Raw genomic sequence first — 57,671 nt, 5'->3', positions numbered from 1 at the left:
CTCAGCAATTTCAGGTTTGAAATTTAAGAAATAGATAGAATCAACTTTCTCTGTTGTTTCTTCTGTTTTTTCTGTATCGGTAGTTTCTGTACTCTCTGTTTCTGTAGTGGCGGTTTCTTCTGTTTTTGTTGTGTCTGTTGTGTTCTTGTTATTGTTGTCTTTCTTGCCACAACCTGATAACAAGCTACCAACCATAACCGTTGCAAGTAATAGTGATACGATCTTCTTTGATTTTTTCATAATAACACCAAATCCTTTCTGCTTACCCTCTTTTTTATGATTACTAAAAACGATACTGCAACGTTTCTGACAACTAACCTTCTCCTATAATTGTTCAGTAACGTTTTCGGTAACCTTATCGGTATCGTTTCCAGTTATCATGTTTGTATAGTAACATATTAACAAAAGGTTTGCAAGTTAAAATAGTCTTTATTGTTCTTTTTGTTAATTATGTTACTATACACCAAACCATTTTATGCAATTTGTCTTAATCGTTTGCATTTTAAGAAAACCTAGATATTATCAGGTGTCCAGTAATTTCCACTGGCGATAATCATACAAATTAACTTAACAGTATCGTTGTAGTAGTTATTTGTACTACTAGTGGAAACAACTTTCCACAATGAATCCACCCAAGCTTGTGCTCCTTTGGTATTCTTGTCCTGACACATACTAGCAACTAGAAATGGAGCAACAAAACTCATATCATAATAACTCTCCATTGCTTTTCCTTTTAACGTATATCCACTTCTGATTTTCTCTGGCTGATCTCCTGTTTTCTTCCGAATCCAGGCATTCAACATAGTAAGCATATCCTCACTTTTACTTGTTTTCGTTACAAGATAATCCACTCCAATTCTCCATGGAACACGACAGGCATTATATCCATAACTGTCGTCCTTACTACCTTCTAAGAAACCATCGCTAGCTGGTTTATAATTCTTTTTCCCCTTTACAATGAAGTCCGATACCAATCCTGTTTTTCTCGTTGATTTTATGGTTAACTGATTCAGAATGGTAAAACTTTTATTCACAACCTTATTCCATTTGGATTGATTCGTAGCTTCTGCAAATGCTCGAAAATGTCCTGGCATCAAATCTGATGAGCGAAGTCCCGTATATTGGATATTATTCTTATCCAATGTACTTGCCCAGTTTCCCAATTGAATGGTATATGCAGTTGCATTCACTTCGTATTTCAATATATCTTTGATTATATTCGTAGCTGCCTTCTTATAGTTGATACTCCCACTACTCCCCCATTGTTTATCTGCAAGAAGCAATGCATATGCAATATCCAAATCTCCATCTGTTGCAGAACTTCCACCGCCCCAGTCTACAATTTCACTGCCATTATCAGCCTGCTGCCAAGACATAAGATACTTGCCTCTTTCACAAGTATTTGCTTTGTAATAACGGTACATTCCATCAAAATATTTCTTCGCATTCTTATCATATCCAGCCATGTAAACCATGATCAGCATTCCGTAACCTTGTCCTTCTGATACACAGATGGGTACGGTCTGTTTACTTGTTTTACTGTATGTTTGTCCACTAGTCCAAACATAATACTGTGTCTGTTTCGTTGAATACGGATTCTTTACTACGTAATTCTTCTTCCACGTATCATACCAACTTTTTGTGAGCTTATCTTTTTGGGACTGTTTAGCACTTGGTTTCAGCGTTCCTTTGGCATATGTAACATGCTGTGGAAATGGATGATTAACTTTCTGTGCTGCCTGAACAGGTTTTGTCGCGCCCAAGGTGACTCGGAACATGATCGGGCTAATCACCAATACGAATGCAACAAACAAAGATAAGAGTCTTATTCTTCATACACTATCTCCTCCTTTTTAAAAAAGCTTACATATGGATTTTCACGAATACCATGAACTCCGCTATGTAAGCTATTAATCTACCAGTATTCGGTAATTTCATTATAGTTCAATTTCCGCCTACTGTCATCTAAAACAATCCCTATAGCTTTCCATTATCGATACATCTCTATAATAAATAGTTTTCTAAGGTTGTACGTACTGCTCCTGTTCCAGCAATCATCTCTAGGAAGAACCGCTCTACTCGATTTCCCAATCCAATGGTATACAAGTTCACACCAAAGATATCTTCCCTTTCTAAAATTGGTTGAATACAAGAAACAACCTCTTTTTTTTGCCCTAACGTAATCTTTTCTAGATATGGTTTCAACTCGCTATATAATGGATCTGAACTTACCGTGAATCGTTCTCCATGGTCGTTCAAAGCCATTAGATACCGTAGCCACCCAGCAAACACAATCGGAATCCCAATCAATTCATCCACATTTCGTGTTTCCGATTCTGCATAAGCCTTCACCGTTTCTCCAAATCTTATGGAAAGCTTCTGAGATGTATCCGTAGCAATCCTCTGTGGTGTATCAGGTAAATATGGATTAGGAATCCGTACCTTTATCACTTCATCAATAAATTGTCTTGGTGATAGGATTTCCGGATCCATTACTACAGGCAACCCTTCCTGGTAACCAATCTGATCTACTAGTTTTCTCAATACGGGGTCTTCCATCTCTTTTGCAATCCGCGTATACCCCAATAAGCAACCGAAGATTGCTAACGCAGTATGTAATGGATTCAAGCAAGTACATACCTTCATCTTTTCTACCCGGTCAACAACTTCTCGTCTAGCAAACCACACATGTTCGCCCTCTATTTCCGGACGTCCATTTGGAAATACATCTTCCATTATAAGATATTGACACTCCTCTGCATTGACATATGGGGCAATGTATGTATTCTTCTTCGTTACGATTGGTTCTAATTCTTCCATCTGGTCTTTCTCTAATTGTTTCTTCACCTCATCATTGGGACGAGGGGTAATTTTATCAATCATTGTACAAGGAAAGCCTACTCGTTTTGTATCAGATATGTATGTACAAAAGCCTTCTTCGACCAATCCTCTTTCTCTCCATTGTACTGCAATTGTTGAAACTGTCTGATATAACTTTTCACCATTATGAGAACAATTATCCATACTTACCATGGCAATTGGGTAACCCCCATGAGTATAGCGATTGTAAAGTAATGCTGTGATTTTACCCATATAGCTTTTGGGGTTACTTGGACCATTCATCAAATCCTCTTTGACAGATGGAAACCAATTTCCATCTCCATTTTTTAATGCATACCCTTTTTCCGTTATGGTAAAGCTGACCATCTGTAATCCAGGTGCACAGAAGATTTCCTGTAACCGTATCCAATCAGATTCCTTGTGTTCCTTTAAAACCAATGACTCTACTATACTTCCAATCACAGTCTTTTCCATACTTCCATCTTTTTTTAAGGTTACAAGAATGCTAAGATTATCTTGTTTTTCATAAATCTTTTCTATAATCTCATAATCATAGCCTTCCGCAACAATCAATCCTCTATCCAAGATACCTTCATTTAATCGATTCTGTACAACATTTGCCTGAAAAGCACGAAAGAGATTACCTGCTCCAAAATGAAGCCAATATGGATTTTCTTTGGTCTTTCTTTTCACCAGTTCCCGATTATATGACCAAAGTTGATAGCCCGCTTTCCTCCACTGTTCTACCTCTCGCAAACCTTCTTCCGATAATTTCAATATGATACCTCCTATCTCCAACTACTAAGCCGCCCACTCCATGTTCATTAATTTCCATATTCAAAGATTACAGATGAATAGGCAAAGATATTTTCCGTATGCAATATAAGCATTGCATTAAGATGCCTTCTCGATTGCCTCCCATAGACCATTCAGATATGTAGCACCTAGTGCACGGTCATAAAGACCATATCCCGGCATCGCTACTTCTCCCCATATCATTCTCCCGTGGTCTGGTCTAATTGGTCCGGTAAATCCTATATCGTATAAGGCTTTCATAATTTCATACATATCAAAGCTTCCATCCCTTGATAGATGAGCTGATTCTTCAAAATCAGTTGGAGAATTAAATTTGAGATTCCGTACATGTGCAAAATGAATTCTTCCCTTTAAGGCACGAATCATTTCCGGTAGATTGTTCTCTAAGTTGGTTCCATAGGAACCCGAACAAAAAGTTACACCATTATGTGGATTATCTACCATCCGCATCATACGCAAAATATTCTCCTGGTTGATGATGATTCTTGGTAATCCAAATACACTCCAAGCAGGGTCATCTGGGTGGATTGCCATATTGATATTATACTTATCACATGTTGGCATGATCCGTTCCAGAAAATATTGCAGATTTTTAAAGAGTTTTTCATTGTCCACTTCCTGATATTTTTCAAAAAGTTCTTTTACATGTGCCATTCGCTCCGGTTCCCATCCAGGCATAGTGAAACCATTGCTATCTGAACGAATGGATTGAAACATCTCTTCTGGTCTGATTGCATCTACTGTTGCTTGATTGTAGGCTAATACCGTGGAGCCATCTGGTCGTTTTCTTGCAAGTTCTGTTCTTGTCCAGTCAAAAACTGGCATAAAATTATAACATACAAGATGTATATCCGCCTGCCCCAATCGTTCTAGAGTGGTAATGTAATTTTCAATGTACTGCTCTCGATCTTCCTTTCCAATCTTAATTGCTTCATGAATATTCACACTTTCGATACCTGCTATGTAAAGACCTGCTTTTTCCACTTCCTGCTTTAACGCACGTATATCTTCTGTTTTCCATACTTCCCCTGGAACGGAGTCATAAAGTGTTGTAATAACCCCATTCACTCCAGGAATCTGCCGAATCTGTTCCAAAGAGACCGAATCGAATTTGCTTCCGTACCAACGTAATGTCATTTCCATATGCTTACCCAAACCACCATTGGTGTTCCTTATTCTAGTTGCATAACAAACACAGTTACGAATTCCATATGCTCTTCCCATTTTGAATATTATTAGGCAACCTTCATTTGGTGATCATTACCCTTTCTCCATTTTACCTTTTTTTATTAAACTTTCATTCATTAACTATAACTTTTACCAAACTTCTACTGCAACTGTCTAACTTTTAATTTTAATAATTTTTTGGTAATCCTACTAGAATCCCACTTCTTACGTGTTGTCATTTGATTGTTATATGTTAATGTAACTTATCAGGTTTTTATCAATGCCCTCTTTCTACCGATATGATTATTTTACTTGCTTCTCTATCTTGCGTAAATTGAAATACTTGTTGTCTATATTGCAAAACTTGCGATGCCATGCTAAGATAAGCCTAACAACTGAACACATTATATTCTAGGGGAATTATCCGCTAGGTGATTTACCTACTAGATATGCTATCGACTACGATTATGATTCTTTCCGTAGATTGAAAGAGGTGATATTATGGATAAACGTGCTCTACAAAGCCCATTTTCTACTCGTCAATATATGCTTTCCAAAGATTTTGAAGTTTATTATTATAATACCCAGCCTACCATTACTGTTTCTGCCCATACTCATGATTATTATGAATTTTATTTCTTTTTGGAAGGAAATATTTCAATTCATGTGAATGAACTAGTATATCGCATTCAACCGGGTGATGTATTGCTTATCCCTCCAGGTACCACGCATTATCCATATTTCCATGATACTACAACGGCTTACCGTCGCTTTATTCTTTGGATCAGTAAGGATTACTGCAAACGTTTGATGGAAGCTTCCGCGGATTACGGTTTTCTCATGCAATATGTATCATCAAGGAATACGCATCGTTTTTCCTTTGATCATATTGAATGGAATCAGATACAATCCTATGTATTTTCCCTAATTGAAGAGGTTAAAGGGAATCGTTTTGGAAAGACTGCACAGATTTCCCTTCAAATCAACGCGCTCGTATTACATCTGAATCGAGTTATCTATGAAAAGAAGCAGTGTTCCAATTCTTTTGTTGAAAAAGATCGTACCCTAGCAATCAGCAATTATATTCTACAACATTTGGAAGAAGACCTCTCCCTTGAACATCTTGCAAATGCATTCTACATAAGTAAATTCCATGTTGCACACATATTCAAAAAGGAATATGGATTATCTCTCCATCAATATATCATAAAAAAAAGACTGCATGCCTGTAAGGCTGCAATCTTAAGTGGTAAATCGATTAGTAACATCTATGCTTCATATGGTTTTAAGGACTATTCCTCCTTCTATCGTGCATTTAAGAAGGAATACGGTCTTTCTCCCAAAGAATATCGTGATCTACACTGGGTAGAGTAAAACTCCTCTACCCAGTCACTAATTTTTCTTTGATAAGAATATCTTGGCTACCCGAACGGAACCCTTCTAAATCAACGGCGATATATAGATATCCAAACTGTTTTATATAGTTTTGTATAATCGTTCGTTTCTCCACAAGTTTCATGATATCCGGCTCATCAACTTCTATGCGCACCAATTTCTCGTGAATTCTTGCTCTTACATTATAGAATCCCAAGGAACGTATATACTCTTCAATCTGTTCCACATAATTCATTTCTTTATAAGATAGAAGGGTATCATAAGGAAAACGTGTTGCTAGACATGGTGTTGATGGCTTTTCTGCTGAGGAGATTCCATATTCCTTTGCCAACATTCGTACCTCTTGTTTACTAAAATCATGGAGTAGCAGCGGACTACTTATTCCCAATTCTTTGATTGCTTGTATACCTGGGCGGTATTCTTTGGTATCATCCGCATTGGTCCCCTCCAAAAGGATGGATACACCTAACTCCTCCGCCAAATGCAATACTTTCGTAAACATGTATTTCTTACAACGATAGCAGCGATCTACAGGATTCGTTTCAATTCCTGCTTCCTGTAGCTCATCTACATGTAGCACCTTATGTATTGCTCCTACTTCTGAAGCAATCTTCTGAGAAATCGCTAGTTCTTTCATTGGGTGCAGTTTTGTATGGATTGTAACTGCGTATACGTTTGTGTTGTATTTCTTGGATTGTTCGCAGGCAACTTTCAAAAGTAAGCTACTATCTACGCCACCTGAGAATGCAATCATACTATCCTTCGTTGCTAAGGATTCCATGTAATTTTCTAAATTACGCACTTTATCTCTATAATTGCTCATAACATTCCCTTTCTATCTTACGATAAACCTCCTGAAAAGGTTCTTTGTATTTCTTAGCGATTGTAACTACATTTTCGTATTCTGGATACAATCTCTTATGTTGCTCCATCTCACACACTTTTACCTTGACAGTTCCATAGTTGGTATCAAATTCCTGTATGGTTCGTTCTAAAATGGTACGCTCCATGCGAACACGACGTATTCCTATTGTTGTGGTTTCCGCAAAAATGATCTTTTCCATTCGCTCCACATCATCCTCTGAACAGATTACGTTTAACTGGTATGCAGGACGATTTTTTTTCATGTAAATCGGCATATAGTTCACATCTCTTGCACCAGCTTCGAATAAGCGCCCCATCACATAACCAAGATTTTCTCCTGTACAGTCGTCAATATTGGATTCCAATTTTACAATCGTATCCTTCTTCGCATACTTTTCCTGTTCCTTAATAAGCATTGCTCGTAAAATGCTTGGATTCTCGTAGGCTCTCTTTCCTGCTCCCATACCGATTCCTTCAATCGTAAATTGTTCTGGTAGTTGGCTCATGGTATGGATTGCTGCAAGAATTGCTGCACCAGTAGGGGTAACCAATTCCCCTTTCGTCTCTGTGATATGTAGACGAAGGTTGTGTGATGCAATGATATAACTGACCGCCGGTACTGGAACAGGCAAAACGCCATGTTGACAACGAATGCTTCCTGTTCCCTCGCATAAAACAGGAACGATTACTTCCTCTACCTGTAGATTATCAAAGCAAACGGCTGCGGATATAATATCAACAATTGAATCGATTGCTCCTACTTCATGAAAATGTACCTGTTCCAATGTGGTACCATGGGCTTTCGCTTCTGCTTCACCCAATATGGTAAAGATTCTTTTTGCAATCCCTCTTGCTCTCTCTGTCATCGATGTCTGCTCAATAATTGCAAAAACCTCTTGTAGGCCACGATGCTCGTGGGAATGACGATGGTCTGACTTCTCTTGATCAGTGTGGGCATGGTGATGGTCTAGCATCTCTTGTCCTGTGTTGTGGGCATGGTGATGGTCTGGCATCTCTTGCTCTATGTGGGTATGGTGATGGTCTGACTTTTCTTGTTCTATGTGGGTATGGTGATGGTCTGACTTCTCTTGCTCGGTGTGCATATGGTGATGGTCTGATTCCTGATTTGTACCAAATAGATAAGTCATATCATGATCATGATTCTCATATTGTTGTTCAAGTATAACGTCAAAATCACAGACATCAAGACCCGCTTTTTTCACACGACTAATCTTTGTTTGAAATCCCTTCGCTGGAACCGTAGCTAATACCTGCTCTAATACCTTCTGGTCTGCACCAAGATCCAATAATGCCGCCACAAACATATCACCGCTAATTCCAGACAAACATTCTAAATATAATTTATTCATTAATTTGTTTCACTCCTAATCGATTAATCTGCGTCGCCATATATCCAGCGCCAAATCCATTATCTATATTCACGACTGCAATTCCATTGGCACAGGAATTAATCATCGTCAATAAGGCAGATAACCCATGAAAGTTCGCTCCATATCCTACCGATGTCGGAACAGCAATCACTGGTTTATCCACTAAACCGCCAATTACACTTGCTAGAGCTCCTTCCATTCCTGCCACTGCAACTACACAATTAGCCTCTTGTATCTTATCAATTCGCGAAAAGAGGCGGTGAATTCCACTTACTCCAACATCATAGATTCGTTCCACTTTACTACCAAAGAACTCTGCGGTCTGCGCGGCTTCTTCGGCTACTGGAATGTCTGCCGTTCCTGCGGTACAGACAGCAATTTGTCCAATTCTTGACTTTCCTTCTTTTTCAATCTTTATGATATGGGAAATTGGATCATATTGTACCTGCGGATACATTTCCTTAATTAATTCATATTGATGTTCTGATGCTCTCGTACCAAAGACTTCCCCTTCTGCCTCAAAAAGTCGTGCAAATATATGTTTTAAATGTTCATCTGCTTTCCCACTACAATAGATGACCTCTGCAAAACCAGAACGTACTTTACGTTGCATATCCAGTTTCGCGTATCCCATTTCTTCAAACGATTCCTTTTGAAAATATTTTTCTGCTTCTTCAATTGTAATACTACCATTTTTAACTTGTTCTAAGACTTTTCTAATCACGTAAATCCTCCAATGGGAAATTATTAAAGGTAACCCTCTTTCACCTGTTACAAACTCTATTGTACCATCCTTACTCAGGAAACGCATCCATCTTAAGTGGATTTTTTCTGGCACTGTTTCCATCAATTTTGGTTGTTTTGCCTAGCGCATGCTTTCCTTTTTCTTTGACTTTATCGTTCATCATTCCTTTTTCTCAAACTTACATAATACATTAAAACATACAAAAGTAACATTCACCACACATTGATCCCTCTATTATCTTACCACTTGGAGTTTACTCTAAGGCAAGCTTTTTATTTATATAATTAATATAAAAAAAGACTGGCATTTGCCAGTCTCTCACGTAGACATTACTTATCGCTGTTATTTTCCCCATTTAGAAACGCAATCGCTCTTTTAAGACTGTCCTCCCCTAATTCAGTCTCAATATCTGGAACAAGGGTATCCTGATTCGCATTTCGATCCGGTCGAAGAAGATAAGAGGATGCAATCTGAACGTAGCAACCGCTGTATTCCATCTGATAGATGACATTATCCGAATAACAGCTTGGCGCGTTGGCACTTTTTCGTCCAATTACTGTTCCTAACTTACCATCTTGCACATAAACGCCAAGCATGGTTGCAGCGCTGAATGTATATTCATTGGTAAGAACAACTAAAGAAATAGCGTCATTGGGTTTTGCACATGAAAGCAATCGGCTATAGGTATCAAAGCCTGTAGTTTGCGTTATTTGCCTAGTTTTAGCGACTAATGGTGAATATCTTAATGTGAATCCATATTCTGGTATAGACATGCCTAATTCATTGAGGATTGCAATGCAATTATCCGAATATCCACCATCATTATTACGTACATCAATAATATACTTTGTAATTCCGTCCTCTAATGCAGTATGCAACTGATTCAGTTGTTCCTTCATTAAGTCCTCTTCAATCATACAACTATTCATATCAATATAATAAATATCGTCCATTCGGCATGACTCAATTGGAACTGCATCATATTGATAAATTTGTGATCGAGACGTTTCTTCATAGCTTACAAATGGTATAATCTGTACACTACGAACGCCATTATCCTCTATTTCTGCAAGAATTCCATCAGCCGTAAATTCACAACCTGCTAGTTCTAAATTATGCTGTTCCAGTATCTGAAAACTATGAATTAGATTACGAGCCGATTCATTTTCAGCCGGATAATACTCGTCAACTAATTGCGCTATTTTTTCAACTGATACCCCACCAAGTTTAATGAGTCTGGCCGTTGTTATCTCTCCCTCCTCATTCTGAAGATAAATGTTTTTCCCATCTGCCATACAATTTAATTTGGCAAATGGCCCTTCTTGTGAGTATCTCATATGTGTATGTCCATCTTGAAAAACGGCTAAGAATTTCTTAGTCAATTGTTTAAACTCTTCTAGAGAAGTATTGTCATTAATTGCATTTATGTAGTCTTCTTTCGCTTGTGCATAGTCCTTTGGAGCTTTTTGAACAGCAAAAGAAGCATGTGTCTCTTCTATCACTTCTATAAGCTTGCTTGCGTCGGTCTTATACGACATTTCCTCAGGTGTAGGCGACTCTTCCAATTCTGTAAGATCTTCACTTGTATCAGGAGAAGAAGCCGTACTTGAAACTACACTCGTGTTGTTTTCTGATACTTTTGCATTCATTGAAGCATTATTCTGATTTGAGTTAGTAGCAATGTTCCCCTTCGATCTTACCTGACAACCTGTCAAAAAAACAGTAAGTAATAATATACACGCACTACTGATAGCGATTACTTTTTTCATAATTGATTCTCCTTGTAAATTATTATACTCTTTTGTTCTTTTCATATCATAGAGGAACAAAATAATCGACATATCATAAACATGTTATCAAGTTGTAAAAATTGTATTCTTTTTCGTTGGATTGTAAGCGCACAATGACTTAGTGTCTTTAAAAATATAACAAAATCAGTATAAGCGTCTATATATAAAGGCTATAAAAAGGCGTTCAATATGGACAATGAAAAATATAGCTAAAATGAGTGTCTTTTTTAGTTGAACCATATGCCTGCAGCCAGAATATTCAAGGTACCTATTCAATTATGGTACAGATATTTATTTGCCAGGCAGATAGCGAATTATTGAATGAAAGTAATGAAACGAAGAATATCAGGTGGATGCCTTTACTGGAATTAAAAACTTTGTTAGAAAGTAATGTAGTAAGTTTCTATCCGATGCACGTAGATACTTTAAGAAAATATATGAATGATAAAGTTATAAAATAGAGCATATAGACATACATGCGATTGTGATTGCGAACTTAGTGTATCTATTAGGATAAACCTTCTTTTACAATACGGAAGAGTATGTATGTCCTAATTGTAAAACATTTCTTCTACACATTGCCTAAATCTTTCTTACCTTAAAACACACGGATATCGGAATCATTTTTGCTTTCTTAGTTTTGTCACTGTTATCATTGACAGATTCCATGGTTTGCTTGTCATTTTGCTCAACCATTTCCTCTATAATAAATCCAGCCTTTGCCAAGGCATTTATGTAGGTTGATATTTTTCGATTGCATAAAACTATCTCACTTCCATCCACAGGCATGGTAAAATAAGATTCATCAAAATAACTTTTATTGAAAACTAATTGACTATTTTCAACTTCCTCTTTCCGTTGACTGCACGACCAAGCTACGCAGTAATTCAAAGTATGATGCCAACTGAATATAAAGATACCATCTTTTTTTAAGTAAGAGGCAATCTTATTAAATGTACCTTGTAAATCAGTTGTCCAACCTATCCCATAAATTGAATAGACGTAATCAAAATAGTTTTTGGGAATGTCCAAATCAGCTTCCATGGGAGAGCATATAAGTTTTGCAGTATAGCCATTTTCACGCAAGTAAGCAGCGGCATTTTCCAATTGCTTGTGTGATAAATCAACTCCCCATAATTCTGCAGCATTTCGATCAGCAAGGTATTTTAAGGAATGCCCACTGCCACAACAAATTTCTAATGCCTTTTTCCCAGAAATGTCTTTGAAAAAATGTAAATCATCTTCAGAAACAAATTTAACGCCATATGTAGGAAGTGCTGTAGTACCAAACCACAAATCTGCATTCTCCTCCCAGTATTGTTTATTTTTGTTAATGATTTCAGTTGGTTGCATTGCTGATTGCTCCTTCGCAAAATATTTTAACCTTTGCAACAATAATACTACATATTTTGCCAACTATCAATATTAAGCGATCAATGTTCTTTGTTCAACAAATCTTAATTCGTACTATATAAGAGTAGAGAATATTGTCTCTATTCTTATTTTTTTGTTATGATGAGGTTGATTGGCTGACGTAATTCTTAATTGGGACACCAAGCCCGTAGCTAAACTTGTCAGCCAGCTCTCATTATCTAACATTCGATTCAGCAAGTTGGGACTTAGCTCCCGTGTCACTAACGAACATGAGTTGATTATGAGATGTTGGAACCAATCATAATAATACATAAAGGAGGACTATCATGATCGCTGTTGGTGTTGATGTTTCTAAATCCAAAAGTATGGTTGCTATCCTTAGTTCAGATGGCGAAATACTTGCCGAACCATTTGAGGTATATCATGCTAATGATTCGTTAGACAACCTCATCAATAATCTTCACGCTATTAACGATGATATTAAAATTGTTATGGAAGCAACCGGACATTATCATCTCCCTATTCTAAAAAAGTTCTTAGATGCTAATCTTTTTGTTTCTGTTATGAATCCATACTTGATGAAGAAGTATGGGGATAATCAGATACGTAAGGTTAAAACCGATCGTAAAGATGCAATGCGTATGGCTACCTATGCGTTAGAAAAATCATATGCTTTAGTTCCGTACACTTCTTTAGATCAGAAATACCTTGATTTAAAATTCCTATCTCGACAATATAACCAACGTGTATCTACTAGAGTTAAAAACAGAGTATATTTAGGCAATCTGCTTGATGAGACTATGCCAGGAATTGAAAACATTTTAATGTCCAAGACAACTAAGCCAGAAAACAATATGCTATATAACTTTATCATCAAGTTTCAGAGCTTTGATACCATAAAGAATATGGGCGAGAAGAAATTCCTCAATAGTTACACTAGATTAGCTGACAAAAATGGTTGTCGTAATTACAAAATGAAAGCTCTTAAAATCTATGAACTTGCTACTAATAGTGTAACAACCCGTGGTACAGATACTTTTACAACTATAGCTATGCAACAATGCCTTAATGTCTTAATTCAAGCTGAAACTGCTTCAAATGAAATCCTATTACAAATGCAATCTCTTGCACAAACCTTACCTGAATACTCTATAGTGAGGGCTATGAATGGCGTTGGTGACCGTCTTGCTCCACAACTCATCGCCGAAATTGGCGATGTTCGAAGATTCAAAAGTGGTAAAGCATTAAATGCATATGCTGGAAACGATGCTCCACCATTCCAATCTGGACAGTTCGAAAGTCAAAATAGGCATATATCAAAGCGTGGAGCTCCTGCTCTTAGAAAAGCCTGTTATGAAGTAATGCAATGTTTGAAGATGCATAAACCACAAGATGATCCTGTATATCAATTTATGATTAAAAAAGAAGAAGAGGGCAAGCCTTTGAATGTTGCTAAAATGGCTGCTGTTAATAAATTTCTTCGCATCTATTATGCTAAGGTAATGGAACTCTACAGATAACACTTGTATATAATTTACATTCTTTCTCATAAAAATGAGGTCTATTAAAGTTACCCTTCTTTACTTCATAAAAAAATTAAAAAAGTACTTGACTTTTATTAGCAAGGTTTAGTTAAGTTTATATCCAGTCCGCTTCCACTCGTTGTCTCTCATTTCGTCTGTCGTTTCTACATCTTTAATCCATATTACCGCCCCAGGTTTAGTTAGATAATAGATTATGTCCTCTATTTCTTCTGTGTCGTAAAGTGACCAAGAATATGGAGTTTTATATATTTCCAATAATTCTTCGTAAGTAATATTTACTTGATGTTTTGGTCTTAATTTTCCCAGTTTTCCTCGTCTATGGGAATGCAACATAATATTCTAACTTTACCTCTTACTCTTTTAGTTCCACTTTCTAATATATAAAATTCTTCTTGTTTGTCTTATGTCCTCTTACTTCTAGCGTTTTGGGATTAACTTTATCAAATATTTTTTTAATCCATTCGGCTTTTATAAAAAGTCCGTTCATTCAATATCTTTCCTTCCCTAAATATCAAGGTTTAACTTACCAACTTTCACATATTTGTATATAATAAAAACTACCAACTTAATACTGATAGTTGGTAGTCTTAATTTGTTACTTTTGAATTATGCTCAAATAACGTAATAATTTTTATATTACAATTGTTTTACCATTACATATTCATCTGCATATGTATTATCTAAATAATGCAACGCTTTAGGAATTGTCCCTACAATTTCAAAACCAAACCCCTCATACATTCTAATCGCTCTTTCATTTTTTGTTACGACATCCAATTCTATTTGAGTTACACCTTTATGTTCACACCATTTAATGCACTCTATCATCATTTTTCCGCCTATTCCAAGATTGCAATACTCCTTTAATATAACAAAAGCAACCTCTGCTCTATGACGATATCTAGTATTTCTTCTGACTAAGCCAACTGAACATTGCCCAATTATTTCATTGTCATATTCAACAACAAACCACTCTATATCATTATCATTTAAAATATTATCTATTATTTCTCCTTCTCTTTCAATAGAAGTGCTAAATTCTCCTGGGTTTCTTGCTAAGAATAATGTTTCTGTATCCGCACGTTTCATGAGTTTTATAATAGCCTCTGAATCCTCTACTTGCGGATTTCTTACTGTTATTTTCTTCATGTTTTTAAGTATATACTCCATTGACTTAATCTCCTTTCACTTTTAATAATTCCTACCAATTGTTTACAAAAAATCTTTGTAATAAGAATACTATATATTTTACCAACTATCAATATTAAGTATCAATTTACCTCGATAAAAAAACTACCAACTTCATATTGATAGTTAGTAGTTTTGGTATATGTATTCAATGATTTTAACTCACCGATAAACTGGAATTTATCAAACTTTTTATCTTAAGTGCCACCTGTGCAGATGTCATATCCGTCGTATCAATACATGGATAATTATACTCATCATAAAAGGAAAATGTCATTTCCATTCCTCTTTTAATTCGCATTTCGTCCCTACCGTCTTTGATTGCACGCCTTATATTTTCATCCCTAGTACATTTTAAAATAATGATAGTATCTTTGAATTCTATACAATCATTTCTTAGTTTCTCTATTACTCTTCTATAAATATCCTTTCTCTCACCGTGCCAACCATATGTAAAAACCACCGTATTTATATCACTACACGAAAGATAATTATGTAATAAACAATAAATATTTTCCACTATCGTTTGTTTTGTTATTTCTGTAAAAGCGAACGGATTCATGACGCGACACCAATCAGAATCCACATAAGCAGTTTTTTCGCATTGTTCTACTATCTTTTTCGCTGTAGTACTTTTCCCAACACCATTGGGACCAATTATTATGATAAGTTGCTTCATTAATACACCTCTACAAATTCAAATTTAGCTTTCTTCGTATTCTGCCAATCATTTTGTTTGTGTAAAAATTTTATCAAAAGCTTTTACTTTTTCACGGTTTAATTCATCATTGAAAATATTAGATTCATAATATTTTCCTCCACAAACATTTGACAAATATTGTGGTATTAATTCCATACCCATAAAGGCAGGATAATTATATCCATCGCAATCTGATATTCCAAAAATTGCAGCCTCTTCAAATCCAAATTGAGGATAATATTCAGGTCTACCGAAAAATAAAATTGCACCATAACCTAAAAGTTTTGCCTTTTCAATCATTGTATTTATTAAGGATGCACCGACACCTTTTCGCTGATATTCAGGCAATACGCTTAGTGGACCAAAATTTAAAACAGGTAAAGATTCACATGCTGTTCTGACTACTGCTTTGCTGCAAATGATATGTCCCACAATTATACCGTCTACTTCTGCCACAAAACTAAGTGACAATATTCCATCTCTTTTGCGTAATTCATGAACCATCCAGTGTTCAAACGGACATCCTATTTGACCTCTTTCAATTCTTCCTGGGTAAGAGAAAGCTATTTTTGTGATTTCTTCTACTCGACAGTAATCTTTTTCTTCTTCGTTTCTAATAAATATGTTCATTTATTCTCTCCTTTAGATATAGGAGCAGTAATTCCTCCTACACATATTAATAGATTTATTTATCATATCAACCCTACCTTTCATAAGTTTTTTATTATAACGCCAAAGCGATACAAACAAGCAAACACAAATGATTTTCACTACAAATTCAAATTTACCTTTCTCTTTGTACATAAATAATCTTTACAATAAGAATACTACATATTTTACCAACTATCAATATTCAGTTTTCAATGTACTAAATAAGCTTAATCCTAATCTACTAATTCCCTAAACTATCATTTAAATAAACTAAAAAAACTACCAACTATTATTAATAGCTAGTAGTTTGGATATAATTATTAAGTTACAATGTTTTAAAATCACCGAACACATTCTTCTAGTAATTCCATTATGACGATAATCATCTTTTAATATGCTTCTGTAATCTCAACCATATATTCTTCATAGCAAAAAGATTTCTTTAATTGAACACAAATAAACCCCACAAGTTCTTTATTTAATTCCTCTACTACAACAAACTTTTGTTCAACACTAATTACTTCATCGGAGAACGTATATCCCGAAGCTTTTCCACTTACCCCAAATTTTCCGAAGAACGAGAAGAAGTTGATAAAACTATAGACAATTACTTTGAAGAAGTACTTGGATAAAAAACAATGATATTGATATAAAAAACATAATGCATGCATTATGTTTTATGAAGAAGATGATAACGATGTATCAAAAAATAAATTTAAGGAATTGACGAAACACAAAATGCAACACATAAAAAAGAACCTTGAATAATCAAGGCTCTTTGAGTGGAGCTGAGGGGAATCGAACCCCTGTCCGAAAGCTCATTCATTGCGGCATCTCCCATTACAGTCAGTCTTTTATGCAAACCCGAAGTTTGCTGTTCCCTCCGCGAATCGCCGGCTAACAGGCTATTCGTTTCGGTAGCTTCATGTTTCTTCTATCTTCTCAAAGCTTTGAAGACAAAGTGCCTCGCAAGTTTGATGCCGGGTCCTTAAGCAGCGAGTGGCTTAAGGTCGACAGCTGCCACTAGGCAGCGTACGCTAAATTTTCGTCTGCGTTTATATTTAATTCTAAGTTTTTACGTGGTCCTAGTCCACGAATGGCTTCCTCAACTTCAAAACCCCCGTCGAAACCAGTACAACCCCGAAATATTATCTTAAGATAAGACTTCAGCGATCCAGCTGTATGGTACAACAGACGTACTACTATTATAGTATACGTTGCTTGCTTTTTTGTCAAGTCTTTACGATTCAACTTGTCGTTTAATTTCAACCAACTTTACCAATTTTTACATGCCTCATTTCTCGTTCTATACAAAGCCTTGTTCTCTTAACACGTTCCCCTATAGTCTCATAATCATTCCACTCATTTCCGTACAAATTTTACATTTTAACTTCAATTCGTTCCCACGCAGTCTCACCTTTCTCCAGCCAACTCTTTCTGTATAAAACCCTTGACTCTACTCATTCCGTACTTTCCACATAAAACCTCACACTACTCCTTTAGTACTTTCCACATGCAACTGCTTTTCCAATATTCTTTTCGATTTATGTAAGATTGATTCAACCATTCACCTGCCTGTGCAACACCGTCTTGGGAGAATTCAAATTCTTTGCTTTCTTTTAACTTCTCCTCTGTTTTCGCATAATTATATGGTTGTGGCCAAATCGTCGTGACCAATGTTGTAACAGGTTCATCACCTTCCGTTACTTCCTTCTTCATACGATACCGCATTCCATTTAGACTTCCGGTGAACGTTTCTTTCTTTAGTAGATTAATATTAACGAAGTTTTTTGGATCGATCATAGCAAACACCTATCCTTTCTTCGAATCCAAGTATATAAAAGGAAGTTGCCACTTAAGGAGGTATTCCTACCTCCTATGGCAACTCTTTCTTAGCCTATATAATGACTTTACTAATGATTACTTGACTTATCTCATACATAGTAATTTATCCAAATTTCATTAAAGACAACTCATCAAATATAAAAGACGTTTAGTATAAATTCTTAATCTTAAAGTCTTTCTCTGCTTCTCTTCTTTGATCTTTCTTTGCTATGTCTTGACGTTTATCATAGAGTTTCTTACCTCTTGCTAAACCAATCTCCATCTTTACAAGACTGCCTTTGAAATAGACGCTAAGCGGAACCAAGGTGTACCCCTTCTGCTGCATCTGCCCACCAATCTTGTTAATCTCATATTTGTGTAGAAGTAATTTACGAACACGAAGAGGATCTTTGTTGAATATATTTCCTTTTTCATATGGACTAATATGCATATTGTAGATGTATAATTCCCCATTTTCAACACGAATAAAGGATTCCTTCACACTACATTTTCCCATACGAAGAGATTTTACTTCTGTTCCATGAAGAACAACTCCTGCTTCGTATTTTTCCTCTATAAAATAGTCAAAGTAGGCTTTTTTGTTATTGGCTACTTGCTTAATACTATCCTTTGACATTTTCTTTTACTTATCCTTTCCTTCCTAAGCTCTTTCTTGATTTTTCATATTTCTTTTTCTTCTTATTTCTTTTCTTCTTATCTCATAACAACTTATTTCTTATCGTTATTCCTTTTTTTCTCTTTTATATTATTTCTTTTTATCTCATTCTTATTTTGTTCTTGTCTCAACATACCTAGTAAGTATATAAACGTACACCGTGTATATACTTACTAGATTTATATCGTAATTGAATAACATTTTAAATCTTATAATACGTTCAAGTTTTGTTTCTTCCTACTTAAGCTTATTATAAGGATTTACTTCCCTGAATACGTATCCTTTACAATCTTCATTATTGCCTGTTCATCAACATCCGGATTCATCGTCGCGCCTTTTGCTGTATGTTTTCCATAATTCTCAGTTTGTTGAAGAGAAGCCGTTTTTTCGTTATCTTGATCTTCAATTGTTGTTTCTTCCTCAGATTCAGCTAATTCGAAGTCAATGGTTCGTAGCTCTCGATCACAATCTACTACTTCTATCGTAACCTTCTGACCAAGTTTATACATCTTTTTCGTATGTTCTCCGATCATCATATAATGCTCTTCATCGTAGTAATAGTAATCATCTTTCATTGCTGTGACACGAATCATTCCTTCTACGGTATTTGGTAATTCTACATACATGCCCCAAGTTGTAATACCAGAGATAACACCTTCGAATTGCTCTCCAATAAACTGTTTCATGTATTCTACTTTCTTCAGTTTTTCAACTTCTCGTTCTGCTTCATCTGCTCTACGTTCTGTTTCACTGGATTGTCTTGCAACATCTGACAAGATACGATCGTAATGAGTAATTCTCTTCTCACTCATCTTGCCTCGTAGATTCTCCTTAATAATGCGGTGAATCTGAAGGTCAGGATAACGACGAATTGGTGAAGTAAAATGACAGTAGTATTTTGTAGATAATCCAAAATGTCCATCATTCGTTACGGTATACTTCGCTTGCTTCATGGAACGAAGAGTTAAACGACTGATTAAGGCTTCTTCTGGTGTTCCTTCAATCTTCCCTAATAACTTCTGTAATTCTTTCGGATGAATATCGTCCTGTCCAATCTTGATACTATAGCCAAAGTTATTAATGAAAATACCAAGTTTCTCAATCTTTTCAGAATCCGGGTTTTCATGTGTACGATATACAAATGGTAGTTCCTGCCAGAAGTAATCTTCTGCAATCGTCTCATTGGCAATCAACATGAAATCTTCAATAATTTTCGTTGCAGTATTTCGTTCATACGCCTTGATATCAATTGGCTTACCTTTTTCATTTAAGATAATCTTACTTTCAGGGAAGTCAAAATCAATAGAACCACGTTTGTGTCTCTTTTCTCGTAAAATTAAAGCTAACTCCTGCATCATCTCAAACATTGGAACAAGTTCCTTATATTCCTCGATCTCTGCTTCGTCATGATCCTCTAGAATCTTCTTTACGCTTGTATAACTCATTCTACGATCAACTCGTACAAGGGTTTCCGCAATCTTATGTCCTACAACATTTCCTTTTTGATCAATGTCCATAAAACAGCTTAATGCCAAACGATCAACGCCTGCGTTAAGTGAACAGATTCCATTGGATAATTTATGAGGTAACATTGGAATAACTCGATCAACAAGATATACACTTGTTCCTCTCTTTAATGCCTCTACATCAAGAGCTGAACCTTCTTTTACATAGTTTGTTACATCAGCGATATGCACACCAAGTGTATACTTGTCACCATTCTTAGAAATTGTAATCGCATCATCTAAGTCTTTGGCATCTTCTCCATCAATGGTAACCATTTGTAAATCACGGATATCCATTCTTCCCGCCATATCTGCACCATCAACTTCGTCAGGAATTGTATCTAAGGATTTCATAACTGGATCCGGGAATTCCATCGGTAAGTTATTCGATTTGATAATAGACATGATATCTACTCCAGGATCATTAATGTGCCCAATGATTTCTGTGATTCTACCTTCTGGATTCTTATCTTTACCACCAAAATCAACAATCTTAACAACAACTTTGTGTCCAGTCACCGCACCCTTTGTATGTTCTTTTGGAATGAAGATATCTCTACCTAATTTAAGATTATCTGGGACAACAAAACCAAAATTCTTACTCTTTTGGAATGTACCAACGATTTCCGTATTTCCTCGTTCAACAATTGAAACAATCTCGCCTTCTCTACGCTTTCCTGTCTGTTCCTCTCTGATCATGACTTGAACAACGTCCTTGTTCATAGCGCCTTTTGTTGCATTCTCAGGAATGAAAATATCCTCTTTTTCTCCTTCAATTACAACAAACCCATATCCTCTCTGCGTTCCTGAAAATGTTCCAACTTTGAGGTTTGCATTGGCTAATTTATAGCGTGTCTTCGAATCAATCATAATCTTTCCATCATGAATTAAAGAATCCAACACTTCTTTTAAATCTTGTTTTTCTGCCTTTGGTACCTGCATAACAGCAATAATCTCTTTAAATCGTAATGGTTTGTACTTCTTATCCTCCATCATACTTAAGACAAGTTGTTTTTTCACTTCCAATATTGTTCGATCCATCATAGTAACAACCTCCCGTCTTTGAAGCAATTGCTTGCTTTATATCCATACGAATCTTGGATTCGTATTTGACTGACATACTTTTATTTTGTCCACATCCAACTGATTTACTCAAACTTTGTACAGAATTGTCTATATTACATAGCCATTTTCTGCTCAATGTGTTGTAAATCAGAATAACAAATTAATTCTTGTATTATATAGATATTATACTACATTTTGATTAATTTTCCAACAATTAATCAAAATGTCAGAAAAAAAATCCTTTCTCTCATATCACTACAAGAGAAAGGATTAATTTATTACTTATTGCCCATATAATAAAGCAAGTATTCTGTACTTACCAGTTAAGATTTAGGTTTAAAACAACAGAAAGAACGATGAATAAGATTGCTAAAATACGTGTTGACTTCTCCATTGCACCTTCCATGGAACGACCTTTATTCTTGCCCCAATAAGTATCAGCCATACCACTGATTGAACCAGTAAGACCTGCAGATTTACCTTCTTGCATAAGTACAACAATAGTTAATGCTATACAGATAATTGCATATACAATAACTAAAACAGTTTTTAATACTGCCATCGATTACACCTCCTAAAGATCATATCTTGCTATAACGATAAACAATTAGTTTCATTTTATCATAACAAGATTCGATTTTCAATATTTATTTCTATAGTTCCCTACAGAATTTGGTTTATTTCTTAATTAATAAAGATTTTCCTGTCATTTCAGCTGGTTTTGTCATACCCATCATTTCAATCAATGTAGGTGCGATATCAGCTAAACAACCATCTTCTGCTAATTTGTAATCTTCCTTATAATTTACTAAGACAAATGGTACTGGATTTGTTGTATGTGCTGTAAATGGTGCTCCTGTTTCATAATCAACTAATTGTTCTGCATTTCCATGGTCAGCACAGATAAACATTTGTCCATCTACACTTAACAATGCTTCGTAAGCTCTACCAATACAAGCATCAACTGTTTCAACTGCCTTTACGGCTGCATCTTCAATACCAGTATGACCCACCATATCTGGATTTGCAAAGTTAATAATGATCACATCATATTTTGTAGATTTGATTGCATCTACTAATTTGTCACATACTTCATTTGCACTCATCTCTGGTTGAAGATCATAAGTAGCAACCTTTGGAGATTTCACAAGGATACGATCTTCTCCTTCGTTTGGTTCTTCTACTCCACCATTAAAGAAGAATGTAACATGAGCATATTTTTCTGTTTCAGCGATTCTTGCTTGTGTCATATTGTGCTCTGCTAAGAATTGGCCAAATGTATTATCGATTGAAACTTTTTTGAATGCAATAATCTTATTAGGAATCGTTACATCATATTCTGTAAAGCATACGAATGTTAATTTCATGAAACCTTTTTGTCTTGCAAATCCATCAAATTCTTCGTCACAGAATGCTCTTGTCATCTCTCTTGCACGGTCTGGTCTAAAGTTAAAGAAGATTACGGAATCATTTTCTTTGATCGTTGCAGTCGCTTGGTCATCATTTCCAACAACAGTAGGAACAACAAATTCATCATTTTCCCCTTTGTCATAAGAATTCTGAACCGCACAGATTGGACAGTCAGCATGTTGTCCTTCACCAAGAACTAAAGCATTGTATGCCTTTTCAACACGATCCCATCTATTATCACGATCCATTGCATAGTAACGACCACTTACTGTAGCTACTTTTCCTACTCCGATTTCTTCCATCTTTTCAACTAATGCTTCAATAAAACCTTTACCAGATGTTGGTGCAGTATCACGTCCATCTAAAAATGCATGTACATAAACGTTTTCAAGTCCATTTTGTTTTGCTAATTCTAATAATCCATATAAATGTGTATTATGGCTGTGAACACCACCATCTGAAAGAAGACCCATTAAATGTAATGCTGAATTGTTCTTCTTGCAGTTTTCGATTGCAGCAAGTAATGCTTCATTCTTAAAGAAATCACCATCATTGATTTCTTTTGTGATTCTTGTTAATTCCTGATAAATTATTCTTCCAGCACCCATGTTAAGATGACCAACTTCAGAGTTACCCATCTGTCCGTCTGGAAGACCAACTGCTAAACCACTTGCATATCCTTTCACCCAAGGATACTCTGTCATTAATTTATCCATTACTGGCGTTTTTGCGTTAGCAATTGCATTGCCTTCTTTTTTGTCATTTAATCCATAACCATCTAAGATCATTAAAACTGTAGGTTTTTTACTCATATCGTTTGCTCCTTTTCTAATAATGTATAGTCCAAAAGGTGAAAATAACACTTCTGCGCAAGTATATGTGAAACGATTTTGACCCTTGCAATATAAAATGAGATTTTCATCTTCGAATTCGATTAGAACTCAAAATCATCTCCTATTCTACCACAATCCAAATTTATTGTCACGTTAAATTATTATCAAACGGCCATTCTCCATGAACTTCAAAATAATCCACCAATGCCATCGCATGAGCAATAATGCTCTTGTCATATGCTTTCATTTCTAATAAACGAATGGCATTTCTTGTTGTAACCGGTCCCGGGTACAAGATATAATCAAAGGTGACATTTCCTTCCTCCATATATTCTTGGAAATGATATAGATCATATTCCTTTTTCAGTAGTTTTGTCAATTCCATATCATGAGATGCTGCAAAGCAGAATATGCCTTGTTCTTTCATATAACGAAGGATTTCTGTTGCTGCTGCAATCCTCTCAATGGTATTCGTTCCACGTAAAATTTCATCTACAAAACACATAATTGGATACCGTTTGCTCTCCTCTAAGATTTCTCGCATAGTCTCAATTTCAACAACGAAGTAGCTTTCTCCATTCGCCAAACTATCTCGAAGTGACATAGCAGAACGTATGTGATAGAAACCACTTGCATACTCTTTTGCACAACAGGTATGGATTGTTTGTGCTAAGATTGCATTAATTGCAATTGTACGTAGAAAAGTCGATTTTCCAGATGCGTTGGAACCTGTTAGCAAGATACCCCTGCTCGTTTCCAGAGTATTGGTTACAGGGTCCTCAAGCAATGGATGATAGGCATCTACAATTTTAAGCTTTCCTCCAATATCTTTCCCACTCTCCATTAATTCAGGTATCGCGTAGTATGGTAGCGACTCCCGATAAGAAGCAATTGCAATCATACTTTCTATCTTCCCTACTATTTCTGCAATCTCATACAACTCGTCATATCCACTCTGTATCCGTTCTAAAATTCTACTTAATTTCACATAATCAAAATGTGATAGCATCCGTAAGTAATCCAAAAATGCATCCGCATCTGCTGTAAATGATGCCTTACTTGTAAATATAATATCACTGTTCTTCAGTACTTTTTTATATCTCTTCGCGTTTTTTAAACGATCTTGATACTTTGTTAGGACTGGATCCTTCCATCGAGATAATTCTTCTGCAGCATTGATCATTGCTTCCAATTGACGTATACTGCCCATTATCGCATAAGCAAATTGACGGTTACTCCAATACGTAACTACATTAACAATGATCACTAAGAAAAATGGTACTAATCCTAGCTGTGGTCGAATCACACTAACTACTCCCGTAATTACGAAAGCAACCAAAGAAAGGAGGTGTTTCTTAAGGTTCTTTCCATCTACTGTTTTACTGAACTCTAGATATTGAAATAGTGATACTTCCGCATTCTTACCTATTTTTGAAAAGAGTACTTGCATACGAGTAGCCTGCTCTACATTTTTTTGAAAATATGTGATTTCCTTTTCTCGTTCCTGTAAAACTTGATACTCCATACATGGATTACTTAGAACATAATATAGATATTCCTCTCCTAAGGATGAATAGGTTTGATTCATCTTTGAAAACAAAACAGAGAAATTAATATCGCTTTTCGTCGTCTCATCTAACACACTTTCATGCATTCTTGTGTAAAAAGATGCATGTCGTAGTGACTGTTCTGACATCCCATCTAATTCTTCTTCATCAAAAACAATTGGCTTTCCAAATTTCTCTTTCAGCTCCTCTAATCGGTCTTTCGTCATTTTTCTTCGATTCCATAGGATTGATCCAAATAGAAATACCAGTAATAGCACAAATATGATTCCAAGATAGTTCATATTCTTCCCCTCTTTTCTTATGTACTGATTTCTGTTCGTGGAAATGACAAGAAAACAGGAACATATCATTTAACATACCAATATATGTAACTATTATACGTATCCTTTCTATCCTTTTCAATAGAATACATAACAGGAAACTACGCAAAAAAGACCATTCACTTAGATTATTCCTAAATGAACGGTCCCTTCTCATATTCTATTCCATCAGAACATGTCAATCAAACAAAATCTCTATTTGTTGTAATTAACGATCTTTCCGAAATCAGGTTTTAAACTAGCTCCACCAACTAATCCACCGTCGATATCTGCTTGTGCAAATAATTCAGGAGCACTAGCCGCTGATACGCTACCGCCATATTGAATACGGATTGCAGCTGCAGTAGCTTCATCATAGATTTCGCCAATGCAAACACGGATAGCAGCACAAACTTCTTGTGCTTGTTCTGTTGTAGCAACTTTACCAGTTCCGATTGCCCAGATTGGTTCATATGCAATAACAGCTGTTTTTGCTTGATCTGCAGTAACGTTTAAGAAAGCGATCTTGATTTGTTGACGGATCCAGTCGATCGTGATGCCTTGTTCTCTTTGCGTTAAAGATTCACCACAACAAACGATTGGAGTAATTCCATGTTCAAATGCTTTTAATACTTTCTTGTTAACGGTTTCATCTGTTTCTGCGAAGTATTCTCTTCTTTCAGAATGTCCGATGATAACATATTTAACACCAATATCTGTTAACATATTCGGTGCAATTTCACCAGTGAAAGCACCGCTTTCCTCGAAATACATATTTTCAGCACCAATTTGGATATTGGATCCTTTTGCTGCTTCGATTGCAGTTGTTAATGAAATAGCTGGAACACAAAATACGACATCTACTTCATCATTTGCTACTAATGGTTTTAATTCATTGATTAATGTAACTGTCTCACTTGGAGTTTTATTCATTTTCCAGTTACCAGCAATAATTTTCTTACGCATATGATTCTCCTTAAAAGTCTGTATTCTATACTTATCCTATGATAGAAGGCATTACGAATAATGCCTTCTACTATACCTACGGATTGCTACATAACGAATTCTTATTTGTCGTTAGCTGCTGCTACACCTGGTAATTCTTTACCTTCTAAGAATTCAAGAGATGCTCCACCACCTGTAGAGATATGAGTCATCTTGTCACCGAATCCTAAATTATTAACTGCAGATGCGCTATCACCACCACCGATGATTGTTGTAGCATCAAGATCAGCAAGTGCTTTTGCTACTGCAACAGTACCAGCTTCGAAGTTAGACATTTCGAAACAACCCATTGGTCCGTTCCAAACTACTGTCTTCGCATCTTTTAATGAATTAGCAAATAATTCACGAGTTTTAGGTCCGATATCAAGACCCATCCAGCCATCATCGATTCCTTTTTCAGCTACTTTAATGTTTGCATCATTAGAGAACTGATCAGCAACAACAGTATCAACAGGAATTAATAAATTAACACCTTTTGCTTTTGCTTTATCCATCATCTCTTTTGCGTATTCGATGTAATCTTCTTCAAGAAGAGAATCACCTACTGTTTGTCCAAGAGCTTTTTCAAATGTATAAGCCATACCACCACCGATGATCAAAGTGTCAACTTTGTCAAGAAGGTTGTTGATAACAGAAATCTTACTAGAAACTTTTGATCCACCTAAGATTGCAACGAATGGTCTAACTGGGTTGTTTACTGCATTTCCTAAGAAATCAATTTCTTTTTGCATTAAGTAACCAACTACAGCAGTATCAACATATTTTGTAACACCAACATTAGAACAGTGTGCTCTATGAGCTGTTCCGAATGCATCGTTAACGAATATATCTGCTAAAGAAGCTAATTCTTTGCTGAATTCATCAACGTTCTTTGTTTCTTCTGCTCTATAACGAGTATTTTCAAGAAGTACTACGTCTCCATCATTCATAGCTGCAACAGCTGCTTTTGCATTGTCGCCTACTACAGTTGCATCAGCTGCAAATGTAACAGGTTGTCCTAATAAATCAGCTAAACGTGTTGCTACTGGAGCTAAAGATAACTCAGGCTTTGGTTCTCCCTTAGGTTTTCCAAGATGTGAGCAAAGAATTACTTTACCACCATCATTGATTAATTTTTTGATTGTAGGTAAAGCAGCTACAAGACGATTTTCGTCTGTAATTTTACCATCTACTAGAGGTACGTTGAAGTCACAACGAACTAATACTCTTTTTCCTTTAACATTAATATCATCAACAGATTTCTTATTTAACATATATGTGCTCCTTTCAGATCAATGAGTTTCAATAGTTTAGGGTACAATTCCCTATACACAAAAAATGAGTCCGGTCCTATAAGTCTAACCTATCTGACCGGACCCATTTTAGGATCTAATTTAACCCAAATGATATAAACTATGCTAATTCAGCAAAGTATTTGATTGTTCTAACCATTTGGCTAGTGTATGAATTTTCGTTATCATACCAAGAAACAACTTGAACTTGAGTAGTTCCGTTATCCATTGGAGTTACCATTGTTTGAGTTGCATCGAATAATGATCCAAAACGAATACCAACGATATCAGAAGAAACGATTTGTTCTTCATTGTAACCGAATGATTCAGAAGCAGCAGCTTTCATAGCAGCGTTGATTTGATCAACAGTTACATTTCCTTCTACAACTGCAGTTAAGATAGTTGTTGAACCAGTTGGAACTGGAACTCTTTGTGCAGATCCGATTAATTTGCCTTTTAATTCTGGGATTACTAAACCGATTGCTTTAGCTGCACCAGTTGAGTTTGGAACGATATTAACAGCGCCTGCACGAGCACGTCTGAAATCACCTTTTCTGTGTGGACCATCAAGGATCATTTGGTCACCAGTGTAAGCATGGATTGTAGACATGATACCGCTCTTGATTGGAGCTAAATCGTTAAGAGTTTTAGCCATAGGAGCTAAGCAGTTAGTAGTACAAGATGCTGCAGAGATGATTGTATCATCTTTTGTTAATGTATTTTCGTTTACGCTATAAACGATTGTTGGAAGGTCATTTCCAGCTGGAGCTGAGATAACAACTTTCTTAGCACCTGCATTGATATGTGCTTGAGATTTTTCTTTTGATACATAGAATCCAGTACATTCAAGTACTACGTCTACACCGATTTCTCCCCAAGGAAGTTCTGCAGCATTTGCTTTAGCGTAGATTTGGATTTCTTTACCATCAACTACGATAGAAGCTTCTTTTGCTTCAACAGTATGTCCATCATATCTACCTTGTGATGAATCATATTTTAATAAGTGTGCTAACATAGCTGGGTTAGTTAAGTCGTTGATTGCAACGATTTCATAACCTTCAGCTCCAAACATTTGTCTAAATGCAAGACGTCCGATACGTCCAAAACCATTGATTGCTACTTTTACTGCCATTTCTTATTCCTCCTAAAAAAGTAAATTTTATAATATACTGTCTGAGACAGTTATTAAATCTTCCCAATGAATCTCTAGAAATCCATCGACTTTCTAACGGCCTTGTACAGTGTGGTAGCTAACGAACCAAATCTATTTGTATAAAACAAACTATGTTATTATATTAACAAACTCTTCAGTAAGTTTCGCACCACTGATATTGTACCTAACTTATACATAAATTTCAAGAGTTAATTCATTAATTTTCTAATTCCAAATGTAAATTTTACAAAAGAAAAATTTCAGAAATACTCTTTTATAATTCATCCCTTACATAATTGGCAATATTCAATGAATGATCCGAAATTCTTTCCAAATTCACGAGTGCATCAATAAAGATAACACCTGTTTCTGAATCACATTGGTTTGTAGACAACCGCTGAACATGACGTTCTCTTAACTCTTCTTCAAGAGCATCTACTTGATCTTCTAATTTTACTACTTTACGTACGAATTCAAGATTCTCTGTTTCTCTTGCATAAATTGCATTTTCAAAAGATTGTAATGCTGCGTTACAGATTTCTTCTAACTCTTTGTATGCCATATCTGAGAACCAGATATTGTGCTCGATCTTCGATACAGCTAATTCTGCTAAGTTTTCTGCATGATCACCTACACGCTCAATATTACTAATGGTATAGAATAGATCATTAACCAGTAAATGTTGTTTCTCATTAATCGATAGATTACTGATTTTAACTAAATATTCAGTAATTTTCTTTTCGTATTTATCAATAAGTTTTTCCGTCTTGAAGACTTCATTTGCTTTTTCTACATCATTTTTAAGGATTGCTTGTACCGCATCTTCCGTATTTTTTAGTGTGATCTTTCCAAGATTAATGGATTCTTTTACTGCATTTTCAACAGCAAATGAAGGTGTTTCTAAGATACGATCATCTAAATGCATTAATGTTATTTCATCTTCATCTTTCTTTTCTGGTTGAGAATCATCAACAATCAAACCAGATACCTTCACTAACAGTTTAGCAAAAGGGAATAAAATAACCGTATTCGTTATATTAAATATGGTATGGAAGACAGAGATTTCCACACTATTGATGGACGAATGCGCAAAGCTTGGATTAAATGTAAAGATCAAGAACATTGCAACACCAAAGACAACTGCACCGACTACATTAAATAGTAAATGAATAACTGCTGCTCTTTTGGCTGTCTTGTTTGCACCTGCACTTGATAATAATGCTGTAACACACGTACCGATATTTTGTCCTAATGTAATAAATACAGCTGAGTTCCAACCAACAACTCCATTCATCGCTAATGTTTGCAGGATACCTACGGAAGCTGATGAACTTTGAATGATTGCTGTAACAATTGCACCTGCAAGGATTGCCAAGATTGGATTCTTACCTAATACAGAAAAAGCATTAGAGAAAATAGGTGAATCACTATAAGGCTTAATTGCTCCAGACATAAAATCCAAACCAATGAATAATACACCAAAACCAACTAAGATTTCACCTACATCTTTTTTCTTTTCCTTTTTAGAGAACATTATTGTAAATGCTCCAATACCAATTAACAATGGGGCAAAAAAGGAAGGTTTGAAAATTGCTCCCCATTCATTCATGGATACTAACCAACCAGTAATTGTTGTACCAACATTGGCACCCATAATTACTCCAACAGCTTGTGTTAGATTCACAATTCCCGCATTAACAAAACCTACTACCATTACTGTGGTTGCTGAACTACTTTGAATAATAGCTGTAACTAATGCACCTACTGCTACTGCAAGTAAACGATTATGTGTAAGAATCCCCAATAGTTGCTTCATCTTACCACCTGCAGATTTCTGTAAGCCATCTGCCATTACATTCATACCATAGAGGAACATTCCTAAACCACCTACAAAGGTGAAGATTGTCCCTAGAACTTCTACAGTCATTATATTTCCTCCTACTTAAGTTTTTAACTTATCTTCTGTAATAATACTTCATATATTATCCCCGATTCAATACTTATATTATATAAAATTGTAGGAATATGCAATGTAATTTTCTACATGCTTCGACCAATGTTACCATTGACTAACATATAAATACTTAACGTTTTCTTAACGCATACATAACCAAAATTTATCAAAAGTCACTCATTATTTGATGATTTTCTCCTTTTACTGATTTTTCTTAACACCACTACTTACATATATCCTATCTATAAATTGAATAAATAACGATACTACATATCTATTCTTAGTATAACTAAATTGAGTTCTCTTATACTTCATGTTATGTGTTTTCACATCACGGAATTTATACGTTAAATATTAATGGGTATACAAAAAAGTTCATGTTTTCCACGCAAGCATGAAAAACATGAACTTTTTGTATCGCAAATCGTCGTATCATTAATGGTAAGATGTCTCTTTCCATTATATTTATTTTATAATCTTGAATACAAATCTTCGTACTTCTTAGCTGAATTCGCCCAAGAAAAATCTGCTGCCATTCCACGATCTATAATCTTGTTCCATTCTCTCTTCTTATTAAAGAAAACATGTTTTGCGTATCGTATCGTAGAAAGCATTTCATGAGCATTATAGTTACAGAATGAAAAACCTGTACCTGTACTTTCGTATTCATTATAAGGTTCAACGGTATCCTTTAATCCTCCCGTTTCACGTACTATTGGTACGGTACCATAACGTAAACTCATCAGCTGGCTTAATCCACATGGTTCAAACAAAGATGGCATTAAGAAAGCATCACATGCGGCATAAATCCGATGTGCGCGCTCATTTGAATAGAAGATATTGGCAGATACTCGATCTCCGTATTTCCAAGCAAAGTGACGGAACAGATTTTCATATTTTTCTTCACCAGTTCCTAAAACAACAAGTTGTGTATCCTCGCTACAGATTTCTTCGATCACGTAATCAATCAGATCAAGACCTTTCTGATCCGTTAATCTTGATACGATACCAATCATGAATTTCTTGTCATTTTGTTCTAATCCCAATTCTTCTTGAAGTCCACGTTTATTTTTAATCTTTTCTTTTCTAAAATTCTTACTTGTATAATTTTTAAAGATATACGGATCTGTAGCAGGATCGTATTCCGAATAATCAATACCATTCACAATCCCACATAGACAATTTGATCTTGCACGCATCAAACCATCAAGGCCTTCTCCATAGAACGGCATCTTAATTTCTTCCGCGTACGATTCACTTACTGTTGTAACATAATCCGTATAAACGATTCCGCCTTTTAAATAATTTGCATCACCATATGCTTCTAGCTTATCTGGTGCAAAGTAATAGGAAGATAGCCCTGAAATATCCTTTACCGTCTTCATATCCCAAACACCTTGGAACTTCAAGTTATGTATTGTCATAATCGATTTTATTCCTTGGAAGAATGGATTCTGAGCGAATGTATCTTTCAAATATACTGGTAACAGCCCTGTTTGCCAATCATGGCAATGGATAATATCAGGACGAAAATCGATCAATGGTAAAGCTGATAATGCAGCTTTTGAGAAAAATGCGAATTTTTCAATATCTTCATATATATTACCATAAGGTGTAGGACCAGCAAAATAATATTCATTATCAATGAAATAGAAAGTTACTCCATTTAAATCCATTTCAAGTACACCAACATACTGTGATCGCCATGACAGATTCAGATAAAAATGAGTTTTATACTTCATCTGCTGCTTATATTGATCTGGTATAGCACAATATTTTGGAATCATTACCCTTACATCGTATTCATCTTTGTTATAGTACTTTGGTAATGATCCAACAACATCGGCTAGCCCACCAGTCTTTATAAACGGAACACATTCTGATGCCACAAATAATATTCTTTTCATACTAATTCCTCCCGTAATTCTATTATGTCAACCTATTGATCGTAAATAAATGGATACAACTTTCGTTTTCATCGAGAAAATAGTTGTTTAACATTTATGTCAAACGAAACAATCTAGCTCATAAAATCATTATACAATATTTGGCTGATATTTTAAAGAAAAATATTAGTAATAATTGAATATTAAATTGTTTTATTATCTGAGCATAATAGGTTTACATTTTTAAACGATTATGCTCTAAATTTGTATTCCAGGCGAATCTTATCAGCAATTAATGCAACAAATTCAGAATTTGTTGGTTTACCTTTTCCATTACTTACGGTATAACCAAACAAATCATCAATCGTATCCATCTTTCCTCTGCTCCAAGCTACTTCAATGGCATGTCTGATTGCTCTCTCTACTCTACTTGGCGTTGTTTTATGTTGTTTTGCAATAGAAGGATATAATAGTTTTGTAATAGAATTCAGCATCTCACTGTCGTTCACAGACATCATGATGGCATCTCTCAAATACTGGTATCCTTTAATATGTGCAGGAACTCCAATTTCATGGATAATATTCGTTACATCTGTTTCAAGATTTCTTTCCATATATCCTGATTTATTTTCAAAAGTACTTACTCTATGATTGTCAATTAATTTTGTTGTTTCCCCTTTGATCTGTTTTATTCTAGAAAGAATAATATTGTTATCAAAAGGTTTCATAATATAGTAACTTGCGCCTAATTCAAATGCATTCTCTGTAACGCCTTCCTGTCCAATAGCTGTAACAACGATAAATGCTGGTGTCTTTTTAAATTCTCCATTATGCTTAACCTTTTCAAGAACTCCCAATCCATCCAATTTTGGCATAATAAGATCAAGTAAAACTACATCTGGATTTTTTTCTTTAATAATAGTCAAAGCATCAATCCCATTATCCGCTTTTCCTACTACTTCTACATCGTCATCTTCCTTTAAAATTGTTTCCAATAAATTAACAATTCTTTCGTTGTCATCCACAATCGCTACTGTAATCTTTCCCATAAATAGTTGTCCTCCCAATTTCTAATTGATTCCCAATCAAGTTATCAGATAGTTTGTAACAAATCAAACCCAAAATGAATAAGTTACAAAAAAGCAATTCCGATTTCTTAAATAAACCATAATTAATACGCTACAATAGAAAGTATATCGCAAATCCTAATAAATAGTCAACATATATTTCCATGTGCTGTAATAATTTGTTACATTATCAAGATTTTGGTATTTTTGATAATAATTATGGTATTTTTTACATTTTGATTTGGTATTCAATTATGTTTTATTTTTAACCACAGGAAAATTATATCCATTATTTTACATTTTTTCAAACATTTCTTATCGACCTCATTCGACTCAATTGTTTTAAATTTTAGATTTCACAGATAAGTTATCAAACAAAAACCAAGATGCGTTCTTATGGTATTCGCATCTTGGTAAATAAAAACAGATATATTTATGAAAAAGTAAGATTATCGTCGATTAATTATTTACTATTTTTTCCTTTTACTTGGTAGTCATTTTTATTCTTTCCTGTTAAAAACCCGTTTTTTCTTGCAGTAAGCATTTTTTCTAAGAGTTCTCATTCTTTTTCTCTATTCTGCCTACTATTTAGAATTGATTATCATATTTTCTATAAAGGTGCCGTAACCTTTTGTTGAATCTTGAATAAACACATGTGTGACTGCTCCAATAAATTTGTCATCTTGAATGATTGGGCTTCCGCTCATTCCTTGGATAATTCCATTCGTCAAAGCTAATAATCGCTCATCTGTGATTTTGATCACCATCCCTTTGTTTTCAGCAGATGGATTCAAATTAATCTTAACGATCTCGATTTCATAATCACGTAATTCATTTTCAATCATGCAGCGAATATAGGCTTTTCCAAGTTTTATATCTTGTTTCAGACCAATCTCCATTACCTCACCACAAGATTGGATTTTTTCCTCCCTATCAACACTACCGTATATTCCTTGTTTTGTGTTCGTAGATACCGATCCAATCCGATTGTTTGTATTTTGATTAACAACACCAAGAATTTCTCCAGGTTCACCTGATTTTCCTTTTACAATATCAAGAATCTGTGTTGTATATATGGAACCTTCTTTAATTTCTAGTAACGTTCCTGTATCCATATCCGTTATAGGGTGTCCCAACGCTCCAAACTTACCATCTGTTGTTATATACGTTAATGTACCAATTCCTTGTGTATCCTCCCTGATCCAAACACCAATTTTATATTCTCCCTCAGCATTCTTCACTGGTTCAACCTTGAGTTGAATCTCTTCTTCATTCCGTCGTACGGTAAAGGTAAGACTTCTTCCCTTTGACTCGTCAACGCAGTTTATCACCTGTTTAATCGTTGAAACATTTTGTCCATTAATTGCTACAATATAATCTCCACTTTTTAAAATATTCCAAGCAGGTTCATATTTTCCTCCATTGCAATCTGTAACTTCTCCCGTTCCAAGTACAAGCACTCCATCTGTATTCACATATATCCCAATTGGCATACCAGATGGAACAACCTCCAAACTTTCTATTACATCTATGTTTATTTGCTTTAACGTAAACTTACCAAAAAGTTTTAACTCAACTTTATATGCACCAACTTGGTTCGATTGTATGGAAAAAGGCTTGTTGAGATTAATATGAATCTTTTGATCTACATTTTCTTTTTGATCAACATGAAAAACACCGACTTGTTTTGTTTCAATATCACCTTCTACAGGTAATCCAAAATCGAAGATTTCCTCTGTACCAACTAAAACGCGTATATTACTTGGAATATTGGATGCCATTTCTTTGATTCCCATGTCCAAAATGAACATTAAATCAAAAAATACTAGAATAATCAGTATACCTCTGTATATTCTTTTTCTTTTAGACATGAAACCACACCTCTCATTGCTGTCATCAAAATTCTACTTTTCATTCTCTTTGTAAGTTAGTATATGTGATTTCATAAGAATAACCCTAGTATTTTTTTGTGTTACTTGCCAATTCCTTCATCTCTCTTGCATTCTGTAAAACAGTATCTGTTAATTCCGCACCACTTAACATACGGGCTAATTCCTGTATCGATTCATCTTCCTTAAGCTTTCTGATCATAGTAGAAGTACTATTCTCACTGGCTTTCTTTTCTATGATATAGTGCTCATCTGCCATTGATGCAATCTGTGGTAAATGGGTAATACATAAGATCTGGTGATTCTTTGCTATTACTGCTAATTTTTCCGAAACTTTTTGTGCTGTTCTACCACTTACACCTACATCAATTTCATCAAAGATCAGAGTTTCAATAGCATCATTATTCGCTAAAATTGATTTTATCGCTAACATAATTCTAGATAATTCTCCACCCGATGCAATCTTACCTAAAGGTTTTAAATCTTCACCTGGATTCGTTGAGATTAAAAATTCTGCATCATCTATACCATTGTAAGAAAAATCAGATAATGTATCAAATATCATATCAAATTGAACATCTAGAAAATTCAAATCAATTAGTGCTTCTTTAATATCCCCTACTAACTTACTTGCATTTCTCTTTCGTATTTCAGATAATCGATATGACAGATCCTCAAGATTTGTTCTTTCAATCTCTACTTTTTTTCTTAAACGACTTATATAATTATCGTAGTCTAGATATTTATCTAAACGAATTTTACTTTCTTCATAGTATTTCAAAATATCAGTAATTGTATTCCCATATTTTGATTTTAAATTATGAATAAAATCTAATCGTTCCTGTGTTGAATTCAGTTCTTCCCGATCCACATTCATACCACTTAAATAGTCTGTTATATTGCGATTAAACTCTCTCACCATATCTTCTACATCGGACAGATAGGTCGTAAATTGAGAAACTTCTTCGTCGTAACTTTCAAGTTTGGACAAAATCTTAGCAGCTTGTCCAAGTGCTTCTGATACGGAGCCATGATCTTCCTCACCAGTTAAGTGATAAACTTCTGACAATCCTTCTACTAATGAATTGGCATTGGCAAGTTTTTTATATCTTGCGCTAAGTTCTTCATCTTCTCCTTCCACAAGTCTTGCATTCTCTATTTCATTAATTTCATATTCCAAAAATGAAATTTCTCTGTTTCTCTTATCTTCATCTACTGAAGCTTCATTTAATTCATTGCAAGCATTACGATAAATCTGATAGGACTGATTCACTTTATGTTTCAGATCCTTAATTTCTTCTTTTGCATATCGATCCAAGATGTTTAAGTGTGTTCTCTTATGTATAAGTGATTGATGTTCGTGTTGTCCATGTATATCAATAAGTAGCGAAGAGATATCTTTCAACATAGTGGTTGGTACGATTTCTCCGTTCACCTTACTTACACTTCTACCATTCATAATCTTTCTTGAAATAATCACCTGATGGTCATTCATAGGAACATCCAGTTCACGTAATGCTGCGATGCAGTTCTCATCTTCCACTTGGAATACCAATTCAACCAAGGCATAATCTGCACCCTTACGAATGATATCTTTAGGAACTTTTCCTCCCAACGCAATATTAATAGATCCAATAATGATCGATTTACCAGCACCAGTTTCTCCTGTTAATATATTCAGATTATCTGAGAAATAAACTTCTACTTCATCAATAATTGCTAAGTTCTTCACATGCAGATTCAACAACATTATGATTTCCCTCCGATTTCGATTTGCTATATGCAAACATTTGTTCTGTTTTTATTTTATCATAAGATAATTTCAAATGCAATAGCGGAATAAAAAACCTCAATAAAGTCATAAAGTTCATATAGAACTCATGTCTTTATTGAGGTTTTTCAAAATTCTATTCTGTAATCAAGTTATTTCTATATTAGTTATTTCTATATTAGTTATTTCTATATTAGTTATTTCTATTCACATTCTTTATTCTATAATACCAATTAATACCACTTTTTTTGTTGCACTTTTCGTACCAAGATTAATCGTTGCTATTACCGAATAAACGAAGTAAATATAAGAAGATGTTGATCAAGTCTAAGTATAACATTAACGCACCAAACATAGCTAATACAGTTGTAGAGTTTGATGTATTCTGCTTTGCTAAAGCTTTAATCTTTTGAACATCATATGCTGTTAAACCGATGAAAACAGTTAAACCAACAGCTGCTAATGCTAAACTTAATCCACTACTTTTTGCAAATATATTAATCAATCCTAACATGATTACGCCAGTTAAGATCATGATACCAGCACTACCTAATGCACTTAAATCACGTTTTGTTACAAGTCCAAAGATTGCTAATACAGCAAATACAACAGAAGCTAAAACAAACATTGTAACAACAGAACCAAGATCATATGCTAAAAATACAATCGACAACGTAATACCGTTTACAATTGAATAAGCCAAAAGCATAATTCCAGATAATACAACTTTATTTTTCTTCATTGCAACTTGTGCTAAGATAACGGTTACGATTTCTAATCCAATTACTGCATACCAAGCACTAGATTGAATTAAGTCATAGATAAATGATGAATGTGCAGTTACATAAGCAGAAATTGCCGTAACTAATAAAACAGCGAACATGAATGCAAATGTTTTTGCCATTACATTCTGAACTTTTGAATCCATATTGGTTGTTTCATATGGCATTGCATATTCTGCATAAGATGGATTCGCATTGCTAAAATTCCCATTGTTATAACTCGTATAACTTTGTTGATATGTTTGATTATTGTTGGAATTTCCATTCAAATTATAGTTTGAACCATCCATACTAAAATTACTCTTTTGTCCCTCTGTAGATGGTTGTTTAGCACCATCTGCACTTCCTGATGTGTAGAAATTCATTACATAATCATTGTCTTTGTTTTGATTGTTATTCATGTAATTCCCTCCAAATTAATTGATTACTCCTATCGTTCTATTACTACGATCTGAAGATATAGTAGCTTAGCCACCATATCATGAGCGTCATAACATTTTGCGCTCTAATCATACGATTATATTAACATAAAGGTCCGTGTACGTCAAACAACACGGACCTTTTTACTAGTTTTACTAGTATTATTTAATCTTCTTAACTGTTACTTTACAAGTGAACTTCGTTCCTCGATAAGTAGCAACGATTGTTGCCTTACCTGGTTTTCTTGCTACAACATTACCTTTGTTATCAACCGTAGCAACACGGATATTCGATGACTCCCATGTTACTCCAGTTGAAACGCTTTCCAAATACAGTTGATGTTGTGAGTACTGTTCCAAGGTAAGTGTTTTTCTACTGATACCTAATACAGTAACGGTTGCTGTATCCATCTTACCACTTGTCGTATACGCTGTAATTGTACATGTACCAGGATGTTTTCCTGTTACTTTACCTGTGAATTTATTCACGGTAGCAACATAATCATTATCTGATTCCCATGTAACACTATCGGTACTTGTTGGTGGTGTTATGGATTTTGGCATAACCTTGGATTGATTAACTGCCAATACAACATCATCGGTTATGATCGTTATGCTAGATGCACTTACTGCTTCCTTAACTTCCACACGACAAACAGCCTTTTTCTTACTACTGTCTTTTGCTGTCGCTGTTATATAAACGATACCTGGTTGCAATGCGTATACCGTTCCTCTGGAATCTACCGTAGCAATAGAAACATTACTTGATGACCATTTTACAGTCTTATAAGTTGCGTTCTTAGGGGTAACCGTTGCTTTCAACGTTGCTTTTCTACCCGCTACTACTGTCATGGAGTAACGATTCAATTTTACCTTTGTTACTAATCTTACTACTTGAATCTTACAAGTTGCTTTCTTTCCACTTCCGTCTTGTGCTGCAGCTGTAATAGTTGTTGTACCATATTTTTTTGCAGTTACTTTACCAGAAGAATTAACAGTTGCAACAGATGGATTACTAGAAGTCCATTTCAATTTCTTATTAGATGCCGTTGTTGTAACAGTTGCTTTTAATTGTACAGATTTTTTATATCCTAATTTATAACTTGTATAATTTAATTTAATACTTGTAACATTCTGCTTAACGGTTACAACACAAAATGCTTTATAACCTTTTTCTTTTGTCGTTACCGTAATGATTGCTGTACCTACTTTTTTACCTGTTACTTTTCCTTTAGAACTAACCGTACAAACTTTCTCATTTGAAGACTCAAATGTTACATTCGCATTGGTAGCTCCATTCGGTGTAACCGTTGCTTTCAATGTAAATGTTTTTCCTTTGTAAATGGTCTTTTTATCATAATTTAATTGTAAGCCAGTAACTTGTTCTTGTACTTCTACATTACAGTAAGCAATCTCGCCATTCGCGAGTTTCGCCATTACAATTGTAGAACCCTGCGTTACACCTTTTACAACACCTTTTTCCGATACAGTTGCTACTGCTGTATTCGTTGAAGTCCATGTAATCTTTGCCTCTGTTGAGGAGCTTGGATTGAGTTTGTATGGAATCTGATAATCTTCTCCCACTTGAACGACAACATCACGCAATCCGATGGTAATACCTTTTGCCTGTTCCTTTACATAAACGATACAAGTTCCCATGTAGTTTCCTTCTACCGTTCTTGCAATGATTGTTGTTTCACCAACTGATACTGGGGTGATCAAACCTGTTGAAGCATTAACCGTAGCAACAGATGTTTTCGTAGAAGACCACGTTACTTTTTTATTACCTGCTGTTGTTGGTAATACCGTATATCCAATTGTGGTTGTTTCCCCCATATAAACAACCTTTTCCGTAGCGGCTAATTTTAATCCCGTTACGGATTCTGTTACTGTAACGGTACAATATTTGGTTTGTGCATTGGTTCCTGGTGCAGAAGCCGCAATAACGGTCTTACCAGCAGATTTTAAGGTTAATTTACCACCATCTACCGTAGCTACTTTCTCATCACTAGAAGCCCAAACGATATCTTTAACACTTGCCGTTGAAGGCGTAACTGTTGCTTTAATTGTGTATGTTCCTTGTGATAACGGTACTTCTACATTCGTATCGGATAAGGTAATACTATCGATCAATTCTGTTACGGTAACTTTACAAGTACCTAGTACAATATTGTTCGTACTAACAGCCATGATCATTGTTTCACCTGCTTTTTTACCAGTTACATTTGCTATTCTTGTACTTCCTGATTCTACTTGAACAGTTGCAATGTTCTCATCTAGGGAGATCCATTTTAACGCCACACTGGTAACACCAGATGGTTCAAAAACTGCTTTTACTGTCTTCACATCATCAACAAATAAAGATAATTCTGATGGGGTAATCGAAATCTTATTTGCAGAAGAATATACATAAACTTTACAGATTGCTCTCTTTACAACACCATCAACAATTGCAGAAGCGATTACTTCAGCTTCACCATCTTTCACACCAGTTAAGTTACCTTCAGCATCAACTGTAACAACTGTTTTATCTGATGATGTCCAAGTTACGTCAGCAATGTTATTGTTGGTAACTTTTAATTGTAATACATTGGCTCCAACTGGAATGTTGGCTTCTGTTACATTCAATTTAAGACCATCGGCAATCTCTATCTTTAAGACATAACTTGTTCCTGCTGCTTCTTCATATAAGTCAGCATAATCTGACTTTAATGTCATCTTTACTTCCGCAGTACCTTCTTTTAATGCGGTTAATTCCCCATTCGTATAAGAGATATAGGTCTGATATGCGGTTGGAACATCGATGTTAAAGTGATTCAATGCTTGAATATTGGAGTTATCCAACAAACTATATACATCATTTACATTCATACGAATGGTTCCTGTTCTCGTATCTTCAATATTATTAAAGTGAATTGGGATATCAAAATACATATGATTTGGATATCCAGCATTATATAAGTAATTTTCGTTAATAATCTCTTTCTTATCCGTACCGCCATCGCTGATGTATGTATTCATATAATAGCGTCCGGCTTTAGAAGTAGAATTAACAATAACTTTATTCGATACAGTATCTGGTGTAAGTTTAACTTTATCCGTTGTTGACATTGAGGCTAATGCTGCTGTATCAATTACCTCATCTCCACGTCTTTGATAGATCTTATAGTTTAACTCAGAAGCTACTGTCGCATTCACATAAAATTGTTCACCTGTAGTTTTATACGGCCTAAATTCATGTGTAGAATTATACGTCGTAAGTATCTCAGATGCATCTGTAACAGGAGTTGCACTGTACGTATGCGGCATTACCAATACATCAATTGAATCGCTTATTACTCTTCCCGCGTTGGCTTTTGTAACAGCTTTACCTGCAATCGTACAATACCCTGCTCCCACCGCAGTTATGTTACCCAATTTATCAACTACCGCTACACGCGAATTTGATGTAGTCCATGTCATATCATAGTTTACATTAGTAAATGCAAAGCTTAAATTCGTGTTTGTTGGCTTCGTTTGATATGATTTTGCATAGGTTGCACCTGCTTTTGTATCTAAGACCAATACTCGATTTGTATCTCCTTGTTTAATTGGAAATGCAGCGTTATCTGTTGTATCAATTTGGTAACCAACATAAATTTCACAAGCCAATGAACTAGTTGGTGAATCACCTGTCGAACCATTAGCATAGGATAAGGTTACTGTTGCTTGACCTGGTCGTTTTGGTGTAATTTTAATTTGTTTACTAGTACTAGTATCTCCACCACTACCAATAGCAATTTCCTGTTTCGTAATCTCTACAATTTCACCATTCGATGGTGTCACAGACCAAGTAAAATCAACACCTACAGAAGTATTATCAGAAGAAGATATTCTTAGGTCAACCTCACCTTCATTAAGCGTTAGCTCCGTTACTGGCGTTGTCGAAGATCCGGAATATAGATTATACGTACTTGCCGCTTTGACAATGTCAATTTTGATACCCCGATCGCCAAAGAATGACACGATGAATATCAAAACCAGTGACAGCGCTATAACCTTTCGTAAGATTTTTTTCATTTTCATGTTCAAATTCCTCCTCTGTCATACTTAATCTTATAAAAATTGCTTACCATCCTTTGTAAGCTTTGTTACAGAACATATCCAAAGAAATGTAATGATGTCAGGTCAAGGAAAATTACCTTGAGCCCATGGTATCATGTAATAACAAAGAACATACATATCGCTATCTAAATTATCGACTAACATTCTACAAAACATTAGTTAATACAAAAATATTACCTTAATTTTTTGGCAAAAACATGTCAATTGTCTACAATAGAGTCTATTTCTGGCAGTACAAAGGTCCTAGTCAATGTATTCACCATATCCATGTACTGTTTTCTGCATTGTTCATATTGCTTATTTTTAATATACGCAAAACAACTGCAAAGGTACTGCTCCCATATTTGGTGATAGATTCGATCTCTCTCTTCATACGTATTAATTATCTGAACAATGGTCGGTGCTATGGCATAATACACCTCCACCATCTTCTTTCCTTCTTCATCTACAAGAAGATATTGATCACGAAACTTACGGAAGGCTTGTAACTCTTCACAATCATCTGGTTTCCCAAATGATTCACATACTGCTGTAGTGATAAAGCATAATTTCTTTTTGCTAAAACCATCTCGTATGTCCTGGTAATCGGCTTTGGTGAACTTTTGGTGTGGATATCGTTTTCCCCACTCTGTCGTATATGCCTCCGCCAATTTCTCACAGGTTTCCAACTTCGTTTCACGAATCATAGGCACAAAAAAGAGAGCCGATACAAATCGAATCTCATCCACTTTCATACTGCCAGTTATTTTTCCGGATGCATGTCTTGTGATCTTATACTGCTCTTCTATTCCATTCAATATATGCTCAACCAAATTCTGAATAAGACGTTCTTCCGATTTAACAGTAAACTGTTCTTGTGTAACCTGTTCCATAGGAACATATGGAATTCTTGCACACGCTTGATCAAACTCTTGTAAAGTAGGTAGACAAACCGTTAGATAATCTTGAAATGCTGCTTCATATTTATTTGCCTTAAATGATTTCATCAATTGTAAATGTTCCGTTAGCATCTTACATGCATTTTCCCAAACGTCCACACATAACCGTTCATATTCCTGACTGTTTTCCACTGTATTGCTTTTCTTCCCAACATAGATTTTCTTGCCGCAATACATACATACGCATTCTTCCAAATCATTTGGCACTTGGAGTAGCCCTTTGCAAAATGGACAATTCTGTTCTACAAATTCCATATATCTACCTCTCCGTCTCATATTCATTTTTATTATATCATTATATTCCATTATTTCTTCTTTTTCATTAAAAATTTGTAAACGTTTTAAGTGTAATGTGTAATCTGTGAAATATCGTCAATACTAATTTAAAGATATTAACATAAACTAAAAGGACTAATACTTAAAATAAATATTAGTCCTTTTACATATTATCTTATTCAGTAACTATTCATTCCCAATGTGCATATAGAGTATGGTTCCCTTTAACCTTAGCCAAATCATATATTTGAATAAGATCTCCACCATCTTTTTCTGTATACCAACCCATAAAATGATATCCCTCACGCATTGCATTTGGCAGCCGACCATATGGACGATCATAATTAATTACTTTTTTGGATTCTTCCACTCTACCTCCATTACCATCAAAAGTAACATAATATTGTGATAATTTCCATTGTGCATAAATTGAATGTGTTATCGCATCATTAATAACAGTTGATGAAGTTACTGCAGTTCCTCTTTTCGTAATCCATCCCGTAAACTGGGCATCTTCCCTTACTGGACTAGGTATTGCTCCGTAAAAATCATGGTATAACAACAATAATTCTTTAATTTCAACTTGTCCACCCGTAGGATTTAATCTTACACTTACTTCTTTTGGTTTCCAATGGGCGTATAAGTACATACTATTATATGCATTAACTGTCGAATCAGGTGTTATCTTATCACCTTTGTCTTGCCACGTGTACCAACCATCAAATGAATAGTATTTTCTTGTAGGAGTTGGAAGCGTTCCGTACTTTTCACCCTTTAATAACATATATGGCTTTATTATTTCGTTTCCCCCATTTAAGCAAAAGATAATTTGTGTTTTTTTAGGTTTCCAATGAGCATACAACTTATTTATCTTCTTATTATAGTTTTCAGTTGGATATACTTCAACTCCTCCCTCCTTCTCCGTATAATATCCAATAAAATCATATCCATCCATAAATGGTATTTTGACAGTACTATAACCATTACCATATGTTCCATTATAGTAAGCATTAAAATTCCAAGTTGATGAGTATACTATTTTCTTTCCTTCTTTTGAAGCAAATTTACCACCATTACCGTCGATAGTAAGATAATAATTCTTAATTGTATAATGTGCATACAAATGCTGTGTATCCACTGTATTAACAACTGTATTATTTGTAATAATAGTACCACCATATTCTTGGGTAAACCAGCCACTAAATTCATACCCTTCTTTTTTTGGTATTGGTAATCCTCCATATATACTATCATAGGTTGCTTCCATCGAAGATACGTTGCATGAACCACCCACTGCATGAAAAATTATTGTACTACTAATAGGCTTCCATTTCGCATACACATAAATATCGCTTTCAAATTCCATAACCATTGAATTCTCTAATTTCAGACTATTGCAATACCAACCTGCAAATTCATAACCTTCTCTTATTGCTAAAGGTAAATCTCCATATTGCTTACCATACAACACACTTCTTTGTGAATAACTTTTCATCATTCCATTGTCATATACAGTTCCTCCATTTCCTGAGAATGTAATAGTTGGCTTCTTTAAATCCCAATGTGCATATATCGTCTGATCGCTATTTAACAAAAACTTATCCTTTTCTTCTACCAAAGTACCTCCATTAGGTTTTGTATACCAACCAATAAAATTATATCCTTTTCTTACTGGTAGAATTAAAGTACCATATAAACAATCATATGTTACTATACCATTGACTTCAATTTCTTTACCACCGTTTGCATCATAATAAAGTTTATAAGTATTATTATTCCAATGTGCATATAAAACTGTATCTTCTGTAACATTAACATCACTTGTTTGTGATATTCTTTTTCCGCCATTTTTAGAGGTAAACCAACCATCAAAACTATAATTCTTTTTTGATGGCACTGGTAATACACCATATTTATCTCCATAGGTAGTTGTAATACTACTACAACTTGATCCTCCCTGAGCATCAAAATAAATACTGTATTTTTTAGGAGTCCAATGTGCATACAGATCAATTTGTTCCGTTACAGTTGATATCTTATATCCATCTATACTTTTCGTATACCAACCATCAAATGTAAATCCTTCTCTTGTAGGCACTATTAATTCTGAGCAACTACTACCTTTCTCTACTGTTGTATAATTATATGTTGTATTTAACATCCCACCATTAGCAAAATAATTTACATAATAAACTTCTTCTTTCCAATGTGCATACAATGTATGATCAAAATCACTATTAACAATAGAATAAAGATCCACTTTAATCCCACCATTCGGTTTCGTATACCATCCTTCCATTGTATATCCATCACGTACTGCAATTGGTAAGTGCCCATAGCTTTGACCACATGTCACAGTTATGCTGCTACTAGAAACATTACCTCCATTTCCATTAAATATAATGTTATGTGTATTTCCTCTCCATTGTGCATATAAAGTTACATCACATGTTACATCTACAATATTCGTAGATTGGATCTCATTTTTCCCTTCCCTAGTGGTAAACCAGCCTATAAAAGTATAGCCCGTTCTAACAGGAATCGGAAGGTATCCATATGTGTTATTATAAATAATTACTTTAGAAGTCACATCTGATTCACCACCATTTGCATCAAATTTTAACGAAAAACTTTTTTTCTCCCAGTGCGCATATAGAATTTGATCAGAAGCTTCTTCTAAAATACTTTCTTTAGTAACTAATTTTCCTCCATCTGGACTCGTATACCAACCAAGGAAATTATATCCATGCCTAAAGGCATCTGGTAAATACATATAATTTTCTTTATAGTATATTGTTGTCTCCCATTCAGCATAATTTCCATATCCTTTTTTTTCTAGATAAATTTGAGCAAAACCACCATTAGCATCAAATTTTAATTTTTTTTGAACACCTTTCCATTGAGCATATAATATTTGTGTATCTGTTATCTTAACAATCTGGTTGCTATTAACCATATCTCCATTTACTGGTTTAGTCATCCAACCAATAAAACTATAATTTTTTCTTACAGGATTCGGTAACTCACCATACGTTTTATCATATGTTACATATAAACTATTATGTACTGATTCTCCGCCATTTGTATCAAATTGAATAAGATATTTGTTAGGAATCCATTTTGCGTATATACTAAAATTATATGCTGAAGTTATTATTGTTTCGGGAGTTATTAATTCATTATTACTTGATTGATACCAGCCATCAAACGTATATCCATCTCGAAAAGGAACGGGTAACTCACCACATTTTTTCCCATACTCCGTTTTTTTGTTAGCAATGGATACAGTTTTCCTATCATACTCCATATAACCAGAATTTGCATTTATACTCATAATTGGTTTATTAACTAACCAATGGGCATATAATGTTTGGTTACTTAACAAATATGGTGTATCTCCTGATGTTACAATTTCACCTCCAACTCTTTTAGTAAACCATCCTTCAAATGTATACCCATTATATTCAGGAATTGGTAATGTCGAATAATTTTCACCATATATACTCTTTTTTGAAGAGATTGTAACTGTGCCACCATTTGCATCAAACAGTATTTTTTTCTCAACACCTACCCAATGTGCATATAACATCGTATCACTAGTTAACTCATCTAAATTACCTTCAGTTACTTTTGTTCCACCACTATAATGAGTATACCATCCATCAAATACATAATTATCTAAAATAGGTACTGGAAAACTTATATTTTTATTTATAGAATCAATAACAAGTTCAGATACATCACATTTACCACCACATGGTGCAAAAGTTATTACTATTGTATTTTTTGCCCAGTGTGCATAAAGAATAATTTTTTTAGTATTATTAACTACTGAGTTTTCAGTAATTTTATCTCCATCCTCCTCACCTGTATACCAGCCTGTAAATGTAAAGCCTGCGCGTGTTGGTGTCGGTAATTCACCAAAATAATTTTCATATGTTACGTATTTATTACTTAAGGCTAGATTCCCTCCATTTGGATTAAACTCTATCACTATTTCAGTTGCCCGCCATTTTGCATATATAACAAAATCAGAAGTATAATCAACTATATCATCTTCATCTACATATAATCCTCCATTTTTTTGCGTATACCAACCTACAAATTCATATCCCTTTCTACTTGGAATTGGTAAATCACCATATGTTTCTCCATAATATACTACCTTAGATTCAATATCTACATTACCTCCAGAAGCATCGAATTTTAAGTTGCTGTCAATGCCTTTCCAATGTGGATATAAAACTTGATTTTGTTCACTAGTACATATACTATCTTCAGTTATTTGAACTCCACCTGTATATGTTGTAAACCATCCTTGAAAGTTATAATTGTACTTTTTTGGTTCTGGCAAACTACCATATGGCATATTATACCCTACTGTTTTCTTGCCCTCACCTAATAAATTAACTGTTATCCGTGTAGCACTCCATTGTGCATATAGTGTTATATCTTCATTAGGTACTATATCATTTTCATTGATTTTCGTTCCTCCTATATCATTAGTATACCAGCCCAAGAATACATATCCCTGCTTTAATGGTGTTGGTAAAGTCCCATAATACTCTCCAGCTTCAATTTCCTTATTACAATTTTCAAGTTTTCCACCTTGCGTATTGAATGTAACAAGAATACTATTTTCCTTTTTCTTTTCCCAATGAGCATAAAGTACTTTACATTCTGGTGTTACAGTATCAGTTGCTTCAACTAACTCCCCATTTACCTGTTCTGTATACCAACCAGTAAATTCATAACCCGTTCTTTCAGGATTTGGTAACGTTCCATATGGTTCACCCACTATATAAGATACAGTATCCGTATTAATTACTCCTTCATTCGGATTGAAATTTACATTAATTATTTCAGAGTCACTTTCTATAAATATAGCAGTAATTGTTGCATTATTATCTGCAACCACATATGTAGTATTACTTATCGTTTCATCTATAATAGTTCCATTATCCGTTACCCAACCAATGAATTCATATCCACTATCCGGAACCGCTACTATATTAATAGTATCACCAGTTTTATATAATATTGGTTCTATACCATCAATATACCCTCCTCCTATACAATTGCCTTCAATTGCGTAACCAACCTCTTCCATATCTCCATCATCTTGCTTATTTTCATTAGAAGATAACCATAATATGTTATCATCAAGATCACAATCGCTTTCTACTACAACTTCACATTTTACTTCATCACAATTATATTCACTCAAAATTTCTTCTTTATTAACATAAACAGCTTTTATACTATCTTTAGTAAAATTGCCCAAACTATACTGCTCAATTAATTTTTCTTCTTTGTCTTTTACAACCGAAATATTTAATTTTGCATTTGTCTCAAATTGTGTTAGGCTTGAAATATAAAGTAAATTAGAATCACTAGCACTCTCTGTTACCTCCATCATACTAAGTTCTAAATCAGGTGCTCCTGCATTAATTGTTTTAGAATGATTAGCATCAGAAATATCTCCTGGTATTATAATTGAAACAATATAGTCACTGTTACAATAAAACTTTTCGTCGAATCCAAATTCTTCATCCTCTAATGTTATTACATTACCTGGTAGTAATTTCAATTCATCATATACTTTCGTATAATTACCAGAAGGTCCATCCACAGTGACAATAATTGTATCGATTGTCGTTGTCCCTTTATTTTTAATCATTGTTGAAAGAGGAGCATGATTACTATCATCAGTAGTGTAATAGTGTATATTAGCATCTAGTAATTCAGCTGAAACAGTTTCTTCTATCTCTTTTAACTTTAATTGTGAAAATAAAGTTTGTTCTTCATTAAACATGTTTTCTATTTCGCTATATACTAATTTAGGAACTCCCTCTTCAGAATCCACTGCAGTCAGATCTAATATATCCCCTTCTGAAGTTTCAAGTAATACCGGTTCACCCCATTCACTGTTTTCATTACAAAAAGCACCATATATCTCTGTTTTATTGTCGCTATTTTTTGTAACCCAAAACAATACTTGTTTATTATTACCTAAATTGTGTAAAACAGATGTCTTTTCATTAAATGTATAATCTACTCTTACAGAATGTTCCACTTCTAATTCATCTATATAATTAATAAATTCACCATCTGTATTTGCTAATACAGATGTCCCATTATCACATTTCAAAAGAAAATACTCCAAATCACTGTCAAGTTCTGTATCATTATCCTCTCCAGTTAAATCTGTCTCTTCATTTTGTTCTTCTATATCATTATGTTTTTCATTAATAATTTGTTCTTCCCCATTAATCGGTTTGAATATTAACTTGTGATATATATCAACATCTTCATCCGAATCCATATTCATTAATTCATTCGTTTCTTCATATAAAATACCTAAATTATTATCTATAATACCTGCTGACAAAGAGATAAAATCATCATTGTACGATTGTACGTTAACATCAGACCATCTGTTATTCTCATAAATTGAATAACAGATTCTCTCGGACTGATCTCCATTATATATATTATTTGTATTAGTTGAATACCATGTGACTAATACTTGTCCATTTTCTGAATCAGAAGCTATACTTGGTACTAAATTGCCTTCATATTCTCCATTAATTGTGGTAATATCTATTGAATCAGTTTTGGGATCAATAATAGCAGTACTAATATCACTATCAATCACATGGTTGCAAGCAGGATCAGTATCACTATTAATACTTGATGCATAATCCTGCCATACAACAAATATTTTACCATCATTATTTACTATTTCATAATTAAAGTCTGCAGTTCCATCATCTTCAATAATTTGAGGTTGCACAAATGTTCCATCATCTTCCAATTTAGCATACATTAATGCAGTTCTATCAGCCGCACTTCGTTCATTAATATCTGCCAACCAAAAAATATACTCCTGTCCATCAAGTGTAAGTGTCTTAACTTTAGAAAATGGATAGATTATCTGATCCTCATCCTTTTGATTACTTATGTAATTATAGTCTCTAGACAAAATGGTATATTCATCAACAGCATCATTATTAACAACATTATTCTTTTTAGCATTTTCTTTTTTTGATTGATCATTTTCCCATAATGTATTATCTTTATTCCAGCCAAATTTCTTTGATTCAATTTTTCCTCCAAGTAATTCAGCAAAAGCATTCGCATATAAGTTTCCCAGTACTTTAGCAGTCATTGGAACATAATCATGTAATACAAAAATAGGTTTTATTTCACATGTTCCTTCAACGCCACAACTCACAATATTACGTAATCCTACTCCCATTGATGCATTGCCTGTAACAGGTATTGTTAATTCTAAATCATTCTTAAATTTATTAATCTTTAGTCCTTTCGTCTTGGCAGTACAATTATAACTTAGACTTGCTTTTGCATTAAATCCAAAACAAATATATGCAGGTACACAACCAATCATAAACCATTTTCCCTTTTCTTTGCCTTTATATTCAAGCATTGACTGTATTTGAAGCCCTAAATCATGACTTTTATCCTTCTTGTCTTTCTTGACCCAATATTCTCCATATGCATATGCAGAAAACTCAATTTTTTTAAAGGCAAAAGTAAAACTCTCTTTTAAATCCAGATTTTTCTTTGAAACGAAATCTTTTAAGTGTTTATTCGCATTATTTTTAAAATCATAAACTCGACGATTATAATCTTTTTTATACTGTTTGCATTTTTTCTTGTCTATCTTTTTTTTACCATCATACAAACAATTTTCCTTTGTTCCAACAAAATATTTTATAATACCTTCTTGTTCATCATAGCCAAGTGCAAAAGCAAAATTTTTATTCTTAAAGAGATCAAAACTTAACTTACTTCCGCCTAGCAATGGTAACTTTTTCGGTATTTTAAAACCAATTTTATTACCTATTTCAATTGGCATTTCATCCATTTCATCTTCCGCTATCCCAAATGCTTTTACACAAGATTTTTCTTTCTTCTCATTATTATTAACTATTGATTGTTTGTTTAACGTTTCTTTTTTACTTATTAGTGATATTACTTCGATTGAACTATTTTTTTCTTCAATTTCTATTATTTTTTGTTCATATTGGGGTTTATTAATAATAATTGTAGCATTCGAAATAGTATCAACACCAATAATTCCATTATCTGATTTTGATGTTTTCCCATTAACTGTATACTCTATTTCACTAATTAGTTTACCAGTCTCATAATCTACAACAACAAGATAAGTAAAGTTCTCTTTCGTTGCATCCATTACTAAATCTGAGTTATCCTCTTGTATGTCAGAACTTATATCACTCGAATAATATATGTTATTCTGTATTGCTTTAATATTAACATAATTAAGATTTTGTAACATTAATAAAATAATCAAAAATAAAGCTAATCGTTTATTATTTATTATAATTAGTAATTTATTCATGCTATCTCCTATTTAATTGAGAATATCTTTATGATATCGATTTATTCCATCAAATCATCATAAAGATATTCTAATCATTTACATTTATATATTGCTTTTATATATTCGTACCATTTGAAATATACTTTTCCCGTGATTTAATTAGTTACTGTCTCTGCATTATTTTGGTCGTTATCTTTTGATTCCACTTCTTGCTCTTCTACATTTTTATTATTTTGTTCTAATTGTTCCTCCAACTGTTTTTTTCGAATATTCAACTCGTTTATCGCCTGCTCTAATTCTTTGTTTCTTTCTTTTATTTGTTGATTTTCTAAAACTAAGCTCTCATTTTTTGCTTCAAGTTCATTATTTTCTTTTGTAAGATTACTATTCTCTTTATTAACAAGTGTTAGTGTTGTCTTTATTTCACTAATACTCAAATTTAAATTCTCATTTTCTTTTTTAATCGAATCTAATTTTATTTCTTGATTACTTAATTGACTACCTAGAGATAGATTCTCACTAGTTAATTGATTCAATTCACTTGTTAATATATCTACTTTTTCTTGTAATTCTTCATTTTTATTGTCATTGTTTATCTTTTCCAGATTATTGATAAGACTTTGCAGCTCTTCAATTTTTAAATTAGCAGTATTTAATTTTTCTTCTAAATTTGTGATATTTTTTTCCATTTCTTCAATTGCTGCTTCTTGTTCTTCTAATCTTAATAATGTTTGTTTAATTTCTTCTAATGTGTTATCGTTCGTATCTTCCTGAACCAGATTTTTTAATTCTAATAAGAACGAATTCAGATCATCTTTATCTTTTTTTTGTTGAGCTAAAACTAAATTTAATTTTTCTTTATCCAAACTAAGATTTTTGTTTTCATCCTCTAAACTTGCTAATTTTTCTTTCAAGGACTTTATTGCTACAAGAATATTTTCATTCTCTGTAATACCTAATTCTTCTCTTATAGTATTAAATTGCTCTTCATACTTTGAAGTTGTAGTATTTACAGTTCCGATATTATTACTTAGTGTAGTAATTACACTAACCAAATTAGCAATTGTCATATCTTTACTAGAAAGATTAGCATTCAATTCATTAACTTTATTGTTAAGCTCTTCTATTTTATCTTCATATTCCTTTTGTGATAGTTTAAGTTGCTCGAGTTCCGCTTTATTACTTGATGTATTAGCTTCCTTTTGCGCTTCTTCTAGTTCATTTATTGCAATATTAAGTTCATTCTCCAGATTAGATATTCTAGTTTCAGCTAAACTTAAATCATATTGTAATGTTTCTAATTTTGCATTCGCTTCTGCTTTAGTAATAATGTCTTCATTTGTTGTAGCTTGCAAACTAGTACGCAATTTATCAAGTAGGTGTTCGTATTCATATAAAATATGGCTATTGTTTACATTATCAATACTTATAAAGTTTATTGGGAAACCTTTTTCTTTCATTTGTTTACAATACAACTCAGTGCTAGAATTATCATAACCATAAACATAAGTTGATCTCGAATTATATCCCAGAGTTAAGTAATTTGAATCATTTTGCTGTATCAACACATCTTTACTTAGAATTTTTACAACATCCAGAGCCTCTTGAAAACAATTTTCTTCGAGTATCTTCATTGTACTCGGAATTATAACATTGTTTACATGAGTTTGATAAAACGCATTTTTTTTAATTTCCTCAATACCTTCCTCAAAATTGATTGTAGTCAATAGATGTTGATTTACAAAAGCATCCTCTTGTATAATTCTAACATTTGAACCAAAACTGACTTCTTCTAAAGTTCTAAATTTACTACACGTTGAATACATTGCATCTTTCCCAATTATTTTACAATTCAAATACATTTTTTTAATACCTTCTGTATCAAATACTCCTCTTTGTAAAGTGTCTATTCCCTTTCCAATATATACTTCTCTCAAATTAGCACAATTAACAAAACAATTATCTTCAAGTGTAGTAATATTATCTTCAACACTAACTTTATGTAAACCACTATTCGAAAAGCAGCCATACCTCAAACTTTCTAAACTTTGCGGAAATTTCACTCCTGCCAAGTTGGTAAGGCCTGCAAAAGCCTGTCTACCAATTTCTATCAAACCTTCAGGTAAAAATAAATGTTCAATTATATTATCTGTTTTTTCACTGGTGTTACCAAATATATTTGTTCCCTCAATCAATGATCCGATACTTACTACTCTATAGCCATTAATAGTTTGTGGAATTGTAATGGATTTATTGTTCTTATTATCTATTTTTATTATAGAACAAGTTGTATCTGAAGTTTTTACATATGAATATATAATTCCATTGATTCCAATAGAATCCGCTTTAACAACTTTTACACCTACATAATATATTGGAGACATAATAGCTAAAATTATAACTAATAATAAAGCAATCTTTTTAATCTTTAATTTATTTTTCATTAAATTCTTCTCCCGTCTAGTTTTTTACCATAATATTATTTTTCTTCATCCAAATTCTGCGAAACAGTATTGTCACTATTTTCATTTATTATATCTAATTCCTGAACTTGCTTCTCTAATTCTTGAATTTGTTCTTCTAAACTTTTATACTCATTAGATAATTTTTCATTTTCTTCATTCAATATTAGATTTTCAGATACCAGCTTATCATGTTCGTCAAGCAAATTATTATTTACTATTACCAATTCACTGTTTGTCTTATTTAATCTGCTCAAAACTGTATTTAATGCTAATAAATTGGTATTTAGTTTCTTATTTTCAGTATTGATATTATCAACTTTGATTTGTTGATTATTAATCTGTTCTACTAAATTCTCATTATTTAGCGTCAGTTGTTCTATATCGTTTGATAAACTTTCAACCTTTTCTAGTAATTTTTCTTCATCGTTTGTTCCAGATTCATTATATACTTTTTCTAAATCACTTAATTGTAATTGTAACTTGTCAATCTTCTGATTAGTCTCAGTTAATTTTTCTTCTAATAATAATTCATTTTTCTTGAGTCTGCTCATTTCTTCTTCTTGTTCTTCAAGCAATATAACATTCTCACTAATTTTATCTAATGTATCTTGATTTGTATCTTCTTGAACCAACTCTTTTACTTCATTAATAAATGCATCTAATTCCTCTTTTTCCTTAGTTTCCTTTTCTAATTGTTCAACAAGTTGATCTTTTTCAAAAGATAATTTTTCATTTTTAGATTCTAAATCACTCAATTTATTTTTTATATTTTTAATTGCAATAATTATGTCATCATCATTAGATAAACCTAATTCATTCCTTATTTGCGTTAATTGTTGTTCGTATCTTGATGTTATAGCATTAGCTGAACCTATATTACTACTAAGTGTTGATAGCACAGTAACTAAGTTGCTAATTGTGATATCTTTACCTGCTATTGAAGCGCTTAATGAAGTTACTTGTTCATTCAATCGTGCTATTTCATTGCTATAATCTATTTGTCTTTTCTTAAGCTCTTCAATTTCTTCTTTATCAATTGATGATTCAGTACCATTTCTTACTTTTTCTATTTCACTTATCGTATTCGCCAATTCTATTTCAAGCTTATTTATTCTTTCTTTAGCTAATTTTAGCTCTATTTCTACTTCTTCATATTTTTTATTTGCTTCTATTTTTGCTAGTATGTCTTCATTAGTATCTACTTGCAGTATAGCTCTTACTCGTTCAAGTATTTGTTCATAAGCAGATAACGTACAATTATTGGCATCTCCTAAACTTATAAAATTTATTGGGTTTCCTTTATTTTTCATATTCTCGCAATAAATTTCAGTAGTTGAATTCGTATATCCATATATAAATGAATCAGTCTTGCTACTTCCTAAAGTTAAAGTATTCTGATCATCCTGCAAAATTTCTACATCCTTACTCAGTATTTTAATGTTTGAAACTTCATTTAAACAATTACTTCCTAATAATTTCAAACTACTTGGCAATGTAACATTCTTTATATTCGTTTTATAAAATACATATTTTCCTATTACATCTATACTATCTCCAAATGTAACTTTTGATAAATGACTTTGTTGATAAAATGCAGAGTCTTCAATTATTTTAACATTTGGTCCAAAATTAACTTCTTCCAAAGTTCCTCTATTTCCATAAAGATCTGCCATAGCACCATAACCAATAACTTCACAATTTATATTTAATTTAGTTATAGAATCTGCAGAAAAGAAATACTGATCAAATGTTTTTATTCCACTACCTATTGTAACTTCTTTTAAATTTTTACAATTTTCAAAACAATATTTTTCTAACGTGGATATGTTATCATCTAAAGTAAGTTCACTTATGTCTGTTCCCGCAAAACATAATCGACGCAAAACTCGTAAACTTTTTGGAAATTTAATGTTAGTTAATTTTGATAGACGAGCAAAAGCATATTCTCCAATTTCCTCCATTCCTTCCGGAATTATAATCTCAGTTATATTATTACTATAGTCACCATCTTTTGTTAGATCATTACCAAATACATTTGTATTGATTATTAAAGAGCCAATACTTTTTACTTCATAGCCATTTATTCTCTCAGGAATAGTTAAAATTTGATTTAATGATTTATTAATAATTTTGGTTATGCTACACGTCGAATCTGATGTTTTTATATATTCATATGTAAACCCATCAATTTTCATAGTATATTCTTGAGCATGTAGAATGTGTAAATCGTTTAACGATGATATCATTAAAATTCCAATTACTAAAATAGCTATTGTTTTACGTACATAAATTTTTTTTTCCATTATTCTCTCCCTATTATCATTCTTATTAATATACTAATTAATAACTTAAATCTATAACCTAAGGTATAAATTTTAGTTAATCAGTTTTATCATTTTCGTATTTTATATTTTAATTTATCTTATTTCTTTTGTTAAAATCGTCCTCCATTTCATGTTATTTTTTGGTATTTTATGTATTAATTCCCATAATTATGTTACATTATTTTCTTTATTTTGTCAATTTGTATTTTATTGGGATGAATTGCGGTGACTTGTAAAATGAGATGCTACTTTGTAAGACGAAATGCAATGTTTATAATCAAGAATCATTTTTTGTAAACGAAACGCTACTTTTACACTACTTTGTAAGTGAGATGCTACTTTTGTAAGCG

The 57,671-nt window shown here is 33.8% G+C and carries 37 protein-coding genes and 1 other RNA gene (1 of these 38 running past the window's edge); 2 read left to right on the top strand and 36 right to left on the bottom strand.

What is annotated here, in order from left to right:
• The 4 genes from HBB17_RS00190 to uxuA all read right to left on the bottom strand — a co-directional run.
• A protein-coding gene (locus tag HBB17_RS00190) for an ABC transporter substrate-binding protein (protein WP_167954675.1) crosses the window boundary here: on the bottom strand, positions 1–240 show its 5' portion. The gene continues 1,212 nt to the left of window position 1, outside the view; 240 of the gene's 1,452 nt are visible here — the first part of the coding sequence; its start codon is at positions 238–240; its stop codon lies off the left edge, out of view.
• Positions 241–512: 272 nt separating this feature from the next.
• Positions 513–1,814, bottom strand: a complete 1,302-nt coding sequence (locus tag HBB17_RS00185; protein WP_167954673.1) for a glycosyl hydrolase family 8 — start codon at positions 1,812–1,814, stop codon at positions 513–515.
• 190 nt (positions 1,815–2,004) lie between these two features.
• Positions 2,005–3,618, bottom strand: coding sequence for a mannitol dehydrogenase family protein (locus HBB17_RS00180; protein WP_167954671.1), 1,614 nt, complete (start codon positions 3,616–3,618; stop codon positions 2,005–2,007).
• Between the two features lie 117 nt (positions 3,619–3,735).
• Positions 3,736–4,800 carry a mannonate dehydratase gene (uxuA, locus tag HBB17_RS00175; RefSeq protein ID WP_167954772.1) on the bottom strand — a complete coding sequence of 355 codons (1,065 nt, stop codon included), beginning with the start codon at positions 4,798–4,800 and terminating at the stop codon, positions 3,736–3,738.
• A gap of 525 nt (positions 4,801–5,325) precedes the next feature.
• Here uxuA and HBB17_RS00170 point away from each other — a divergent pair.
• On the top strand, positions 5,326–6,198 hold the full coding sequence (locus HBB17_RS00170; RefSeq protein WP_238483635.1) for a helix-turn-helix domain-containing protein: 873 nt from the start codon (positions 5,326–5,328) through the stop codon (positions 6,196–6,198).
• Between the two features lie 7 nt (positions 6,199–6,205).
• Here the strand turns inward: HBB17_RS00170 and larE are convergent, their stop codons facing one another.
• From larE to HBB17_RS00145, 5 genes are all read right to left on the bottom strand, one after another.
• Positions 6,206–7,042, bottom strand: a complete 837-nt coding sequence (gene larE / locus HBB17_RS00165; protein ID WP_167954669.1) for an ATP-dependent sacrificial sulfur transferase LarE — start codon at positions 7,040–7,042, stop codon at positions 6,206–6,208.
• Positions 7,029–8,453 carry a nickel pincer cofactor biosynthesis protein LarC gene (gene larC / locus HBB17_RS00160; RefSeq protein ID WP_167954667.1) on the bottom strand — a complete coding sequence of 475 codons (1,425 nt, stop codon included), beginning with the start codon at positions 8,451–8,453 and terminating at the stop codon, positions 7,029–7,031. The genes larE and larC overlap by 14 nt, the downstream gene beginning before the upstream one ends.
• Positions 8,446–9,198, bottom strand: coding sequence for a nickel pincer cofactor biosynthesis protein LarB (gene larB, locus HBB17_RS00155; RefSeq protein WP_238483634.1), 753 nt, complete (start codon positions 9,196–9,198; stop codon positions 8,446–8,448). Before larB ends, larC begins: the two co-directional genes overlap by 8 nt.
• A gap of 350 nt (positions 9,199–9,548) precedes the next feature.
• On the bottom strand, positions 9,549–10,988 hold the full coding sequence (locus tag HBB17_RS00150) for a S41 family peptidase (protein ID WP_167954665.1): 1,440 nt from the start codon (positions 10,986–10,988) through the stop codon (positions 9,549–9,551).
• A 603-nt stretch (positions 10,989–11,591) separates the two neighbouring features.
• Positions 11,592–12,362 (bottom strand): class I SAM-dependent methyltransferase, encoded by a 771-nt coding sequence (locus HBB17_RS00145; RefSeq protein WP_167954663.1) that lies wholly within the window; start codon positions 12,360–12,362, stop codon positions 11,592–11,594.
• Between the two features lie 347 nt (positions 12,363–12,709).
• Here HBB17_RS00145 and HBB17_RS00140 point away from each other — a divergent pair, with 347 nt between their 5' ends.
• Positions 12,710–13,903, top strand: a complete 1,194-nt coding sequence (locus HBB17_RS00140) for an IS110 family RNA-guided transposase (RefSeq protein ID WP_167954661.1) — start codon at positions 12,710–12,712, stop codon at positions 13,901–13,903.
• Between the two features lie 108 nt (positions 13,904–14,011).
• Here HBB17_RS00140 and HBB17_RS00135 read toward each other — a convergent pair whose 3' ends face one another.
• The 27 genes from HBB17_RS00135 to HBB17_RS00005 all read right to left on the bottom strand — a co-directional run bounded on the left by HBB17_RS00135 (position 14,012) and on the right by HBB17_RS00005 (position 57,300).
• Entirely contained in the window at positions 14,012–14,260 is a 249-nt protein-coding gene (locus HBB17_RS00135) for a hypothetical protein (protein ID WP_167954659.1), read from the bottom strand.
• Positions 14,261–14,563: 303 nt separating this feature from the next.
• Complete coding sequence (locus tag HBB17_RS00130; RefSeq protein WP_167954658.1) at positions 14,564–15,097, bottom strand: GNAT family N-acetyltransferase; 534 nt, start codon at positions 15,095–15,097, stop codon at positions 14,564–14,566.
• A gap of 175 nt (positions 15,098–15,272) precedes the next feature.
• The gene (locus HBB17_RS00125) at positions 15,273–15,794 is read right to left on the bottom strand and encodes an AAA family ATPase (protein ID WP_167954657.1); all 522 of its coding nucleotides are present in this window, start codon (positions 15,792–15,794) and stop codon (positions 15,273–15,275) included.
• 48 nt (positions 15,795–15,842) lie between these two features.
• Entirely contained in the window at positions 15,843–16,445 is a 603-nt protein-coding gene (locus tag HBB17_RS00120; RefSeq protein WP_167954655.1) for a GNAT family N-acetyltransferase, read from the bottom strand.
• 410 nt (positions 16,446–16,855) lie between these two features.
• Positions 16,856–17,137, bottom strand: a complete 282-nt coding sequence (locus HBB17_RS00115) for a hypothetical protein (protein ID WP_167954653.1) — start codon at positions 17,135–17,137, stop codon at positions 16,856–16,858.
• A 109-nt stretch (positions 17,138–17,246) separates the two neighbouring features.
• Positions 17,247–17,608, bottom strand: a transfer-messenger RNA (tmRNA) gene (gene ssrA / locus HBB17_RS00110).
• Between the two features lie 349 nt (positions 17,609–17,957).
• A complete protein-coding gene (locus tag HBB17_RS00105; RefSeq protein WP_167954652.1) occupies positions 17,958–18,269 on the bottom strand; it encodes a hypothetical protein in 312 nt (103 codons plus the stop codon).
• Positions 18,270–18,459: 190 nt separating this feature from the next.
• Complete coding sequence (smpB, locus tag HBB17_RS00100) at positions 18,460–18,927, bottom strand: SsrA-binding protein SmpB (protein WP_167954651.1); 468 nt, start codon at positions 18,925–18,927, stop codon at positions 18,460–18,462.
• A gap of 299 nt (positions 18,928–19,226) precedes the next feature.
• Positions 19,227–21,512, bottom strand: a complete 2,286-nt coding sequence (gene rnr / locus HBB17_RS00095; RefSeq protein ID WP_167954768.1) for a ribonuclease R — start codon at positions 21,510–21,512, stop codon at positions 19,227–19,229.
• Complete coding sequence (locus HBB17_RS00090) at positions 21,454–21,627, bottom strand: hypothetical protein (protein ID WP_167954650.1); 174 nt, start codon at positions 21,625–21,627, stop codon at positions 21,454–21,456. The genes rnr and HBB17_RS00090 overlap by 59 nt, the downstream gene beginning before the upstream one ends.
• A gap of 225 nt (positions 21,628–21,852) precedes the next feature.
• Complete coding sequence (gene secG, locus HBB17_RS00085) at positions 21,853–22,098, bottom strand: preprotein translocase subunit SecG (RefSeq protein WP_167954649.1); 246 nt, start codon at positions 22,096–22,098, stop codon at positions 21,853–21,855.
• A 115-nt stretch (positions 22,099–22,213) separates the two neighbouring features.
• The gene (gene gpmI, locus HBB17_RS00080; protein ID WP_167954648.1) at positions 22,214–23,758 is read right to left on the bottom strand and encodes a 2,3-bisphosphoglycerate-independent phosphoglycerate mutase; all 1,545 of its coding nucleotides are present in this window, start codon (positions 23,756–23,758) and stop codon (positions 22,214–22,216) included.
• Between the two features lie 169 nt (positions 23,759–23,927).
• Entirely contained in the window at positions 23,928–25,628 is a 1,701-nt protein-coding gene (locus HBB17_RS00075) for a MutS-related protein (RefSeq protein ID WP_167954647.1), read from the bottom strand.
• Between the two features lie 234 nt (positions 25,629–25,862).
• On the bottom strand, positions 25,863–26,612 hold the full coding sequence (gene tpiA, locus HBB17_RS00070; protein ID WP_167954645.1) for a triose-phosphate isomerase: 750 nt from the start codon (positions 26,610–26,612) through the stop codon (positions 25,863–25,865).
• A 101-nt stretch (positions 26,613–26,713) separates the two neighbouring features.
• Positions 26,714–27,904, bottom strand: a complete 1,191-nt coding sequence (locus tag HBB17_RS00065) for a phosphoglycerate kinase (RefSeq protein ID WP_167954643.1) — start codon at positions 27,902–27,904, stop codon at positions 26,714–26,716.
• A gap of 139 nt (positions 27,905–28,043) precedes the next feature.
• Positions 28,044–29,054, bottom strand: a complete 1,011-nt coding sequence (gene gap / locus HBB17_RS00060) for a type I glyceraldehyde-3-phosphate dehydrogenase (RefSeq protein WP_167954640.1) — start codon at positions 29,052–29,054, stop codon at positions 28,044–28,046.
• A gap of 295 nt (positions 29,055–29,349) precedes the next feature.
• Entirely contained in the window at positions 29,350–31,002 is a 1,653-nt protein-coding gene (locus HBB17_RS00055; RefSeq protein WP_167954632.1) for a Na/Pi cotransporter family protein, read from the bottom strand.
• Positions 31,003–31,499: 497 nt separating this feature from the next.
• Positions 31,500–32,936, bottom strand: coding sequence for a glycogen synthase GlgA (gene glgA, locus HBB17_RS00050; RefSeq protein WP_167954630.1), 1,437 nt, complete (start codon positions 32,934–32,936; stop codon positions 31,500–31,502).
• Between the two features lie 230 nt (positions 32,937–33,166).
• Positions 33,167–33,964 (bottom strand): sporulation transcription factor Spo0A, encoded by a 798-nt coding sequence (gene spo0A, locus HBB17_RS00045; RefSeq protein ID WP_167954629.1) that lies wholly within the window; start codon positions 33,962–33,964, stop codon positions 33,167–33,169.
• 602 nt (positions 33,965–34,566) lie between these two features.
• On the bottom strand, positions 34,567–35,853 hold the full coding sequence (spoIVB, locus tag HBB17_RS00040) for a SpoIVB peptidase (RefSeq protein WP_167954628.1): 1,287 nt from the start codon (positions 35,851–35,853) through the stop codon (positions 34,567–34,569).
• Between the two features lie 85 nt (positions 35,854–35,938).
• Positions 35,939–37,603, bottom strand: a complete 1,665-nt coding sequence (gene recN / locus HBB17_RS00035) for a DNA repair protein RecN (protein ID WP_408609328.1) — start codon at positions 37,601–37,603, stop codon at positions 35,939–35,941.
• A 310-nt stretch (positions 37,604–37,913) separates the two neighbouring features.
• A complete protein-coding gene (locus HBB17_RS00030; RefSeq protein ID WP_167954626.1) occupies positions 37,914–38,825 on the bottom strand; it encodes a Bax inhibitor-1/YccA family protein in 912 nt (303 codons plus the stop codon).
• A 180-nt stretch (positions 38,826–39,005) separates the two neighbouring features.
• The gene (locus tag HBB17_RS00025) at positions 39,006–42,908 is read right to left on the bottom strand and encodes an Ig-like domain-containing protein (protein ID WP_167954625.1); all 3,903 of its coding nucleotides are present in this window, start codon (positions 42,906–42,908) and stop codon (positions 39,006–39,008) included.
• A 239-nt stretch (positions 42,909–43,147) separates the two neighbouring features.
• Positions 43,148–44,140, bottom strand: coding sequence for a CFI-box-CTERM domain-containing protein (locus HBB17_RS00020; protein ID WP_167954624.1), 993 nt, complete (start codon positions 44,138–44,140; stop codon positions 43,148–43,150).
• 211 nt (positions 44,141–44,351) lie between these two features.
• Complete coding sequence (locus HBB17_RS00015) at positions 44,352–52,550, bottom strand: InlB B-repeat-containing protein (RefSeq protein WP_167954623.1); 8,199 nt, start codon at positions 52,548–52,550, stop codon at positions 44,352–44,354.
• A gap of 137 nt (positions 52,551–52,687) precedes the next feature.
• Entirely contained in the window at positions 52,688–54,976 is a 2,289-nt protein-coding gene (locus tag HBB17_RS00010; protein ID WP_167954621.1) for a leucine-rich repeat protein, read from the bottom strand.
• Between the two features lie 35 nt (positions 54,977–55,011).
• Complete coding sequence (locus HBB17_RS00005; RefSeq protein WP_167954620.1) at positions 55,012–57,300, bottom strand: leucine-rich repeat protein; 2,289 nt, start codon at positions 57,298–57,300, stop codon at positions 55,012–55,014.
• Positions 57,301–57,671: the final 371 nt, after the last annotated feature.

The sequence above is a fragment of the Anaerosporobacter faecicola genome, assembly GCF_012070565.1.
In the GTDB taxonomy this organism is placed as follows: Bacteria; Bacillota; Clostridia; order Lachnospirales; family Lachnospiraceae; genus Anaerosporobacter; species Anaerosporobacter faecicola.
The sequence above is the reverse complement of the archived record's forward strand: the minus strand, read 5'-3'. Positions and strand labels throughout refer to the sequence as shown.

Excerpts from the sequence above, each read along its gene's own strand:
- spo0A (WP_167954629.1), bottom strand. The coding sequence starts at position 33,964 with ATGGGAAAGATTACAGTAGCGATTGTGGATGACAACGAAAGAATTGTT.
- HBB17_RS00025 (WP_167954625.1), bottom strand. The coding sequence starts at position 42,908 with ATGAAAATGAAAAAAATCTTACGAAAGGTTATAGCGCTGTCACTGGTT.
- HBB17_RS00010 (WP_167954621.1), bottom strand. The coding sequence starts at position 54,976 with ATGAAAAATAAATTAAAGATTAAAAAGATTGCTTTATTATTAGTTATA.
- HBB17_RS00120 (WP_167954655.1), bottom strand. The coding sequence starts at position 16,445 with ATGAACATATTTATTAGAAACGAAGAAGAAAAAGATTACTGTCGAGTA.
- smpB (WP_167954651.1), bottom strand. The coding sequence starts at position 18,927 with ATGTCAAAGGATAGTATTAAGCAAGTAGCCAATAACAAAAAAGCCTAC.
- rnr (WP_167954768.1), bottom strand. The coding sequence starts at position 21,512 with ATGGATCGAACAATATTGGAAGTGAAAAAACAACTTGTCTTAAGTATG.
- uxuA (WP_167954772.1), bottom strand. The coding sequence starts at position 4,800 with ATGGAAATGACATTACGTTGGTACGGAAGCAAATTCGATTCGGTCTCT.
- HBB17_RS00055 (WP_167954632.1), bottom strand. The coding sequence starts at position 31,002 with ATGACTGTAGAAGTTCTAGGGACAATCTTCACCTTTGTAGGTGGTTTA.
- HBB17_RS00105 (WP_167954652.1), bottom strand. The coding sequence starts at position 18,269 with ATGATCGATCCAAAAAACTTCGTTAATATTAATCTACTAAAGAAAGAA.
- HBB17_RS00170 (WP_238483635.1), top strand. The coding sequence starts at position 5,326 with ATGGATAAACGTGCTCTACAAAGCCCATTTTCTACTCGTCAATATATG.
- tpiA (WP_167954645.1), bottom strand. The coding sequence starts at position 26,612 with ATGCGTAAGAAAATTATTGCTGGTAACTGGAAAATGAATAAAACTCCA.
- gap (WP_167954640.1), bottom strand. The coding sequence starts at position 29,054 with ATGGCAGTAAAAGTAGCAATCAATGGTTTTGGACGTATCGGACGTCTT.
- HBB17_RS00015 (WP_167954623.1), bottom strand. The coding sequence starts at position 52,550 with ATGAATAAATTACTAATTATAATAAATAATAAACGATTAGCTTTATTT.
- HBB17_RS00020 (WP_167954624.1), bottom strand. The coding sequence starts at position 44,140 with ATGGAATTTGTAGAACAGAATTGTCCATTTTGCAAAGGGCTACTCCAA.
- glgA (WP_167954630.1), bottom strand. The coding sequence starts at position 32,936 with ATGAAAAGAATATTATTTGTGGCATCAGAATGTGTTCCGTTTATAAAG.
- HBB17_RS00065 (WP_167954643.1), bottom strand. The coding sequence starts at position 27,904 with ATGTTAAATAAGAAATCTGTTGATGATATTAATGTTAAAGGAAAAAGA.
- spoIVB (WP_167954628.1), bottom strand. The coding sequence starts at position 35,853 with ATGTCTAAAAGAAAAAGAATATACAGAGGTATACTGATTATTCTAGTA.
- larE (WP_167954669.1), bottom strand. The coding sequence starts at position 7,042 with ATGAGCAATTATAGAGATAAAGTGCGTAATTTAGAAAATTACATGGAA.
- larC (WP_167954667.1), bottom strand. The coding sequence starts at position 8,453 with ATGAATAAATTATATTTAGAATGTTTGTCTGGAATTAGCGGTGATATG.
- HBB17_RS00140 (WP_167954661.1), top strand. The coding sequence starts at position 12,710 with ATGATCGCTGTTGGTGTTGATGTTTCTAAATCCAAAAGTATGGTTGCT.
- HBB17_RS00115 (WP_167954653.1), bottom strand. The coding sequence starts at position 17,137 with ATGCATGCATTATGTTTTTTATATCAATATCATTGTTTTTTATCCAAG.
- HBB17_RS00145 (WP_167954663.1), bottom strand. The coding sequence starts at position 12,362 with ATGCAACCAACTGAAATCATTAACAAAAATAAACAATACTGGGAGGAG.
- gpmI (WP_167954648.1), bottom strand. The coding sequence starts at position 23,758 with ATGAGTAAAAAACCTACAGTTTTAATGATCTTAGATGGTTATGGATTA.
- HBB17_RS00125 (WP_167954657.1), bottom strand. The coding sequence starts at position 15,794 with ATGAAGCAACTTATCATAATAATTGGTCCCAATGGTGTTGGGAAAAGT.
- HBB17_RS00130 (WP_167954658.1), bottom strand. The coding sequence starts at position 15,097 with ATGGAGTATATACTTAAAAACATGAAGAAAATAACAGTAAGAAATCCG.
- HBB17_RS00030 (WP_167954626.1), bottom strand. The coding sequence starts at position 38,825 with ATGAATAACAATCAAAACAAAGACAATGATTATGTAATGAATTTCTAC.
- HBB17_RS00075 (WP_167954647.1), bottom strand. The coding sequence starts at position 25,628 with ATGAACTATCTTGGAATCATATTTGTGCTATTACTGGTATTTCTATTT.
- HBB17_RS00005 (WP_167954620.1), bottom strand. The coding sequence starts at position 57,300 with ATGGAAAAAAAAATTTATGTACGTAAAACAATAGCTATTTTAGTAATT.
- HBB17_RS00150 (WP_167954665.1), bottom strand. The coding sequence starts at position 10,988 with ATGAAAAAAGTAATCGCTATCAGTAGTGCGTGTATATTATTACTTACT.
- secG (WP_167954649.1), bottom strand. The coding sequence starts at position 22,098 with ATGGCAGTATTAAAAACTGTTTTAGTTATTGTATATGCAATTATCTGT.
- HBB17_RS00135 (WP_167954659.1), bottom strand. The coding sequence starts at position 14,260 with ATGTTGCATTCCCATAGACGAGGAAAACTGGGAAAATTAAGACCAAAA.